The organism is Pseudomonas quercus, assembly GCF_012033695.1.
Lineage (GTDB): Bacteria > Pseudomonadota > Gammaproteobacteria > Pseudomonadales > Pseudomonadaceae > Aquipseudomonas > Aquipseudomonas quercus.
This window is the reverse complement of sequence record NZ_JAAVJI010000003.1, coordinates 227,018-283,503: the sequence shown is the minus strand read 5'-3', so window position 1 is coordinate 283,503 and position 56,486 is coordinate 227,018. Positions and strand designations below refer to the sequence as shown.

The following is a 56,486-nucleotide window of genomic DNA, read 5'->3' as shown; positions in this document are numbered from 1 at the left end:
AAAAATCGGGGCATGTAGCAAACTCCAAAGGCAATGCAGCAAGGTGTACGGGCTTCGACAACGGCTAATGCAGAAACATCACGTGCTTTACGGCCAAGGTTGCGACATTTTATTTATCGAACGCGATCACAAAAACGTGAGGAAAGGTTGCACTGCCCTTGGAGAAAAGGCAGCTGAGGTTGCACCGCGAATGGGCGAGGGTGTTACCTGGCGGTCTAAAACAGGGCACATTCAGAGCATTGCCTGGGTACTCTGGTAATGCTTTTGTGGTAACGCGACAATATGTCCTATGGCTAAATCGTTTTAGCTTCAAGCGCCAACCCCCGCTGGTCTGCGGGTTTGAACTATTTTGCATCAATTTGGCGCACTTCTTGCGTAAAAAAAATCCAACAGCGCGTTGCTTGTCCCACACAGCGGTAGGGCCCGGTGCACGCGTTGGACAAATCGCTTTCTCGGAAGGGTACACCTATGAGCAGTATTCAAAACGCCGGCGGGCTTGCCCAAGGCCTGAAACCTCGCCATGTGACCATGTTGTCCATCGCAGGTGTTATCGGGGCAGGCTTGTTCGTCGGTTCTGGCCATGCCATCGCTCAAGCGGGCCCCGCTGTGCTTCTGGCCTACGCTGCAGCCGGTACCTTAGTGGTGCTGGTGATGCGCATGTTGGGTGAAATGGCAGTGGCTTCGCCAGACACCGGTTCGTTTTCCACTTATGCCGACCGCGCCATCGGGCATTGGGCAGGCTTCACCATCGGCTGGCTGTACTGGTGGTTCTGGGTGCTGGTGATTCCGCTGGAAGCCAACGCTGCTGCGGGCATTCTCCACGCCTGGATTCCAGACGTTCAAATCTGGGTCTTCGCGCTGATCATTACTGCCGTGCTGACCGTGACCAACCTGTTCAGTGTGAAGAACTACGGTGAGTTCGAGTTCTGGTTCGCCCTGCTGAAAATCATTGCGATCATTGCCTTCATCGTATTGGGCCTGGGCGCAGCGTTCGGCTTTGTACCGGGTAGCCAGGTCAGCGGCGTTAGCCACCTTACCGATGTTCAAGGCTTCATGCCGAACGGCTTGGGCGCTGTAGTTGCCGCCATGCTGACCACCATGTTCTCGTTCATGGGCACGGAAATCGTGACCATCGCGGCCTCCGAATCTCGCGACCCGGGCCGTCAGATCTCCAAGGCCACCAACTCGGTGATCTGGCGTATCTGCCTGTTCTACCTGCTTTCGATCTTCTTGGTAGTCGGCCTGGTGCCGTGGAACGATCCTTCACTGCCGGCATTGGGTTCGTACCAGACTGTGCTGAACCTGATCGGTGTACCTAACGCGAAACTGATCGTAGACATCGTGGTGCTGGTGGCCGTGACCAGTTGCCTGAACTCGGCACTCTATACCTCGTCTCGCATGCTTTTCTCCCTGAGCAAACGTGGCGATGCGCCCAAGGTGGCACAGCGCACGTCCCGTGCTAGTACGCCTTACGCGGCCGTCATCTTGTCCACAGCGGCTGCATTCCTGGCCACCTTCGCCAACTATGTTGCGCCTGCCGCCGTGTTCGACTTCCTGTTGGCCAGCTCGGGCGCCATTGCGTTGCTGGTGTACCTGGTGATCGCGTTCTCTCAACTGCGCATGCGCCGCCAGGCCGAAGCCCGTGGAGAGAAGCTGGCCTTCAAGATGTGGCTGTTCCCTGGCCTGACCTACCTAGTGATTCTGTTCATCATTGGCGTGTTGGTAGAAATGTTCCGCCAGGAAGACCACCGCGTGGAAATCGTTGCCACCGGTTTGCTCACCATTGCTGTTGTGGCAGCAGGGTTGATTGTGGCCCGCCGTCGCAAGGCTGCTGCCCATGGCCGTGCCGTGCTGAGCCGCTGACCTTCGTTCGCTGCGGCAAGTAAAAGGCCGTTACCTGAAGAGGTAACGGCCTTTTTCGTATTACCGGTTTTCGTGTTACCAGCGTGGGCCTTCGTCGCGGTAGTGGCCCCAATGGCGAGGCGGCGGACCAGGCTGGTAATAGACAGGCTGCGGGGCACGGCGGTAGTACACCACCGGTGGAGGCGCAGGTACGTACATCACCTGCCGTGGGGGAGGCGGTGCGTAGTAACGCTCTTCGTAATACCGGCGTGCTTCGTGGCGATGGTGGTGGCCGCCATTATCCCAGCTGCTGGCAATCAGCGCGCCGACCGCAGCGCCTGCGATGGCTGGCACTATCAGGTTGCGCTCGTCTGCCGAGGCAGTGCCCACCACTCCAGCGCCCACCAGGCAAGTGGAGAGCAGTACGGCTTTGGTCAACTTCGCAAACATGGTGTCTCCTTCGGCGCCGGCTTGGGTAGCGCCATGGACGTATGAAACACCTTTGCTGTGTAAAGCGCGGTCTGGGGATGGTAAAGGTTGTGTAAGGGCTTGTGTTGAGTGCAGAGGGGATTTGCTTGTTCGCCCGCTGCACTAGCGTTTCGCAGGCTCCCACAAGCACTCTGCCGCGCGTTGCTAGGCTTATCAGGCCTCGGCAATAGCCGCGGCAGCCGCTACATAGGCTTCTGTGAACTCGGTGCTTTCGATCCGCGCCATGGCATCGTCCTCGCTCAAGCCATGGTGCTTCTCGTAGTAGGCAATCCACAGGGAAACGATCAGGTCCGAGACATCGTCTTCGGAATAGTTGTCGATCACCATGGGCAGAGGCGACTCGGTGAGGAAGGCAAAGGCCACCGCTTCCTGGCCCTCTTTCTCCACGGCCGCCATGGCCGCAAACAGGTCTTCGAAGGCGCCTGTCTCCAGCCCGCCTTCGAAGAACTCTTCCATGCTCACGAATTCAGGCGACAGGGCGTCCGGGTTTTTCTCCCTTGGCGCGTCCGGCTGGTTGTTACGCTGGATACGGTTCTGGCGAGCCTTGGACGACGCACGCTTATGTTTCTTCTGCTGCTTGCGATCGGAGGACATAAGGGCGGCTCCTGTGCCGGCGTGAAAAGGGGCGTGGTAAGCGTAGCCAAACCTGCTTGAAGCAAAAAACCCCTGAACCTTGCGATTCAGGGGTTTTGGTATTTGGTGCCCAGGGACGGAATCGAACCGCCGACACGGGGATTTTCAATCCCCTGCTCTACCAACTGAGCTACCTGGGCAACGGGGCGCATTAAACGGGTTTTTCAGGGTTGCGTCAAGCGTCGGTGCAAAAAAATTTTAATCTTTCCCGTCGCTTACGCGCCAACCCCCTTATTCAGCGGGTGGAACGTAGCCGTCGGCTTTGGCGTACTCCTCGCCAGACAGGTACTTCTCCATCTCGCCTTGAAGGAATTTGCGGTCCTCGGCGTTCATCATGTTCAGGCGGCGCTCGTTGATCAGCAGGGTTTGGTGCTTCTGCCAGTCGGCCCAGGCCTTCTGGGATACATGCTGGTAGATGTCTTCGCCCTTGGCGCCGGGGTAGGGTGGGCGCTCCAGGGCGGGCAGTTCTTCTTTGTACTTGCGGCACATCACGGTGCGGGTCATGGGGTTTCTCCTGCATGCAAGGCAACAGCCGCGCGCTCCAGCAGTGTTTTTACTGGGGCAGCCAGGCCTAGGCGCGGCGGGGTGGCGAGGTTATACCAAAGCCAGTCGGCCTCGGCCACGTGGGCGGCGCGGGCGTCTACCCGTACCAGCCAGGGCTCTATGCTCAACTGGAAGTGGCTGAAAGTATGCGTCAGGCCTTGCAAGGCCTGGGTGTCGAGCAGCGTGAGGTCGTGCTGAGCGACCAAGTGTTGAATATCGCTGAAACTGTCCAGCTCCGGCAGGCTCCACAGCCCGCCCCACAAGCCCGTAGATGGGCGACGGTACAGCAGAATGGCGCCCTGGCCGTTGCTGAGCAGCGGCATCAACGTTTGCCGCTGTGGCAGCGTTTTGCGTGGCTTGGGCGCCGGGTAGCGGGTTTCTTCGCCTAGCAAGTGGGCACGGCAGCCTTCACGCAGTGGGCACAGCAGGCAGGTGGGGCGCGTGCGGGTGCACAAGGTTGCGCCCAGGTCCATCATTGCCTGGGTGTAGTCGTTGACCCTCGCATGGGGGGTAAAGCGGTCGGCGGCCTCCCAGAGGGCTTTGGCGACCTTGGGTTCGCCGGGGTAGCCCGCCTGGGCGGTGTAGCGGGCCAGCACACGCTTCACATTGCCATCCAGAATGGGCGCTCGCAGCCCCATGCTGATACTGGCGATGGCGCCAGCCGTGGAGCGGCCGATGCCAGGCAAGGTTTCCAACAACGCCGGGTCACATGGAAACTCGCCGTTGTAGTCAGCCATTACAATGCGTGCCGCCTTTTGCAGGTTGCGAGCGCGGGTGTAATAGCCCAGCCCGGTCCACAGGTGCAGCACTTCGTCTTCAGGGGCCTCGGCCAGGTCCCGAACGGTGGGCAGGGCGGTCATGAAGCGGTCGAAGTAGTTGAGCACCGTGCTCACCTGGGTCTGCTGCAGCATGATCTCCGACACCCACACGCGGTACGGGTTGATCTGTTGCTGCCACGGCAGGTCGTGTCGGCCGTGTACATCGAACCACTTCAGCACGGCGCTGGAAAAGTGCTCAGGCCTCATCGTTTGAACAACCCTTTGAGGGCATCTTTCAGCTCGGAAGGCACCTTGTCGCCCAACTTGTCTTCTATCTTCTCCTGCACACGGTTACGTACCGCCTGGGTTGCCAGTTGCCCAAGGCCGTCGCGGTCCACACGGCAGGCGCGGGCGCCCAGCTCCAAGGGGCCACGGCAGCGGATTGGCAGTTCCAGGTTGGCAAAGCGGTCGTTCACTTCGCAGGCCGGGTCGGCCATGTTGCCGCTTTCGCCTTCCACCACTACGCCCACGCGGTAATCCAGGCCCAGCACGCGCAGGTCGATATCACCGTTGCCGCTGGCCCGCAGCCCAGGGATGCTGGCTTTGAAGTCTGGGTTGTTGGCCACGCCGTCTCGCACGGTGAGGCTGCCTTCCAGGCGCTGGAAGGGTGTGTCACGGCCACGCGGTTCGCTGGTAAGGGTTTTGCGGTTGAGCAAAGCGATACCCTGGCACAGCTGCTGCTCCAGGTTGGCATTCACTAGCACGCCATTGTCGACGGTAAAGCGGCCATTGCCATTAAGGGTGTCAACCAAGGCTTTCTGGCTATTGCCCGCGCCGGTAAAGGCAGCATCCAGCGTAAGCAGGCCGCGTACCGGTGGCGGGTTGGTATGGGTGGCAAGTACCACATCCACTGGCACCCTGTTTAGCTTGGTCTTCAGGCTGAGCGCAGGCACGTCGGGGCGCACGTCCAAGGTGCCGCTGGCATTGAAGTCACCTTGTGCGATCTGCCCGCTCAGCCCTTGCAGGTTAAGCAGGCCGCCGTGGCCTGTCGCAGTGAGATGGGCTTTGTCGATAGTCAGCTTTTGCAGCGTCAACTGGTTCAGGCTGAGTTCGGTTTGCAGGTCAATGGCCCGCAGGCGCTCAATGGGGAACAGCCGGTCATCGCTCCAGGCCTGGCGGCCAGGCGCATCGGGCAAGGGCGAATTGCCTCCGCTGGCCATCGCCGCAGCTTCACTGCCTTGCACTTCGGCCTGGCGTGCCGCTGCCGTGCCTTTGGCTTCTTCGCTTTGCGCCGGCAGGTAGCGGTCCAGGTTCAAGGTGTCGCCCTGCAACGTGATGCGTAGCGCCTGTGCAGCGATGTCATCCACTGCCACACGGCCCGTGAGGGTGCTGCCGTCCAGCTTGATGTTCAGGTCTTCCAGGGCCAGGGCGTTGGCGTTGCCCTTGAGGGTGCTCACCAGCTCCACCTGTGTCAGCGCGGTGGGGTCTGCTGTGGCAGGCGCCGCCTGGCCAATACCGTCCAGGAAGGCTCGTACATCCAGTTGCGCCACAGAGAGCGCGCCGCTGAGCTGTGGCGTGGTGTCCAGGTCGCGAACATGAAGCTCGCCCAAGGCACGCAACTGGTTGGCCGAGAGCTTGAGGTTGTTCCAGTCGGCAACATTTGCTGCCAAATCCGCCAGCAGCTGGCCTTGCGCCGCAAACGTGATGGTTTTGCCTTGCAGTGGGGCGCCGGACAGTTCGCCTCCCAGGCGCATGTCTTCGAACTGGTAACGCTGCACTGAAGGGTCGAAGCGCAGGGTGCCCTTGAGCTCGGTGCGGGCGCGCAACTCGGGCTGATTGGTGCCCAGGAAGGCGGTGAGGGTAACCGGAATGTCCGTCGCCGGCTGCACGGCCCCTGTGCTCAGCTGGATACTTTCGGCGGTAAAGCTGCGGCCGCTGTGTTCGTCCAGGTAGGCCACGCGGGCGTTATTCACAGTAAGGCTATCGATATCCAGCTTCAACGGGCGGCTGCGATCAGGGCTGCTGGGTGCCTCTGCAGGGCTGCTATCAGGCGCAGCAGGCGCGGCTTCGCTAGGCAGTGGCTTGCCGAAGTCTTCCCAGTTGCCATGGCCTTGGGCGTTGCGAACCAGGTTCAGGTCCAGGCCATCCACGCGTACATCGCTCATCTGCAACTCATGGCGCAGCAGCGGCAGCACCCGTACCGACAAGCCGAGCAACTGCAGGTTGGCAAAAGGCTGCTGTGGTTGGGCGAGGGTGGCCACGCTGGCGTCATGCAACTCCAGGCCAAGCCAGGGAAACAGGCTCCAGCCGATGTCGCCATTGAGGGTCAGCTCCACATGGGCCTTGTCGCGGGCCAGTTGGCGGATCTCGCTTTTATAGTCGTTGGGATCGAAAAAGTGGGTCAGGGCAAAGCCCAGAGCCACCACGATCAGCAACAGCCCGAGAATGACAAGCCCCAGGATTTTGCCGAACGCTTTCATGGGCGGGTCCTTGTAGTTCATAAGGTTGATTACCGCGAGTATAACGGTTTGCTACTGCGCCAAGCGTCTGACGTAGTGCCAGTGGGCATTTTGGTTATGAGCACGCCCCAAAGCGGTCAAAAACGCGATATCAGATTGCTTCCATCGCACTGAACAAATGTTTAATCTTCGCCGCGCGTAAGCTTTGTGCGTCAGTTTGTCGCGTTTTCGAGAGTGCTGCCGATAACACGATCAGTGCCGTGGGCATCAAGATCGGGGTAGCCCTCTGTGCAGCAGGCAAATGCCTGGTGCAACGGCCGCGAGCCAATCACAACTAGGGGTAGTACATGACTCAACACACACATGGGGCGGGCTCGGCTGACCAGCCGGGTTTCTTCGCCAAGGAACGTATCATTGCCAAGCCAGGGTTCAACCGCTGGCTGGTACCGCCGGCCGCCCTTGCCATTCACTTGTGCATCGGCATGGCTTACGGGTTTTCCGTTTTCTGGCTGCCGCTGTCCAAGGCCGTAGGTGTAAGCAAGGCCGTAGCCTGCCCGGCAGACATGGGCTTTATCAGTCAGGTGTTTGCGTCGGACTGCGACTGGCCCATTTCCATGCTGGGCTGGATCTACACCCTGTTCTTCATCTTCCTGGGCTGCTCGGCAGCCATCTGGGGTGGCTGGCTGGAACATGCCGGCCCGCGTAAGGCCGGTGTGGTATCGGCCCTGTGCTGGTGTGGCGGCCTGGTGCTGTCGGCCATCGGCGTGCATACCCATCAGATCTGGCTCATGTGGATCGGTTCGGGCGTGATCGGCGGTATCGGTCTGGGCCTGGGCTATATCTCGCCGGTCTCGACCCTGATCAAGTGGTTCCCGGATAAGCGCGGCATGGCCACCGGTATGGCGATCATGGGCTTTGGGGGTGGCGCCATGGTGGGCGCACCGCTGGCCACGGCCTTGATGTCTCACTTTGCGACGCCTACCGACGTGGGTGTATGGCAGAGCTTCCTGGTAATGGCCGCGATTTACTTCGTGTTCATGATTGGTGGTGCCTTGACCTACCGCGTACCTCCAACCGGCTGGAAGCCTGAAGGCTGGACCGCCGTGGCCAAGAAAGCCGGCAACACCATGATCACCGACCGCCATGTGCACGTAAGCGTGGCTTGGAAAACACCTCAGTTCGTACTGGTATGGCTGGTGCTGTGCCTGAACGTGTCGGCGGGTATCGGCATCCTGGGCATGGCCTCGCCGCTGCTGCAGGAAGTATTTGCCGGCAAGCTGATTGGCACCAATCAGACCTTCAGCGAGCTGTCACCTGCGCAGCTGGCGCAGATCGCTGCCATTGCTGCGGGCTTCACCGGCCTGCTCAGCCTGTTCAACATCGGTGGCCGCTTCTTCTGGGCCTCTTTCTCGGACTACATTGGCCGTAAGTACACCTACTTCGTGTTCTTTACCTTGGGCGTTGCGCTGTACGCATTGGTGCCAAACCTGGGCCACCTGGGCAACGTAGCGCTGTTCGTGGCCGCGTTCTGCATCATCCTGTCCATGTACGGCGGTGGTTTTGCAACCGTACCAGCCTACCTGGCAGACCTGTTCGGTACGCAAATGGTGGGCGCTATCCACGGCCGTTTGCTGACTGCCTGGGCTGCGGCGGGTGTGCTGGGCCCGGTGCTGGTGAACTACCTGCGTGAATACCAATTGAGCATTGGTGTTGAACGTGCTGCGGTGTATGACATCACGCTGTACATCCTGTCTGGCCTGCTGGTATTGGGCTTTATCTGCAATGCGCTGATTCGCCCGGTAGCGGACAAGTACTTCATGACGCCAGACGAACTGGCCCGTGAACGTGCCCTCAGCCACGACAAGACCGCCAACGGTTCCACCGTGCTGGAGTGGAGCGCTGCACCTGGCACACGCCCGCTGGTGATCGCCGCCTGGCTGGCCGTTGGCATTCCGTTGGCCTGGGGGATATTGATCACCATCCAGAAAACGGCTGTGCTGTTCTGATACGCCAGTTGTAACACCACAAACCCCGCCTGGCCGAACAGCCAAGCGGGGTTTTTCGTTTCTTCGTCGCGGTTCGCTTCATGCCATGCGCCGTATGCGCCTATACTGTGCCCCTTTTTCGCTGAATGATTGTTGCGGAGTTGGTGATGGCCGAACGTAAGGCGTTCGTCGAGCGCAATACCCTGGAAACCCAGATCAAAGCCTCGATCAACCTGGATGGCACTGGCAAGGCCCGGTTCGATATTGGGGTGCCTTTCCTTGAACACATGCTGGACCAGATCGCCCGCCACGGGCTGATCGACCTGGACATCGAGTGCAAGGGCGACCTGAACATCGACGACCACCATACCGTCGAGGACGTCGGCATTACCCTGGGCCAGGCCTTTGCCCGCGCCGTGGGTGATAAAAAGGGCATTCGCCGCTATGGCCATGCCTATGTGCCGCTGGACGAGGCCCTGTCGCGTGTAGTCATCGACTTCTCTGGCCGCCCCGGCCTGCAGATGCATGTGCCCTATACCCGTGCGGTGGTTGGCCGCTTCGATGTGGACCTGTTCCAGGAGTTCTTCCAAGGCTTTGTGAACCACGCCAATGTAACCCTGCACATCGACAACCTGCGTGGGCACAACACCCACCACCAGATCGAGACCGTGTTCAAGGCATTTGGCCGCGCGCTGCGCATGGCCGTGGAAGTGGACGAGCGTATGGGCGGCCAGATGCCGTCCACCAAAGGTGTGCTCTGATGCAGACAGTAGCCGTTATCGACTATGGCATGGGCAACCTGCACTCCGTAGCCAAGGCCCTGGAACACGTGGGCGCTGGCAAGGTGCTGGTCACCAGCGACGCTGCGGTGATTCGTGAAGCCGACCGCATCGTGTTCCCAGGGGTAGGCGCTATCCGCGATTGCATGGCCGAAATCCGTCGCCTGGGCTTCGATACCTTGGTGCAGGAAGTCAGCAAGGACCGCCCTTTCCTGGGCATCTGTGTGGGCATGCAGGCGCTCATGGAGCGCAGTGAAGAAAACGATGGCGTAGACTGCATCGGCATGTTCCCAGGCCAGGTACGGTTCTTTGGCAAGGATCTGCATGAAGGCACTGAGCACCTGAAGGTGCCGCACATGGGCTGGAACGAGATCGAGCTGCCGGTAGAACACCCTCTCTGGCATGGCATCCCGAATCAGGCGCGCTTCTACTTCGTACACAGTTACTACATCGAAGCGGGCAAGCCGTCACAGGTGGTTGGCCGCGGTCACTATGGCAAGGCCTTCGCTGCGGCGCTTGCCGAAGGCTCGCGCTTCGCCGTGCAGTTCCACCCCGAGAAAAGCCACACCCACGGCCTGCAGCTACTGCAGAATTTCGCCGCCTGGGATGGGCGCTGGTAAGAATTTTTATAGCCTGTAGGCGCAAGGCTTGCCTGCGCCTGTCCCGCCAGCGCACGCAAGCGTTGCGCCTACAGCTTGAAGCTGATCCCGAAGGAATCCCTGAAATGTTGATCATTCCCGCTATCGATCTTAAAGACGGTGCCTGTGTACGCCTGCGCCAGGGCCGTATGGACGATTCCACGGTGTTCTCCGATGACCCGGTCAGCATGGCTGCCAAGTGGGTGGACGGCGGTTGCCGCCGGCTGCACCTGGTGGACCTGAACGGCGCCTTCGAAGGCCAGCCGGTCAATGGCGAGGTCGTTACGGCCATTGCCAAGCGCTACCCGCACCTGCCTATCCAGATCGGTGGCGGTATCCGCTCCCTTGAAACCATTGAACACTACGTGAAGGCGGGTGTGAGCTACGTGATCATCGGCACCAAAGCGGTGAAGCAGCCCGAGTTCGTAGCCCAAGCGTGCAAAGCGTTCCCTGGCAAGGTGATCGTGGGCCTGGATGCAAAAGATGGTTTCGTGGCCACTGACGGTTGGGCCGAAGTGAGCACCGTGCAGGTGATCGACCTGGCCAAGCGCTTCGAAGCCGATGGTGTGTCGGCCATTGTGTACACCGACATTGCCAAGGACGGGATGATGCAAGGCTGCAACGTACCGTTCACGGCAGCACTGGCCGCCGCCACTCGTATTCCCGTAATCGCATCGGGCGGTATTCACAACCTGAGTGACATCAAGGCGCTGCTGGATGCCAAGGCGCCAGGTATCATCGGCGCCATCACCGGCCGTGCTATCTATGAAGGCACACTGGACGTGGCCGAAGCCCAGGCATTCTGCGACAACTACCAAGGCTAAGCCCTAGACACACTGTAGGCGCAACGCTTGCGTGCGCTTTCAGGCCCTGGCGCAGGCAAGCCTGGCGCCTACAGCCCCACACACAAGGAGGCCCCATGGCCTTGGCTAAACGCATCATCCCTTGCCTGGACGTGGACAACGGCCGGGTAGTGAAAGGGGTAAAGTTCGAGAACATCCGTGACGCTGGCGACCCTGTGGAAATCGCTCGCCGCTACGACGAGCAGGGTGCGGACGAGATCACCTTTCTGGACATTACCGCCAGCGTAGATGGCCGTGATACCACGCTGCACACGGTGGAGCGCATGGCCAGCCAGGTATTCATCCCGCTGACCGTAGGCGGTGGTGTACGCACCGTTCAGGACATCCGTAACCTGCTCAACGCGGGCGCAGACAAAGTGTCCATCAATACCGCAGCCGTGTTCACGCCTGAATTCGTAGGCGAAGCCGCCTCGCGCTTTGGCTCGCAATGCATTGTGGTCGCCATTGATGCCAAGAAAGTGTCCGGGCCGGGTGAAGTGCCGCGCTGGGAAATCTTCACCCATGGCGGGCGCAAGCCTACTGGGTTGGATGCGGTGGAGTGGGCGAAGAAAATGGAAGGGCTGGGCGCAGGTGAAATCCTGCTCACCAGCATGGACCAGGATGGCATGAAGAATGGCTTCGACCTGGGCGTAACCCGCGCTATCAGCGATGCATTGGGTATTCCGGTGATTGCCTCCGGTGGTGTGGGCAACCTTCAGCACCTAGCCGACGGGGTTATCGAGGGCCATGCCAGCGCTGTGCTAGCGGCCAGTATTTTCCACTTCGGGGAATACACCGTGCCCGAAGCCAAGGCGTTTATGGCGGCGCAGGGGATCATAGTGCGCTAGGCCCAGGCAATTCTGGCCCAGGCCTACCCGCGCCGGAGAACGCCTTTGATTATGTATTGATGGTGCTCCAGAACGAGTAGCCCATTAACACCCTGGCAGGCTTGGACTCTTGTCCGTCAGGGTCGACATTTTTTGCGCAATAAACTATGTCCTTACGGCCTGCGTACATCTGGATCTTGCCTTGAGCCTCAGGCCTATATCCTTTAGGGTCAGCACAATCCACTTTTAAGGCCTTGCCCTGTTTGGCGTGCAGTTGTCCTGAGCTCTTTACTTCCAAGTCATAATATCCTGCCCCTATTGGCTTAACAAAAATGGAAGGCTGCTCGGTTGGCCCTACCGGCAGGGACTCTACTGGCGTGATTAATGTGTTGTGCAGCTTGCCTGGGGTCAGAGTGGTGTTTGGCGATGATAATGGGATAGTGCAAAGAAAGTTGTCTTGTGTAGGGTCTTTCATCTCGATCAGTTTCTCTTGTTGATTGGTGCGTATGAGCAGATCGTAATTATCACTGTGCCTGCAGTCATTAGGATTGGTAACTACCTTGTTTAGTACGTATGGGTGGTCAGATACGATCTTCGCTTCGATAGAGCGACTTTGAAAAGGCTCTTTAGGTTTTCTGAAGGCAAGCTTCCCTGTCACCTCTACTTTGCTAGCCGGTAATAACATGCACTGCTCTTCAGAGGCGTTTGGACCAAGGCAGTTATTTAACTGGAAGGTAGGGACGCCAAGCCCGCCAAGTCCATCGATACGGCCTTGGCTACTTACTGCGATCACTTGCCCCGTGGTTCGATCGATGATTGGGCTGCCGGACGCACCTCCGATTATTTTCCGGCAGTCGTGGCTAATGACTTGGCCATGATAATGCCGAAGCGCGGTTTCTCTGCGTACACACGTGCTGAGTTGAAGGTCTTCGCTATGTGAGTTGCCCGGGTAGCCCGAGATGACGAGGTCATGACCAATAGGGGTCATATATTTCACGTCAGACGTCAGGATGAAGGGCGTCACGTTGTTAGCAACTAAATAAGAAGGGCTTTCCTTTAAATCTATAATGGCCAAATCACTATTGCGGTAATTGCCGTATTTGACTTGATCGGTCCTGGCTATAAATGGAGGCTTATCTTGAAAGGCGCCAAATTCTACAAGTGCATTGAGTTTTACGTTCTCAACGACTTCACCAGGTTTCAGGTCTACGCAATGGGCGTTTGTAATAATTTGGGCGGGTTTTTCAGCAGGGCCGTCTACCAAAAATGCCGTACAGCGATTATTCAGCCGACCTACCGCGTTATAGCGGCTGTTCTGGCTATCATGATTGTTCAAAGGTTCGGCCTGCGCTTCATAATTTCCGTAACCGCGCCCCCAATCTTTATTCCATTTGAATTGGTCTTGAGGAGGGTCGGGTGGCAAGTGCAAACGCACGGGAGGAGCACACTCAAGAGGAGGAACCAGGTTATCGGCAAGCCGCGTTCGTAAGGCGAGCGAATCACTGTCTGGTGCAAGGCCGAGCTGGGTAAGATGGGTATCGGACAATACCGACCGCAGTGCTGTGAAAAAACTGTCGGTTTTGGCGTCGGTCTTTACATACGGACGCTCTGAAGGTGATGCACTGTAACTTCCCTTGCGGTAGTCATAGAGCGTAACGGATGTTCCCAGCTTATCAGGTGCGGGTTGTTCACCTGGTTTGAGAATATGCAATGAAAGCCCAATGCCCTTAAGCGCCTGCGCGGCTGTGGCGCGTAGTCGAGCATCAGCTTGTGAATCATAGGTACGTGGATGGCGAATGTAGTCTTGGTCACGAGCGGTTTGGGCAATGTGTTCCAAGTCGGCGCTTACCTGCCGCAGCGCTGTATAGAGTGTGGCGGGGCAACTGCCACCTTCGTAGAGGTAATGGTTACGCTGCGCTTCAGAGAGGGCATGATTGGCGAGGATATGCTCTATAAGGCTTTCTGGGACCTTAGGAAACTCGGCCATTAGCTTGGCGTTCAAGCTGTTACTTCCTAGCTGCCCGGCATTGGGGGACCAGTGGGGGGAGTCAGCATGAGTGTTCCTCATTGCCTTATAAATGCCCACAGGAGATTTTTCAGCGGCGCCTTTCAATTTTTCACGAATGATCACTGCCTGGCCTTTGGTGGATTTTGCGCCTGAAAAATCCCGCCCTTTGCCTAGGTCTGAATAAGACGGTAGCCCAGGTACTATGTGTGCGAGTGGGTCCTTACAGGCCGCCTGGCCTGCAGAAGAAAACTTACCATCAGGGTGAAAGGTCAGGTTGATAAAATTAAGCTGCTCAGCGGCTGGGCTGGGTGTGTAATCCGAAAGGCGTTCGCCTTTGGGGTTAAATATACGGATAGCGAAATCTTTGGGGAACTCAGGCAAACCGGTCAACAGGTTGAAGGCTACAGGGTGTTCGGTTTGTTCTGGCCAGTAATCTTCCAGGCCAATATTAGCCATAAAATGCTCTGTTTTATTCTGCAAACTTTCGAATGATTGACTCAGCGCGTGAAGCTCTTCGAATATAGGGCAGTTACGCGGTGAAGGCGAAATTGATCGTTTGCCAGTGACGAGGCTTGCCTCCGCCCCTGGAATAGGTAATTTCAACCAATCATCTAATGGGATGGAGTCCAAATGCTGTCCCAAGTGTAATGCGTTGGGTAGTAGATGGCACAGTCCTGATTCAAGCCATGCCCTCATCGGACTATTTTGTTTATCTCTTTCCTGCTCCACCATCAGCCCGAAGCCAATTTCGAAATTTTCAAACCGTTCCAGGGTCTGTGCTGGGAATTGATCCGAAAACTTCCTGATTTGCTCAAGTTTCTGTTCGGCTGTCAGTAGGTTTACCTCTTTTACCGACACCCCCAAAACACGTGCTAATGAATTATCAAACTCATGACGCATGGCACCTATTTGAAAATTAGCTAGCTTTTCATCCTGTCCCTCTAATTGCTTGGTCAGTTCCACTTGTCGGTGGTGGAGTTGAGACATTTTTTCTGAGCCTCTTACCGCACCTAGCTGCCGCCACCAGGGTGTATTGGCTTTATGTTCTTCTTCGGCATGCTTGTATTGTTGATTTGTAGTTTGAAGCGCCTTGTGAGTAGCGCATCTAGCTTCTTTTAAGTTCTGAAGGGTGGAGTAAGTCGTATTGTCGATTTCACTCGTTAGGTGATTAGCAGGGGTAGCATGATATGAGGCTTGGTTTTGTATTGTGCTTGGCATTTTCGATTCTTAGGTAATCAGTATCCAAAACACCAAATTTATAGTGGAAAATTCAAAGCGTTAATTGGCAAATTGCTTAAAAAGCTCAGTGATAACGCCCATTCTTTCCATGCCCCCGCATCGCTTGGTTCCCTCGCTCGGCAATCATCTGCCTAATGCTGATCATCTGCACACCCCGAGCCTTGAGCCCGGGCAGGGCCTGCTCTAGCACGGTAAGGGTCTGGGGGTAGGGGTGCCCAATCACTACCGCTGAACCCTGCTTGTGGGCCAGCGCCACGGCCTTGTCCAACTGGTTGGCAATGGCCTGTGGGGTGCGTTCGTCATCCAGGAATATATCGCGCGACACACTGGCCAGGCCGATGGCTTGTGCCTGTGCCGCCGCTTGCGTAGCGGCGCTGGTGCGGCTGTCCACCAGGAACAGCTGGCGTTGCTGCAACTCGCCCGCCAGCAACGCCATGGCGCCGGGTTCGGCTGTCATGCGGCTGCCTTCATGGTTGTTAAGCCCGGCCGCATAGGGCACGGCCTTGAACGCTGCCGCCAGCCGCTCCCGCAGTTGCTCGTCACTCAAGCCAGGGGCCCACGCAAAAGGCCCGCCGGCGGGGTCCATGGGCATGTGCACGATCACGGTTCTGCCCGCTTTATGAGCGTCACGAGCGAAGTCGGCAGCATGAGGGGTGTCTGGCATCACCGCCAGGGTCACAGGGCCAGGCAGCGCCAAGGCGCGAGCATCGCGGGATGTGTTCTGCCCCAAGTCATCGATGATCAGGCTCAGGTACGCAGGTGGTCCATCGGCTTGGGCCTGCCCGCCCCATGACAGGGCGAGCAGGCCAGCCAGCAGCCAAGTGCGCATAGGCTCAGTTGCCGCGGGTGACCTTCAGGCCTTTGAGCAGGCTGAGGGCTTGGCTGAGCTGGAAGTCGTCGTCCTGTGGGCGTGCCTTCTTGTCAGCGGTTGCGCTGCCGGTTGGCCGGTCTGCACCACCATTACCATTGCCCAAGTGGCCCTGCAGGTCCGCTTCTTTGAAGGTCTCCTGGTCCTGCTCACGGGTAATTTTGGCGCGGCGCACTTCTACGTCCGGGACAATCCCTTGGGCCTGGATCGAACGGCCATTGGGTGTGAAATACAACGCCGTGGTGAGTTTGAGCGCGCGGTCGTTGTTCAGTGGAAGCACGGTTTGCACCGACCCTTTGCCGAAACTGTCTGTGCCCATCAGTACGCCACGTTTCTGGTCCTGCAACGCGCCCGCCACGATCTCCGACGCCGATGCGCTGCCGCCGTTTATCAGCACCACCAGTGGCACCCCTTCGCTGGCGTCTGCCGGGTCGGCATTGAAGCGCAATTCAGAGTTGGCGATGCGGCCTTTGGTGTACACGATCAGGCCATGGGTGAGGAAGTGGTCAGCGACTTCAACGGCAGCTTGCAGCACGCCACCTGGGTTATTGCGCAGGTCCAGCACCAGGCCGTTGAGCTTCTTGCCGTTATCCTTGCGCAGCTTGGCCAGCGCAGCGCCTACTTCTTCGCCGGTCTTGACCTGGAACTGGGTAATGCGGATATAGCCATAGCCGTCTTCAAGCAGCTGCGCTTTCACGCTTTTTACCTGAATGATGGCGCGGGCCAGGGTCACGTCGAAGGGCTGGCCGCCATCACGCACCAGGGTCAGCGTGATTTTTTCGCCTACCTTGCCGCGCATCTGGTCCACGGCTTCGGTCATGGTCTGGCCACGCGTAGGCTGGCCATTGATCTTCACGATCAGGTCACCGGCTTCGATCCCAGCTCGGGTCGCCGGCGTGTCATCGATGGGCGATACCACCTTGATGAAGTTGTCCTCAACACCCACTTCGATGCCCAGGCCGCCAAATTCGCCGCTGGTGCTTTCCTGCAATTCGGCAAAGTCTTCCGGGCCCAGGTAGGCCGAGTGAGGGTCCAGGTTGCTGAGCATGCCTTTGATGGCATTTTCCAGCAGCGTCTTGTCGTCCACTGGCTCCACGTAGGCTGCCTTAATGCGGTCCATCACTTCGGCAAAGGTACGCAACTCGTCCAAGGGCAGGGGTGGTTTGGCAGCCGGTGCGGTAGCCGGCACGGTAGCCGGCGCGGTAGCAGCGGGTGCGGCTGCAGGCGTGGGCGTAGCAGCGGGGCCGGCGGCATTCGCCAGCGGCACAGCTACCATCAAGGCAAGGGCCAGCTTGGAAAGGCGGGACGAATGCAGCATGTCGAACAACTCCTGATCCTGTGTGACCGGCACCGCTAACTGCGGCACCACTGAGCGGGGTCGGTTGCCCGGCCCTGCTGTCGAATGGCGAAATACAATGCTGGCGTGTCCTGCCCACCGCTGGTGCCGACCGTAGAGATCGCTTCACCAGCCTTGACTACATCTCCCGCACTCTTGAGTAGCGTCTGGTTATGGCCATACAGGCTGAGGTAGCCATTACCGTGGTCCAGAATGACCAGAAGGCCCGCCCCGCGCAACCAGTCTGCAAAGACCACGCGCCCCCCGTGTACGGCGCGAACCGAGGTGCCTGCCGCCGCACTGATCATTACCCCGTCCCAACGGGTACGTTCATCGCCGCGTGTGTCACCGAAGCGCGCCAATAGTCGACCATCAACCGGCCATGGAAGTTTTCCGCGGGCCGAAGCGAATGCGCCACCGAAGGTTTCGCCCGTGCTGACGCTTATACCCGGCGTTGGCTTGGGTTTGGATACTGGCGCAGGGTCATTCTTGGCGACGGCGGCTTCACGCTGCCGGCGTTCTTCTTCCTGCTGGGCCTGCTGCTGAGCCAGCAATGCCTTGCGCCGGGCTTCTTCGGCTTCACGGGCCTGCCGGGCAAGGGTTTCTTCAATGGTCGCCAGTACCTTTTGCAGGTCTGCCTGGTCCTGCTGGCGGCGTTGAAGCTTGTCGTCGCGGGCGCTGTAGTCGGCATTGAGCTTGGCCAGGGCGACCTGGCGTTGCTTGCGCACGTCATCAAGCTGCGCACGCTGCTCTTCAAGGGTGCCTTGTTGAACCAGCAACTGTGCCTGCTGCATTTGGATGTCCTTCTCTACCCCGGCCAGTTGATGCAAGGTGTCGTTGAAGGCCTTGAGCTGGTCCAGGCGCGCCTTGCTCAGGTAGTCGTAATAGGTGAGCGTGCGGGCGAACTGCTCAGGGTTTTGCTGGTTGAGCAGGAGTTTAAGGTATTCCTGCCGCCCACCCTGATAGGCGGCACGTGCCTGGATGCCGATCAGCTTTTGCTGTTCAGCGCGCGAACTCTGGAGTTTTTTTTTCTCGGTTTCGAGCCGCTGAAGCTCGCTTTCGGTTTTCTTCAGCTGTTCCTGAAGGGCATCTACCTGTTTTTGCAAGGTGCCCATCTGGGTTTCAGTACCGCGCAAGTCTTTTTGCACATCGGCCCGCTGCTCCTGAAGCTGGCCAAGTACCTTTTTCAGCTCATTGATGTCTTGCCGCGTGGCTTCGATCTGCTGCTGGGTCTGGGTACGGTCATCTGCCAAGGCAGGAAAGGTCAGGGCCGCAAGGGCAATAAAGGCAAGGGCGCGGAGCATTGGGCAGGTCGTTACCAAGTAGAAAGTCGGCCTAGTATGCCCGGCGGCATCGGCAATCAAAAGGGCGCGCCGTGCGCGCCCTGTTTCGCAACCTCTCAGGCATCGACCAGAATCGACGTGCCGGTCATCTCTGCGGGTTTTTCCAGGCCCAGCAGCTTGAGCATGGTAGGCGCTACGTCTGCCAGTACCCCACCTTCTCTTACCTTCAGGGGGCGCTTGCCCACGTAGATGAAAGGCACGGGTTCGGTGGTGTGTGCCGTGTGCGCCTGGCCGGTGGACTTGTCTTCCATCTGCTCGACGTTACCGTGGTCGGCCGTGATGAGGGCTTCGCCACCCACTTTTTCCAGTGCCGTGGCGATCCGGCCCACGCAGGTGTCCAGGCATTCCACTGCTTTGACGGCAGCATCGAAAATGCCGCTGTGGCCCACCATGTCTCCGTTGGCATAGTTGACTACGATCACGTCGTAACGCTGGTGTTCGATAGCGTCGACGATCTTGTCGGTTACTTCCGGTGCGCTCATCTCTGGCTGCAGGTCGTAGGTGGCGACCTTGGGCGACGGAATCAAGATGCGCTCTTCGCCTTCGAACGGTTCTTCACGCCCGCCCGAGAAGAAGAAGGTGACGTGTGCATACTTCTCCGTTTCGGCAATGCGCAGCTGGGTTTTGCCATTGTTGGCCAGGTATTCGCCCAGTACGTTCTTCAAGCTGCTGGCGCCGAACGCTGCAGGTGCCGGAATCTTGGCCGAATACTGGGTCAGGCCCACGTAGCCTGCCAGCTTGGGCTGGCGCTTGCGCTCGAAGTCAGCGAAGCCGTCTTCCACGAACACGCGGGAGAGTTCCCGGGCACGGTCGGCGCGGAAGTTCATGAACACCACGGCATCGCCGTCTTCCACTGTTACAGGCTGGCCCACGGTAGTGGCCTTGACGAATTCGTCGCTCTCACCCCGTGCATAGGCCGCTTCCAGGCCTTCGGAGGCATTGGCAGCATGGTAGTCGGCAGCAGCGTCCACAATCAGGTTGTAGGCGGCGCTCACACGGTCCCAGCGATTGTCGCGGTCCATGGCAAAGTAACGGCCGATCAGGCTGGCGAAGCGGCCCTTGCCCAGGCGCGCGAACGTATCTTCCAGCAGCGTGATGGAGCTTTCAGCGCTTTTTGGGGGTGTGTCTCGGCCATCCAGAAACGCATGCAGGTAGATGTGCTCGGCGCCGCGACGGGCTGCCAGCTCCACCATTGCCACAATGTGGTCTTGGTGGCTGTGTACACCGCCATCGGATAGCAGGCCCATGATGTGCACGGCCTTGCCTGCCCCGACCGCTTTGTCGACTGCACTGCAAATAGTAGGGTTTTCGAAGAACTCACCGTCACGAATGGCCTTGGTCACCCGAGTGAAGTCCTGGTACACCACACGGCCTGCGCCAAGGTTCATGTGGCCTACTTCAGAATTGCCCATCTGCCCGTCCGGCAGGCCCACGTCCATGCCCGAGCCTGAGATCAGGCCATTGGCATGGGTGTGCACCAGCCTGTCCAGGTTCGGCTTGCTGGCTGAATACACGGCGTTGTATTCGTGGCTGTCGCTGTGCCCAAAGCCGTCCAGGATAATCAGGACCAGAGGTTTTGGCGTGGCTGTCATGGATTCCACTCGCGGCTGTCGAAGGGTAGGGATAGGTATCTTAGGCCAATCAGGCACGCCATGAGTACCCAGGCGTGCTCTTGCAGACCCTGCAAGCGGGGTACGGTTCCATGAAACAGGCGCCGGGTGGGCTTTGGCCGGGCTGTGGCGCTGTGTATACTGGCCGCCATTTTTAATGCTCTGGAAGTTGTCGATGGTCGCTCACTTGCTGGAATTCGCTACCAATCACTACCTGCTTGTCGGTCTTTTCGTCATCCTGCTGGTGTTGCTACTTGTGCTCGAAAGCAGCCGTGGTGGCCGCAGCCTCAGCCCACGCGAGCTGACTGCATTGGTGAACGCTGACAAAGGCGTGGTGATCGACATCCGTGCCAAGAAGGATTTCGCCGCTGGCCATATCGTCGACGCGCTGAACATCCCTCAAGACAAGCTGGCCGCCCGCACGGCGGAACTGGACAAGCACAAGGGCAAAACCCTGATCATTGTCGACGCCATGGGCCAGCACGCCGGCACGGTCTGCCGGGACCTGCTCAAAAGCGGCCATACCGCTGCCAAGCTGTCTGGGGGGATCTCCAGCTGGCGCGCCGATAACCTGCCCCTGGTGAAGTGATATGCCTCAGATAGTCGTTTATTCCAGCGATTGGTGCCCGTATTGCAGCCGTGCCAAGGCACTGCTGGCCAAGAAGGGTGTTGCCTTCGAGGAAATCCGTGTGGATGGCCAGCCTCAGCTGCGTGCGGACATGGCCCGCAAGGCCGGGCGCACCTCTGTGCCTCAGATCTGGATCGGCGACCATCACGTTGGCGGCTGCGACGACCTGTATGCGTTGGAGCGGGCAGGCAAGCTGGACCCGCTGTTGCGCTGAACCCAACCCTACCTTACAAGAAGGACCTGTCATGACTGATCAAGCTACTAACAGCGCAGCTAACGAAGAGGCTGAAGGCCCTCAGTTCTCGCTGCAGCGTATTTATGTTCGCGACCTCTCCTTCGAGGCCCCGAAAAGCCCTGCGATCTTCCGCCAGCAGTGGGAACCAAGCGTTGCCCTGGACCTGAACACCCGCCAGAAGGCGTTGGACGGTGATTTCCACGAAGTGGTGCTGACCCTGTCGGTTACCGTGAAAAACGGTGAAGAAGTGGCCTTTATCGCTGAAGTTCAGCAGGCCGGTATCTTCATGATCAAGGGCCTGGACGCTAGCGCCATGAGCCACACCTTGGGTGCGTTCTGCCCTAACATCCTGTTCCCGTATGCCCGTGAAACCCTGGACAGCCTGGTTACCCGCGGTTCTTTCCCGGCGCTGATGCTGGCCCCGGTCAACTTCGACGCCCTCTACGCGCAGGAACTGCAGCGTATGCAGGAAGCCGGCGAAGCGCCTCAGGCCTAAGTGCAATGCGCTCTACCAAAACGCCCTTCGGGGCGTTTTTTTGTTCTCGGCAGAGGGCAATGCACTTGCTCGCGACTTACGACAGCGCAGGCCATTCGCCCCTTGGAGATGCAGGGCGTTGTGCGCTAGCGTCGGCAATTGGCCGTGCTCGCTGGCTTATCATGGCCCGCGACGGCGGGCGCTCATTAGGCCTGCAACCCACTGAACCCATGCTGCCGCCATGCCTCATACACCGCAATGGCTACGGTATTGGACAGGTTCAGGCTGCGGCTGTTGGGGCGCATGGGCAGGCGGAGCCGTTGGCCGCTTGGGAGGCTGTCGAGTACGTCCATGGGTAGCCCGCGGCTTTCAGGGCCGAACAGGAACGCATCGCCAGGCGCGAAGGCCACATCATGGAAAGGCTGAGAGCCTTTGGTGGTAAACGCAAACAGGCGTGGTTGGCCAAGGCTTTCCAGGCAAGTAGGGAGGTCCGGGTAGCGCTTGAGTGGCGCATACTCATGGTAGTCCAGGCCTGCACGGCGCAGGCGCTTGTCGTCCAGGTCGAAGCCCAGCGGCTCGATCAGGTGAAGGTGGCAGCCGCTGTTGGCGCAGAGCCTGATAACGTTGCCCGTATTGGGCGGTATTTCCGGTTGAAACAGGATGACGTGAAACATGCGCGGCTCCGATACAAACGACGGGCAGCATTCTAACGCTGAAGTGCTGCCGCCACGATCCTCCTATTGGCTACGTTTTCTTGGCTCACTGGCTATCTTCGGGATGCTGGTGGGGTTAATGGTGGGCAAGCTGATGGACCCTGGCCGTAGCGCGTTCGAGCGGGTAGAGCTGCTACCTGCGGGGGAAATGAACGTATGGTTCGACCACGCACCTCAGGTTCACGGGGAAATCGTAGACGGTGCGGTCGCCATTCTGTTCGATGCCTCCGGCCCACCCGTGCAAGGGCAGCTGGAGCTTGGCGGCCGGCAGGCGAAATGGACGCTGCGCCATACAGACAAAGGGCTGTTGCTGACGGTTATTGCTGCTCGGCCGTTACAGGCCAAATGGGAGGGGGAGGAGGCTTCTGACGGCTGGAGGCTGCATGTCAGCCTCCGCGACGAATAAAAGAGGGAAGCCCCGGCCTGCCTGTACCAAGGTCCCCAAAAAGGGGTGGGCGCTCGGCCCGGTGTAAAGAAGGGGACCCTGGCCTGCCTGTACCAGGGCCCCCGAAACTGGTCATGTAGAGGTAATTGCAGGGGGCGTGCCAAGTCTTGTGTAGGGTTTCCAATAAATAACTATCTCATTGTATTTCTTGGCTTTTTTGGTTCTTCGAGGCGGTTTGCAGAGATAAAGAGGCTGGAAACAGGCCACTAGCCCGATCCAGCTCATCGCCTTACCTCGGTGCAAAAGAGGCGGGCGTGCACAAAACAGAGGCTCGGCGCTTATAAAAAACCCCGCCAGGGCGGGGTTTAGGAGGGCAGCGTGGGTCAGGCGTCGTCGCCATCCTCTTCTTCGCCACCGTCTACTTTCATGCCCAGTTCCTTGATCTTGCGGGTAAGGGTGTTACGCCCCCAACCCAGCAATATGGCGGCGTCACGGCGTCGCCCCGCCGTATGCTTGAGCGCTGTCTCGATCATGATCCGCTCGAAGCTGGGTACGGCGCTGTCCAGCAGGCTGGACTGGCCCCGTGCCAAAGCTTGATCTGCCCATTGGCGTAGGGCCTGCTCCCAATTGGTGACCGGGGCGGCATCCTGGGGCAGGTTCAACAGTTCTGGCGGCAGGTCAGACACATGCACTTCACGGCCCGAGGCCATGACGGTAATCCAGCGGCATGTGTTCTCAAGCTGGCGCACGTTACCAGGCCATGGCAGGTTTTTGAGGTACTCCTCTGTCTCCGCCTTCAGCAGCTTGGGCTCAACGGCCAGTTCCTGGGCCGCCCGGTTGAGGAAGTGCCTGGCCAGCGCAGGAATATCTTCACGCCGGTCAGACATCCTCGGGATGTGAATGCGAATAACGTTCAGCCGGTGGAACAGGTCCTCCCGGAACTTGCCCGCCTGTACCAGGTTTTCCAGGTTCTGGTGGGTGGCAGCAATGATACGTACGTCCACCTTCACGGGTGTGTGGCCGCCTACCCGATAGAACTCGCCATCGGCCAATACCCTTAGCAGGCGGGTTTGGGTATCTGCCGGCATGTCGCCGATTTCGTCCAGGAACAGCGTGCCGCCATCGGCCTGCTCGAAACGTCCCCGGCGAAGGTTCGCAGCACCCGTGAACGCACCCTTCTCATGGCCGAACAGTTCGGACTCCATCAAGTCCTTGGGAATGGCCGCCATGTTCAGTGCAATGAACGGTGCGGCAGCACGAGGGCTATGGCGGTGTAGAGCGTGGGCGACCAACTCCTTGCCCGTGCCCGACTCACCGTTGATCAGCACCGTAATGTTGGAATGGCTTAGCCGGCCGATGGCGCGAAACACTTCCTGCATGGCTGGGGCTTCGCCAATGATCTCAGGTGTGCGCGTAAGTGCCGGTGGTGTGTCCAGGCCCTGCTGTTCCTGAGCGTGCTGGTTTGCACGCTTTACCAGCGATACGGCCTCGTCCACGTCGAAAGGCTTGGGCAGGTACTCGAAGGCGCCGCCCTGGTAGGACGCCACGGCGCTGTCCAGGTCAGAGTGGGCCGTCATGATGATGACCGGCAAGCGTGGGTGCTGCTCGCGAATGCGGGCAAGCAGGTCCAGGCCGCTGGCGCCAGGCATGCGGATGTCCGAGATGATCACATCCGGTTGTTGCCGGGCCAGGCGGCTCATTACCCCGTCGGCGCTATCGAAGCTTTGGGTTGTCATGCCTTCTTGCTGGAGTGCTTTTTCCAGCACCCAGCGGATGGAACGGTCGTCATCGACGATCCAGACTGTTTCACTACGGCTCATGACGAAGCTGCTCCTTGTTCCAGCGGCAGGAAGATCGAGAAGGTGGTATGGCCTGGGTGACTCTCACATTCGATCAGGCCCTGATGCTGGCTGATGATGTTCTGGGTAATGGCCAGGCCAAGGCCAGTGCCGTCCGGGCGGCCGCTGACCATGGGGTAGAAGATGGTTTCCTGAAGCTCGACGGGGATACCTGGGCCGTTGTCTATGATTTCCACCTTGGCGACTAGCCGGTGGCGGGTGTGGCCGATGGTGAACTGGCGCATGGTGCGTGTGCGCAGCGTGATACGGCCCAGGCGCAATTCGTTTTCACCGCTGATGGCTTGCATGGCGTTGCGCACAATGTTGAGTACGGCCTGTATCAGCTGTTCCCGGTCGATCAGTACGTCAGGAATGCTGGGGTCATAGTCGCGCAACAGGGAGATGCCGCCCTGGGTTTCAGCGTCCACCAGGCTGCACACCCGCTCCAGTACTTCATGAATATTGGTCATCGCCAACGAAGGCAGCTTGTTGGACCCTAGCATGCGGTCCACCAGGTTACGAAGCCGGTCGGCCTCTTCGATGATCACGTTGGTGTAATCGCGCAGGCCGTCCTCGGGTAGTTCCCGGGCCAGCAGTTGCGCCGCGCCACGGATGCCCCCCAACGGATTCTTGATCTCATGGGCGAGGCCACGTACCAGCATCTTGGTGGTTTCCTGTTTTGACAGCTGCGCTTCTTCCTTGGTGATACGCAGCAACCGATCCCGTGGGTGCACCTCCAGCAGAAGGAGCGTTTCCCCCCTGCTTAAAATAGGGGTCACGGCGTAGTCCACGGTCAGTGTCTGCCCAGTAAGGGCGGTGAGCATGGCTTCACGCTTGGTAAACGGGTGAGCTTGTTCCACGGCTTGGCGAAGGGAGTTGAGCGCCTCCGCCGACTCGGTGAACAGCTCGCTGATGAACTGCCCATGGTTACGCTGCCCACTGATAGCCAGCAACATTTCCGCCGCTGGGTTCATATATTCCAGGCGCAGTTCGGCGTTCAAGAGAATGGTGGCGGTGGTAAGGTTATCCAGCAACAGTCGGTGCAGCGCATCACTGATGGTCATGGGTGTCCTTGACCTCTATTGGCAAGTCGCGGCCCAACGGGCGCGGTCTCGGTGCAGGGGATCGAACCATCGCCGCGCCCCACTGATGCATGCAAACTGCAAAAACCAAACCAAGCGCTGAAAAGAAGCGTCTTCCCTTAACAAATTGGCGCTTGGGGGAAACGGTTACCTAGTAAAACGAGCGCCGTGCGCCACTTCGGTACACGGTTTGGGGATAGGTGCGCCTTGCGCACTATAAAGGTGCGAAGCCACGCTCGCAAAGTGCTAACCCTCTTCCTTCGGCTTGTCTGCCAGGGGGCATTCAGGCCGCTGGCCGTAATCTGCCTCTTTGCAAGGGTGGGTTCGCCGCTTCTGAGACAAAGACGTGCGCTTCATATGCACAGGCTGAGGCGGGGTACGCTCGATAACGTTACCTTGGGTGTCCAGGATTTCCCCAGCCAACTGGTGAGTGCCTCGGTCAACATTGTGCAATGCAATCACGGGGCTGGTACCAGGTTCGGCAGCAGGTTTACCGTCCAGAAGCACTCGGTAGAGGTTTCCCTCTTCCAGCGCAGGCTCACTGGTGAGGGTAACGATCATTTCCCCGCTGGCGTGGGTAACCGAAGCATCTGGCAGCGGCACCAGGATGCGAAACATCTCATAGTGGGCCACGCGCGTAACGGCCATTGGCTTGGGCTTTGCTGCCGTGGAGGCGCCAGGTGCAGCGGGCAGCTTGGTATTGGGCTGGTTCAGCCGGTTGCCTTGCGGCACCTGTACGGCGCTGGCGCCCTTGCGCGGCTGGTCAGTGTAGACCCGATTACCTTGTGCATCGATGTAGGTATACACCTGTGCCTGGCTCACGCTGGCCAGGCCTGCAAACGCAAGAAACAGCCATGCCTTCATGGCACGCTTACCCTCAACACTGAGATCGTGACCGGTGTACTGGCCTGGACCACGTTGGCCCCGGCCAGCACTTGGACCGCCAGGCGATGCTGGCCGCGGTCTACGTTCACCAATTGCAGGCGAGGCACATTGCTGGGGGTACCGTAGGCTACGTCATCCAGTACCAATTGCAGCAAGTGGCCCCCGGCAAGGCGAGGCTGGAGGTTGACCCCCACATCGAACGTACCGTTGTTGGCCCGAATGGCGCCGTCTCCTGGAATGCCTGTCAGCTCAAGCACGGTGTAGGCCGCAGTAGGCACAGGGGCCGGAGCTGTTTCGACCGGCACGGGAGCAGGTTTGGCCTTGGGCATTGGCACACTGTTGAGAGGGGGCAGCTCCATCTTCTGTGAGGCGCGCCCGGCGGGGGGCTGCTCTGAATAAACCGTATTGCCATTGGCATCGGTGGACTTGTAGATCTGGGCCTCAGCCTGAGTACAGAGAAGGCTGAGCAATAGCAAAAGGAGGCGGTGCATGAGGGCTACTCAAGTGGCATCAGCGGCCCGACCAGCATAGATCAGACCGCCCAGCCGTTCACAGGTTAATGCGGCCCCAAGCACAACTCGCCGGTGGCACGAACCAATGCAAGCTGGTGAAGCTCGTCACGATCGCCGTGGTTCACAGCCTCTGCTACCCATTGAGCGCAGGCAGCGCTCGCCCGATGAGGTGCGAAGGCGGCCAACTGGTCCAGCAACGTTTTCTGCAGGCCATCCAACTGTGGGCGAATCTGCCCTACCAGGTCGGGCCGTGGGCTGTCCGGCGCTTTGCCTGCCATGCGCCACTCGTTGAGGTGGCCGTACTGCACCAGTTTGTTGGCCTCTATCTGGGCCGCAAAGAACTGCTCCACGAAGGCAGGCTCAAGGCTGTAGTTCGGCGCCAGCACCACGGCCCCTGCGATCACCTCCCGCTCACGCGTGCGGTCCTCGATGGCCTTCTTGCTGTCCCATTTGCTCAAGGCAACCTGGTCGGCGATGTTCAGGCGCTGCTCGATGCTCGACAGCAAGGGGGAAAGTTCGGCCGGTGGCTTGGATATCCCGTCCGCCAAGGCTGCAGTGGCGGCAACCAGCGTGGCTGAAGCGACCAGGGTACGTACCAGGGTTAGCATGCGAACGGGGTCTCCAGGTAGGCGAGGCCATGGCCCAGCCTTTCTTGTCATTATGATCCAGGGATCATTGGGTCAGGTCCTGTGCGATCGGTAACCCAGGGGTGCCCGCGTAGAACACCACCAGCTCGGTCACGGTATCGACACTGCGGCCACGATGAACGATACCCTGCATCTCTGCAAGCGCCTCACCGGCATTGAAACGTCTCTTGATTTTACCGTCATGACTTTCCACTTCCAGCGTGCCAGCGATCACGTAACCGGCGGCGGGCATGGGGTGGGTATGCCATGGGAATTGTGCGCCAGGTTGGAGGGTAACCCGGCGTACGGTGAGCTGGGGGGCGCCGGTGGGGTAGCCCTTGAAAGCACTGCCGTCCCAGGAATGACCCGCTTGCAGCACGATGTTCGACGAAATGGAGGGTTGGGGTTCGGTCGCATAGGCCAGGGGGCTGGCGACCATAAAGGCCAGGGCTGCTCGCAGTATCATGGTGCACTCCTCAATAAAAAGAGGCGCTACTGTGTCGACCTTGCCGCGCGTGCATCAGATGGAAAGGATACAAATGAAAAAGGCCTCCCGGAGGAAGCCTTTCTCTAGTGCGGACGTGAAATCAGACGCTGTAGTACAGGTCGTATTCCAGTGGGTGCACGAAGGTACGTACCTTGATTTCTTCTTCAGCCTTCAGCTCGATGTAGGCATCGATGAAGTCGTCGGAGAACACGCCGCCCTTGGTCAGGAAGGCGCGGCCCTTGTCCAGCTCTTCCAAGGCTTCTTTAAGGCTGCCACAAACCTGCGGGATTTCCTTGGCCTCTTCAGGCGGCAGGTCATACAGGTTTTTGTCCGCAGCGTCGCCAGGGTGAATCTTGTTCTGAATGCCGTCCAGGCCAGCCATCAGCAGTGCAGCGAAGGCCAGGTACGGGTTGGCAGCTGGGTCCGGGAAGCGTGCTTCGATACGGCGGCCTTTAGGGCTGGACACGTAAGGAATACGGATGGACGCCGAACGGTTGCGAGCCGAGTAGGCCAGCATCACCGGGGCTTCGAAACCAGGCACCAGGCGCTTGTAGGAGTTGGTGGCCGGGTTGGTGAAGCCGTTGAGTGCCTTGCCGTGCTTGATGATGCCGCCGATGAAGTACAGGGCGGTTTCGGACAGGCCGGCATAGCCTTCGCCAGCGAAGGTGTTCTTGCCTTCTTTGGAGATGGACATGTGCACGTGCATGCCTGAACCGTTGTCACCGTACAGTGGCTTGGGCATGAAGGTGGCAGTGCGGCCGTAAGCGTCGGCTACGTTGTGCACGATGTACTTGAGGGTTTGAACTTCGTCGGCCTTCTTCACCAGGGTGTTGAATTTGACGCCGATTTCGTTCTGGCCGGCAGTCGCCACTTCGTGGTGATGCACTTCGACGGTCTGGCCCATTTCTTCCAGTGCGTTGCACATGGCCGTACGAATTTCGTGGTCGTGGTCGACCGGTGGCACTGGGAAGTAGCCGCCTTTCACGCCTGGGCGGTGGCCCTTGTTGCCGCCGTCAACGTCCTGGTCGGTCATCCAGGAGGCTTGTTCGGAGAAGATCTTGAACATGGAGCCGGAGATATCCGACTTGAACTTCACTTCATCGAAGATGAAGAATTCTGGCTCCGGGCCTACGAACACGGTATCGCCGATACCGGTGGACTTGAGGTATTCCTCGGCACGGTGCGCGATGGCGCGCGGGTCGCGGTCGTAGCCTTGCATGGTCGACGGCTCGATGATGTCGCAGACCAGAATCAGCGTAGGCTCTTCGGTGAAGGGGTCCAGCACGGCGGTTTCGTCGTCCGGCAGCAGGATCATGTCAGAGGCTTCGATGCCTTTCCAGCCAGCGATGGAGGAGCCATCGAACATCTTGCCGTGCTCGAAGAAATCATCGTCCAGGGCGTCACGGGCTGGCATGGTGACGTGCTGCTGCTTGCCTTTGGTATCAGTGAAGCGCAGATCAATCCACTTTACGTCATGATCTTTGATGAGTTGAACCGACTTCGACATGTTGTCCTCCGGGTGGATGGGGACGGACTATGCGCCCCTGGATTCAGTGCTGCCGCCGCATACTCGGCCATGGCAACCTGCCTCACAAGGGAGCAATTTGCATGCCAGTGCCCGGAGATGGGCAGCCGCTGAGAATTGGCCGGTTTCCAAGGGTTTGCGGCCAACACGCAAAAAAAGCGTGCACCTTTATAGGGCGTCGCCTCCGGCTAGGGGCCAAAACAGTGCCTTGAAGCGTTTTGAGAGATAGTTGGTCAAAGCTTGAACAATTTCCGCTATAATGCCGCCCCTTTTTTCAGCTGGGCATTGTGCGCGCTGTTCATGAAACTGATCGTTAAAGTTTTTCCCGAGATCACCATCAAAAGCCCGCCGGTGCGCAAGCGGTTCATCCGCCAGCTCGCCAAGAATATCCGTGCGGTCATGCGTGACCTGGACCCGGACATTTCAGTGGTCGGCGTGTGGGACAACCTCGAGGTACAAACGAAGCTCAGCGACGCCAAGGCCCTGAAAGAGCTGACCGAGCGCCTGTGCTGCACACCCGGTATCGCCCACTTTCTGCAGGTGGACGAATACCCGTTGGGCGACTTCGACGATATCGTGGCCAAGTGCAAAGCGCACTTTGGCGACAAGCTGGCTGGCAAGCGTTTTTCCGTTCGTTGCAAGCGCGGCGGGCGCCATGGGTTCAGCTCCATGGATGTGGATCGCTACGTGGGCAGCCAGTTGCGTCAGCAGTGCGGTGCGGCCGGAATCGACCTGAAAAACCCGGAAGTGGTCGTGCGAATGGAAATTCGCGACCAACGGTTGTTCGTGATCCATGACCAGCACAAAGGCTTGGGCGGCTACCCCTTGGGGGCACTGGAACAGACCTTGGTACTGATGTCCGGCGGTTTCGACTCCACTGTGGCGGCCTACCAGATGATGCGGCGTGGGCTGATGACCCATTTCTGCTTCTTTAACCTTGGCGGCCGTGCACATGAACTGGGCGTAATGGAAGTCGCTCATTACCTTTGGAAGAAGTACGGCAGCTCGCATCGTGTGTTGTTCATCAGCGTGCCGTTCGAAGAGGTGGTTGGCGAAATCCTTGCCAAGGTGGACGACAGCCAGATGGGCGTCATCCTCAAGCGCATGATGCTGCGCGCTGCCAGCCGTATGGCCGAGCGCCTTGAAATCGATGCACTGGTCACGGGTGAAGCGATCTCCCAGGTATCCAGCCAGACCCTGACCAACCTGGCCGTAATCGACGCCGCAACGCCTACGCTTGTGCTGCGCCCATTGCTTGCTTCGCACAAGCAGGACATCATTGACACCGCAACGGCTATCGGCACTGCCGACTTTGCCAAGCATATGCCCGAATATTGCGGCGTGATCTCCGTAAACCCGACTACCAGCGCCCGCGGCTACCGCATCGAACGCGAAGAAGAGCGTTTCGACATGGCCGTGCTGGAGGCTGCCCTGGCGCGGGCACGCCTGGTTTCCATCGACCATGTGATCGACGAGCTGGGCCAGGAAGTTGAAATCGAAGAAGTGGCCGAGGCCTTGGCCAGCCATGTTGTGCTGGACATTCGCCACCCCGACGCCCAGGAAGACGCCCCATTGCTTATCGATGGCGTCGACGTCCATGCGGTGCCGTTCTATGCCCTTAACAGCCGGTTCAAGGATCTCGATCCAGGCCGGCAATACCTGTTGTACTGCGACAAAGGTGTCATGAGCAGGCTGCATGCTCACCACCTGCTCAGCGAGGGGCACGCCAATGTGCGCGTTTATCGTCCGGCCTAGGAGGGGCCTTGGCGGCCGTGGTCGCCATCGCCCCCCTGACCAAGCGCGCTGATTGCGCCGATTGATCCGCCGTCGCCTTGAGCCGGCCCCACCGAATTCATCACCGAGACCTGTATTGTGAGAGACAACCTTCGCAACATCGCCATCATCGCCCACGTTGACCATGGTAAAACCACCCTGGTCGACAAGCTCCTGAAGCTGTCCGGCACCCTGGACCGCAAGGAGCTGAACGACGAGCGCGTGATGGACAGCAACGACCAGGAAAAAGAGCGCGGCATTACCATTCTGGCCAAGAACACGGCCATCAAATGGAACGGCCACGACATCAACATCGTGGATACCCCCGGCCACGCCGACTTCGGTGGTGAAGTAGAGCGCGTGATGTCCATGGTGGACTCCGTGCTGCTGCTGGTCGACGCCCAGGACGGCCCTATGCCGCAAACCCGCTTCGTGACCCAGAAGGCTTTCAAGGCCGGCCTGCGTCCGATCGTGGTCATCAACAAGGTGGACCGCCCAGGCGCAGACCCAGACAAAGTACTGGGCCTGGTATTCGACCTGTTCGACAACCTGGGTGCTACCGAAGAGCAACTGGACTTCCCTGTTATCTACGCCAGTGCCCTGAACGGTATTGCCGGTAACGACCCTTCGGAAATGGCCGAAAACATGGACCCGCTGTTCCAGGCCATTCTGGACCACGTGCCAGCACCCAAGGTCGACCTGGACGGCCCGTTCCAGATGCAGATCTCTGCACTGGACTACAACAGCTTCCTGGGCGTAATCGGCATCGGCCGTATTGCCCGCGGTCGCGTCAAGGCCAACAGCCCGGTTGTCGCCATCGACGCCCAAGGCAAAAAGCGCAACGGTCGCATCCTGAAGCTGATGGGCCACCATGGCCTGCAGCGCGTTGAAGTGGCTGACGCCGAAGCCGGCGACATCGTCTGCATCAGCGGTATGGACCAGCTGTTCATCTCCGACACCCTGTGCGACCCACAGAACGTTGAAGCCATGCCGCCGCTGAGCGTGGACGAACCTACTGTAAGCATGACCTTCCAGGTCAACGACTCGCCGTTCTGCGGCAAGGAAGGCAAGTTCGTCACCAGCCGCAACATCAAAGAGCGCCTGGAAAAGGAACTGCTGCACAACGTAGCCCTGCGTGTCGAAGAAACCGACAGCGCTGACAAGTTCAAGGTCTCCGGCCGTGGCGAGCTGCACCTGTCGGTACTGATCGAAACCATGCGCCGTGAAGGGTTCGAACTGGCCATCTCCCGCCCTGAAGTGGTTATCAAGGAAGTGGATGGCGAGAAGCAGGAACCCTACGAAGCGGTCACCATCGACATCGAAGAGCAGCACCAAGGTGCCGTGATGGAGCAGATGGGCCTGCGCAAGGGCGACCTGAGCAACATGGTGCCGGACGGCAAAGGCCGCATCCGCCTGGAATACACCATTCCGGCACGTGGCCTGATCGGCTTCCGTAACGCCTTCCTGACCATGACTTCGGGCAGCGGTATTCTGACCGGCACCTTCAGCCACTACGGCCCGATCAAGGCCGGTGAAGTAAGCCACCGCCAGAACGGCGTACTGGTCTCCATGGCAACGGGCAAGGCACTGACCTACTCGCTGGAAACCCTGCAGGACCGTGGCAAGCTGTTCCTTGAGCCTGGCCAGGAAATCTACGAAGGCCAGCTGGCTGGTATCAACAGCCGCGACAACGACCTGGTGATCAACCCCACCAAGGGCAAGAAGCTCGACAACATGCGTGCTTCGGGCAAGGACGAAACCATCGCGCTGGTACCGCCAATCAAGTTCACCCTTGAACAGGCACTGGAATTCATCGATGACGACGAGCTGGTAGAAGTTACGCCGAAGTCGATCCGCCTGCGCAAGAAAGTACTGAACGAGAACGAGCGTAAGCGCGCCTCCAAGTAAGTATGTGGTAACGAAGAAGCCCGGCGAATGCCGGGCTTTTTTATTGTGGGAGCTGGCGATAGCCTGCGAACAGGCTAGCCTACACCTTCATCGAACCTTCCCCCGCCCCATCAACCCGCCAATGGTGTCCTGGATATCAGCCGGCAGTACGATGGTCTTGGCGTTGTTGCTGGTGGCCAGTTTTTCCATGGCGCCAATGTACTTCTCCCCCAGCAGGTAGATCATCGGCCCAGTATCAGTGCCGATGGCTTCCTTCACCCGTTCGATGGCCTGGGCCGAGGCATTGGCCAAGGTCACTTGGGCATCCCCGTCACGCTTGGCCGATTCAAGCCGTGCCTCGGCTTCCAGGATGGCTGCAGTTTTCGCACCCTCGGCACGTGTAACGGTTGCCTTGCGCTCACGTTCGGCGGCTGCCTGCAGTTCCATGGCCCTCTGCATGGATTCCGAGGGTTTGATGTCCTGGATTTCCACCGAGCGAATGGTGATGCCCCAGTCGATGGTCTGCTCGGCCATGGCCTCGCGCAGCAAGGCTTTGATCTTGTCACGGGAGGAGAGGGCTTCATCCAGCTCCATGCCGCCGATGATGGAACGCAGGCTGGTCATGGTAAGGCTGCGCACGGCCTGGTCGTAGTCTTCGATGCCATACGCCGCCTTGGTAGGGTCTGTGATCTTGGCAAAGCACAGCGCATTGGCCAGGAGAACCGCGTTGTCCTTGGTGATTACCTCCTGCTGCTGAACATCCAGGATCAGGTCCTTGGTGCTCATCTTGTAGCCCACCGCATCCATGTAAGGGATGAGGAAGTTCAGGCCCGGCTTGAGTGTGACGCGGTAGCGCCCCAGGCGCTCTACGATCCACTCCTGGCCCTGGGGCACCAAGCGTACGCCCTTGGCAATGGTGACCACGATGAAGATAAAGAAAACGAGCGGAATGATAACGGCAGCGTTCATATGAATTCCTTATTCAAAAGAGAACGGTCAGGCCTCGCCTGCAGGGCCTACGCGAACGAGGTTGCCTTCCACGGCAAGCACGCGGACACGTTCGCCGGCGGGGATGTGGGTATTGGCCAGGCAAGGCCATTCTTCAGCGCCCATCAGAGGCTTTTGAAAGCGCACTTTGCCGCGTTGAAAGGCATTGACCTGCACGGTAAGCAGGCCGATTTCGCCCAAGGCATCGTCGGCGGACCACTGGGGGCCCCGCTGCAGGCCTGCGCGAAAGACCCTGAACCAGAGCAGTGTGAGGGCTACCGAAGCTATGCCCCAAGCAGCCAGTTGGGTGCCGATGCCTAGGGCGGGTATAAGCCATAGCAGCAGAGCGACCAACAAGGCGCCCAAGCCAAACCAGACGATAAAGAAAGATGTAAGCAGCAGCTCCAGCAGTATCAGCGTTACCCCGGCGACTGCCCAGTACCACCATTGGATGTCCATGGCGCCTCACCTCTAAACCTCGAAGGGCCATGGTGACGCCTGTGCGGCGCTTTAGAAAGGGCGGCAATGGTTTCTTGATATGTAGCGTTAAACGTTAGCGCGCCAGTGGCTTGGGCTTGTAGGCGCAGTAGCCAGGGCGTGGGCCAACCTTGGGGTGATTGCGGCAGGTATCGGGGCGTTTGTCGTAGATCGTGCACAAACGGCTTTTGCGGTCCAGGTACAGGCAGTCGTCGTTGCTCATGCGTGCCAACGTGAAAATGCCGCTCTTCTGGTTGAAGCGCTCGACAATACCTTCCTTCTGCAATCGTTTGGCGACGTTTTTCGGCGGTTCAGCCATTTCGAACTCGTCTACCACACCAATGCGGATCAGGTCCTTGATACGCACTTCAACAGGCAGTGTGCAGCAGGTCGACATGCAGCCACCGCACATGTGGCTGGCGTATTTCTGCCAGGTTTCAAGGCGGTCCAGCTCGGCGGCGGCAATCAGGGCGGGTTTCATGGTGGCAACGGATCTACAGGAACGGGCGCGCGATAATACCTGCCCTGCCAAAGGGTTCAATGGCCGTTCAGCCTTTTCTTGACGGACATTTCTCGAACGCGCCCTAGCACCCTGTGTCGAACGGTCTAGGCTCAACGCAGGAATGCAAAACCTTTTACGTATTGAGGGCTGCAAATGTCTCCAGAACCGCTTACCCGAAAAGTCAACGTCGATGTGGACGAATTTCGTACCGCTGTACTCGCCAAACTGACCTACGCGGTTGGCAAGGATCCAGAACATGCCTTCGATCATGACTGGTTCGAAGCCATTGCCTTGGCTGCCCGGGATCACATGGTCGACCATTGGATGGACCATACTCGGCAGATCTACCGCAGCCAGCAGAAGCGGGTCTATTACCTCTCGCTGGAGTTCCTGATCGGCCGCCTGCTGGTGGACAGCTTGAGCAACATGGGCATTCTGGATATCGCTCGTGAGGCGCTGGACGGCCTAGGCGTGGACCTGGACAAGATCCGCCTGCTGGAGCCAGACGCTGCCTTGGGCAACGGTGGCCTGGGCCGCTTGGCCGCCTGCTTCATGGAAAGCATGTCCACCCTGGGCGTGGCGGCCCATGGCTATGGCATTCGCTATGAACACGGGCTGTTCCGCCAAGCCATTATCGACGGCTGGCAGCAAGAGCAGACGGAGAACTGGCTGGACTTCGGCAACCCGTGGGAATTCGAGCGCCCCGAGGTGATTTACCCCATCAGTTTTGGCGGGCACGTGGAAGGCACCATGGACAGCGACGGTAACCTGCGGCAGGTGTGGCGGCCCGGCGAAACCGTGCGAGCGGTCGCCTACGACACACCGGTTGTAGGCTGGAAAGGGGCCAGTGTGAATACCCTGCGGCTGTGGCGTGCACGCGCCATGGAAGACCTGCACCTTGAACGTTTCAACGCCGGTGACCACCTGGGTGCTGTGGCCGACGTGGCACGTGCCGAAAGTATCTCGCGCGTGCTGTACCCAGCCGACAGCACCGAAGCGGGCCAGGAACTGCGCCTGCGGCAGGAATACTTCTTCGTTTCCGCTTCCTTGCAAGACCTGCTGCGCCGCCACCTCAATGTGTATGAAACCGTGAACTCGCTGGGTGAGCATGCAGCCATCCAGATGAACGACACACACCCTTCGATTGCTGTGGCCGAACTGATGCGCCTGCTGGTGGATATCCATCAGCTGAGCTGGGACGAAGCCTGGAAAGTGACGGTGGAAACCCTGTCCTATACCAACCACACCCTGCTGCCTGAAGCACTGGAAACCTGGCCGGTGGGGCTAATGGAGCGCATGCTGCCGCGCCACATGCAGATCATTTACCTGATCAATGCCCAGCACATCGATGGCCTGCGCGAGAAAGGTACTCACGATATAGACCTGCTGCGCACTGTGTCACTGATCGAGGAAGATCATGGCCGCCGTGTACGCATGGGGAACCTGGCGTTCCTGGGGTCCCATAGCATCAACGGCGTATCAGCGCTTCATACCGACCTGATGCGTAGCACCGTGTTCTCGGACCTCAACAGGCTGTACCCGGAGCGCATCAACAACAAAACCAACGGTATTACCTTCCGCCGCTGGCTATACCAGGCCAACCCCAAGCTGACCGCCATGCTGGTGGACAAGCTTGGGAATGCCGTTCTGGATGACCCTGAAAACAACCTCAAGCGCCTGGAAGCTTTCGCTGATGATGCGGCCTACCAGCGACGGTTTGCTGACCAGCGCTTGCATAGCAAAGAGGCACTGGCGCGCATTATCCAAGAGCGTATAGGTGTCACGGTCGACCCTAAAGCGCTGTTTGACGTTCAGGTAAAGCGGATTCACGAGTACAAACGCCAGTTGCTGAACCTGTTGCACACCGTTGCGCTGTACCAGGCCATCCGTGCTACGCCCGAGAAGCCTTGGGTGCCACGCGTGAAAATCTTCGCTGGCAAGGCTGCAGCGAGTTACCACCAAGCCAAGCTGATCATCAAGCTGTCCAACGACATTGCCCGCACCATCAACAACGACCCTACTGTCCGTGGCCTGCTGAAAGTAGCCTTCTTGCCTAACTACAACGTGAGCCTGGCCGAAAGCATCATTCCAGCGGCGGACCTGTCCGAGCAGATCTCCACGGCCGGCTACGAAGCGTCTGGTACCAGCAACATGAAGTTTGGCCTCAATGGCGCGCTTACCATCGGCACCATGGACGGCGCCAACGTGGAGATGTGTGAGTACCTGGGCCGGGAAAACATGTTCATCTTTGGCCTCAGTGCTGATGAAGTCGAAGCCCGCAAGCACGGTGGGGACTACAGTGCGCACCAGGAGGCAGCGAGCTCCCATCGCCTTAACGATGTGCTGCAAGCCATTCGTGGCGGCGTATTCTCCCCGGATGATCCGTCTCGGTACGCAGGGCTGGTTGATGGCCTGTTGAGCTATGACCGCTTCCTGGTGTGTGCAGATTTCGAGTCTTACTGGAGCGCGCAGATGAAGGTGGAAGAGCTGTGGCGCCATCCGAAGCAGTGGTGGCGCTCGGCGATTCTCAACACGGCCCGTATGGGATGGTTCTCCTCGGACCGTACCATCCGTGAGTACGCTACGGAGATCTGGAAGGCGTTGTAACAGCACATCGGTTTCCAAAGGCACCCCCATGACGCCAAGCCTTGTACAAGGCTTGGTGTCAACACTAAAGGCCTGCTGAACTCGGCTGCCTTGCGAGGGTCCGATAGCAGTCGCGCCCATGGCGCATGCACTAGGGACGGTATGTAGTTATATTCCGTACATAGCCCTGGTTCATGTTCGCCCTGTAGACTGCGCGGGTTTTATCCCCCTCCCTGGAACCGGAGCTTGTCCATGTCGCCCGTTACCCTGAGTCGCTACCTGATCGAGCAGACGCGCAGCAACAATACCCCTGCCGACCTGCGCTTCCTTATCGAGGTCGTTGCTCGTGCGTGCAAGGCCATCGCCCATCAGGTACAGAAAGGCGCCTTAGGTGGCGTGTTGGGCAGCATGGGGACCGAAAACGTGCAGGGCGAAGTCCAGAAGAAGCTGGATGTGCTCTCCAACGAAATTCTGCTAGAAGCCAACGAATGGGGCGGCCACCTGGCTGGCATGGCGTCGGAAGAAATGGACAACGCCTACCAGATCCCGGGCAAGTACCCCAAGGGCGCCTACCTGCTGGTTTTCGACCCACTGGACGGTTCCTCGAACATTGACGTGAACGTATCGGTTGGCACCATCTTCTCGGTATTGCGGTGCCCGGATCAGTACCTGAGCCAGAACGATGCCCTCAGCGAGCAGGCCTTCCTGCAGCCTGGTACCAAGCAGGTCGCCGCTGGCTATGCCATCTACGGCCCGCAAACCATGCTGGTGCTGACGCTGGGCAATGGCGTGATCGGCTTTACCCTGGACCGTGAACTGGGCAGCTTCGTGCTCACCCATGAGAACATTCAGGTGCCGGAAACCACCGCCGAGTTCGCCATCAACATGTCCAACCAGCGCCACTGGGAAGCCCCAGTCAAACGCTATGTGGACGAGTTGCTGGCAGGCAAGGACGGCGCGCTGGGCAAGGATTACAACATGCGTTGGGTCGCCGCCATGGTGGCTGACGTGCACCGTATTCTTACCCGCGGCGGCATCTTCATGTACCCCCGCGATTCCCGCGAGCCTTCCAAGCCAGGCAAGTTGCGGCTGATGTACGAGGCCAACCCGATGTCGTTCCTGATCGAGCAGGCTGGGGGCGCTTCAACGGACGGGCACCAGCGCATTCTCGACATCCAGCCCGATGGCCTGCACCAGCGTGTCGCAGTGTTCCTGGGGTCCAAGGAAGAAGTGAAGCGCGTGACTGGCTACCACCAGTAAGCGCACGGCGTACGGTACAGGGTTGCCCAAGAGGCTAATACCGTTTACCTAAGCCTTTGTGCCGAAGCTTGGTTTTCTGGAAAATCCGATATCAGCCTGCTGGTATCGGATTTTTTATGCCCGCAGCCTTCCAGGCATCGCTAAGCAATTGAGTGCAACCACGGGGGCATGGTGGTTCACACGGTCACAAGCGAAACCTCACATGGATGGTGCTGGTGGGGGCGCTGCGGTCCACGGTAATGGCTTCGCTGCCAAAGCCTGAATAGCTTTTCACCAGGCGCATGCCCAGGCCTGTACCGCTAGGTTTGGGGTATGAGTCCGGGAAGCCGTCGCCTTGGTCGACCACCGTGACCACCGCATGGCCATCCTGCCTTGCCAGTGTGATGGTGACTTTGCCCTTGCCATATTTGAGCGCGTTTATAACCAGCTCGGAGGTCACGAAGCCCAAAGGGGCTAAGCGCTCGGCGGCCACGGCCAACGGTTCGGCCTGCAGGGCAATTTCCCGGTCACCAAAGGCTTCGCCGAGATCCTGCAACAGCAATTGCAGGAATTCCCTAGGGTCGGAAATCTTGGTATCGAGGGAGCGGTACAAGCGCTCGTGTACCGATGCCACCGTGAGCACCCGGTTGGCGGCCGTCTGCAACTGGACCTTCACCACTTCTTCGGTCGCGATGTTGGCCTGCAACATCAGCATGGCGTTGACCAGGTGCAGGCTGTTTTTCACGCGATGATGGATTTCTTCGATCATCAGCTGGTTTTGATCGATCTGCACGCTTTGCGCATCAATGAGCGCCTTGAGCTTTACTTCCTGATGGTACCGCTCGCTGATGTCACGTGAGACGACGATCAGTTTTTCAACCTGCTGCTCACTGTTCTTGATAGGCGCTACCGTGACATCCCACCAGCGCGGCTCCCCAGCAGCCGTGGGGCAGAAGGACTCAAAGCGGTAAGCGTGGCCTTGAGCGGCATCGCGAATGGCCTGTTCAACCTGTGCCTTGGACTGCTCAGGCCACAACGTTTCCCACCGGTTACCTTTCACAGCATCCAGGCTAGGCAGGCCCATCTGGCACAAGCCGGTTTCGTTGAAAAATTCGATGCGCCCGTCTGTTGAGATGATCTTCACACAGTCCGGGCTGGCATTAAGCACGCTCTCGGAGTAGGGCGCTGGGTCCTGCTGTTCTACCTGGAAGGCCAGGCGCTCAGCAGTCATGGCAATGATATTGGCAATGCCTTGCATGAATACCAGGTCGGTTTCAATGAAGTCGTCGCCATCCGGGCTATCGGCTTCCAGCACGCCCATAGGTGAGCCAGTACCACGAATCGGCACGTTAATGGCCCGCTCGATGCCATATCTTTTCAGAAGCTCGGGTGTACGGAATCGCAGCTCCTGGCCCAGGTGGTTGGAAATCACCGGCCGGTCCATCATGTGGGCATAGCCAGCCGGGCTGCTATCGTCCGCGCCCAGGGTAGCGGTGCCAATGTCTGTGGGGGCCCAGCCAACGCCGCTTTCAAGCACAAGGCGGCCTTCGGCCTTCTGGTACTTCAACACCTTCGCGTATGCCGTGCCCATGCCTTTGGCGACGACTGCGCAGGCCTGGGTTTGCAGATGCAGCAGGTTCGTCGCCTGCAGCGAGTTCACGCCGAACTGCACGCACAGCTCATGCTGCCTGCGTAAACGGGTATGCGACGCCTGGAGGGCACTGCGGATGATTTCGTCGCTAGAACGGTCTTGCATAGAGGGCCAGGGCGAGTGCGGGAGAGGATTGGACAGCCAGAAGGCGTTATGTTCCAGCAGGATATCACCTGAACCTCTTTTCGAACCTACCGTCCAACGCCGACCTCCTTAACCACTGCAGGGCAGGCAATGACTGAACAGGACCTTCCTGAAAAAATCGGGCGCGCCATCGACCGGCGCATGGCTGCTATCAGCCACGCTGACAAAGGCCCTGAAACGGTATTGATGACGGGCATGGCGCTGGGCTACATCGCGGCACTCTATGATGCCGGTGTGATAGATCCGCCGTTGCGCCTGGCGCTGGAGCACCGCGTGCAAGCACTTGAACCTTCTGCGTCAGATGACTGAACACGCTTGAACACAGGAGTACGTGAACATGGCAAATAACGGGAAATCCCGCTTCTGGTCCCCGGGCAAGGTGCTGTTGGCCCTTGCGGTATGTGCAGGTGTGTTAGCGGCGTGCAGTACCTCAGGTACCCGCGAAGTCGCGCCCAAGACGGCTGGCAAGGTGGACCTCAAGCGTTACCAAGGCACTTGGTATGAGCTGGCGCGCCTGCCGATGTTCTTCCAGCGCAACTGCGTACAGTCTGAAGCGCACTACGGGGTCAAGCCCGACGGCACGGTCGACGTGCTCAACCGCTGCAAGACCGCCGACGGTACCTGGGAGGAGGCCCATGGCACGGCGACCCAGCAAGTGGCCGGAGAAACAGACAAGCTATGGGTTGTGTTCGATAACTGGTTTTCGAAAATCGCCCCTGGCCTGACCAAAGGGGATTACTGGATCATCGACCTGGACAGCGGCTATAACCAAGTCATCGTCGGCACCCCGGATCGCAAGTTCCTGTGGCTGATGTCGCGCACGCCTGATGTCAGCGAAAGTGTGAAGGAGCAGATGGTGTCCCGAGCCCAGCAACAGGGGTTCGATACCTCGCGCCTTATCTGGCGTTCTGCAGACTAAGGCAGGGGCAGGCTACCTCAGCAAGCTACGCAGCACTTGGGTAAAGGCGAGGCGGCTTTCAGCCTCGCTGGCGTGGTGGCCATCGCGTACCACCCAATGCCCACGCACCATCACGTCCTTTACCTGACGGTCATTGCCTGCAAACAGCCACCGGCTGAGCAGGGCACTGTTGTCGATAATTGCCAGGTAGGGGTCCGCCCCATCCAGTACCAGCCAATCGGCTCGCCTACCGGCCTCCAGGCGCCCGACCGGCTGCCCTAGCGCCTGAGCCCCGCCCGCCAATGCGCCCTGGTACAGGGTTTGCCCCACCTGCGGCGTTTGGGCGGTATGCAACCGGTTACGGCGCTGGTCGCGCAACCGCTGGCCATATTCGAGCCAGCGAAGTTCTTCCACCACACTCAACGACACGTGGCTGTCCGAACCAATGCCCCAACGCCCTCCGGCTGCCAGGTAATCCACCGCAGGAAACAGGCCATCGCCCAGGTTGGCCTCGGTTGTCAGGCACAGTCCAGCCACAGCACCGCTGGCGGCCATGCGTTGAACCTCATCGGCGTTGGCATGGGTGGCATGCACCAGGCACCAGCGCTCATCCACCGCTACATGGTTGAACAGCCATTGCAGAGGGCGCTGTGCGCTCCAGGCTAGGCAGTCGTTTACTTCTTTCTGCTGCTCGGCGATGTGGATATGGATCGGCCCAGCCCCAGCGCTGGCCGCCAGTACGTCGCTGATCTGCTCAGGCGTGACTGCGCGCAACGAGTGGAAGCATACGCCGAGCTGCTGTGCAGGTTGGGTGGCCAGGTGTGTAGACAGCTGTTGATGCAGCGACAGGTAGGCCTCGGTGCCATGGATAAACCGACGCTGGCCTTCCATAGGCGCCTGGGCGCCGAACCCGCTATGGCTGTAGAGCACAGGTAGCAGCGTAAGGCCGATACCGGCACTGGCAGCGGCGTGGCTGATGCGCAGGGCCATTTCCGCCGGGTTGCCATAGGCCATGCCATCGGTAGCGTGGTGAAGGTAGTGAAACTCCGCCACAGACGTATAGCCGGCCTTGAGCATTTCGATATACAGCTGGCGTGCAATCACCTCAAGGTCATCCGGGGTTACCCGTGCCACCAGCCGGTACATCAGGTCACGCCAGGTCCAGAAGCTGTCATTGGGGTTGCCGGTCACTTCGGCCAAGCCTGCCATTACCCGTTGGAAGGCATGGGAATGCAGGTTAGGCATGCCAGGCAGCAGTGGCCCGTTCAAGGGTTCAGCACCTTCTGGCGACGCATTGGCCTGCACGTGAGTGATTACGCCCTGAACATCCACACTTACACGCACGTGTGAGGCCCAGCCATCGGGTAACAGCGCACGATCAGCAAAGTAAGCGGGCATACAGAAGCCTCTGAAAACATGGTTGTATATACATATACAGCTGTTTGCGGGCCGGGTAAACTGCGGCAAGCTATAGTCCGTTCACTACCCACAGGGGCCTTTTGTGCCAATGCCGCCCGTTGTTTCCTCTCTAGCTGACCAGTTGGGCGAGAGCCCGGCGCCGCTGTATGCGCGGGTCAAGCAGATGATTGCCCAACAGATCCAGGCTGGCAGCTGGCCCCCCCATTTTCGAGTGCCTTCGGAAAGCGAGCTGGTGAGCCAATTGGGGTTCAGCCGCATGACCATCAACCGTGCATTGCGCGAGCTGACGGCCGAAGGCCTGTTGGTGCGCATGCAAGGGGTCGGAACATTTGTGGCCGAGCCCAAGACGCAGTCGGCGCTGTTTGAGGTCAATAACATCGCTGATGAGGTCGCGGCGCGGGGCCATCGGCACCATTGCCAGGTGATTCGGCTGGTCGAGGAAGTGGCGGGCGCCATGCGTGCGGCTGCCCTGGACGTGCGCGAAGGCCAGCGCATCTTTCATTCGATCATCGTGCATTACGAGAACGATATCCCCGTGCAGATCGAAGACCGTTACGTGAATGCGCAGGTAGCGCCCGACTACCTTCAGCAGGATTTCACCCTCGAAACCCCTTATGCCTACCTGAGCCGTGTGGCGCCCCTCACTGAGGGCGAGCATGTGGTAGAGGCCATTCTCGCGGACGAACAGGCCTGCCTGTGGCTGCAGATCGAGCCTAGCGAACCGTGCCTGCTGATTCGGCGGCGTACCTGGTCGGGCCGCGAGGCCGTCACTGCGGCGCGGCTGATCCACCCAGGCTCCCGCCACCGCTTGGAAGGGCGCTTCAGCAAGTGAAGGTAGTGCGTGCGTGCGACCACAAACGTACGCCCTGGAAAAACGGCGGCGGCAGCACGGTAGAACTTTGCCGGGACGAAGGTGATGGCCCGGATGGGTTTGGCTGGCGCCTGTCCATTGCAGACATTGCCGAGCCTGGGCCCTTTTCAGCCTTCGCAGGCTATGAACGGGTGATCACCGTGCTAGAGGGCCAAGGCATGGTGCTGACGGTCGATGGCCTGGATACCGCGCCGCTGCAGGCGTTTCAGCCCTTTGCCTTTTCCGGCGCCAGCCATGTGAGCTGCACCTTGGTTGATGGCCCCATCAGGGACTTCAACCTGATCTACTCGCCTGCCCGTTATCAGGCCGTACTGAAGTGGATAAGCGCTACTCACCTGGTCGATGCCACCCCGGCCACTCAGGTTGTCTTCGCCGCACAAGACAGCGTTCAAGTGGTGGTAGCAGGCAGCACTTGGCAGCTGGAGCGCTACGACGCCTTGGTATTGCCACCCCACACCTGCGCCCAGGTCACAGGCCACGCTTGCCATATCACCCTTATGCCTCGGTGAAGGGCGTACCGGGCAGGTGCGTTGGCCCTCCCATTTGCGCTGTTTCAGTGCGTATCAGCCGTCAGGTTTTCTCGGGCTCCTTGTAAAAACAGTAGCCCATGAAGCTGGCCTCTGGATTGCATATGCTTGTACATACAAGTAAATATGTGTGCGGACGAAACACCCGCTCAGCTCAGAGGATTACCCATGACCACCTTCCGTGACGTAAATGTCCGTGCCCCTCGTGGTACTCAGCTCACTGCCAAAAGCTGGCTGACTGAAGCTCCGCTGCGCATGCTGATGAACAACCTTGACCCTGAAGTGGCCGAGAACCCTAAGGAGTTGGTGGTTTACGGTGGCATTGGCCGAGCGGCGCGGAACTGGGAGTGCTATGACCGCATCGTGGAGAGTTTGAAAAACCTTGAAGCCGATGAAACCCTGCTGGTGCAGTCAGGCAAGCCTGTGGGCGTGTTCAAAACCCACGCCAATGCCCCACGTGTGCTGATTGCCAACTCCAACCTGGTGCCTCACTGGGCCAATTGGGAGCATTTCAACGAACTGGATGCCAAAGGCCTGGCCATGTATGGCCAGATGACCGCCGGCAGCTGGATCTACATTGGCAGCCAAGGCATCGTACAGGGCACCTACGAAACGTTCGTGGAAGCGGGCCGCCAGCACTATAACGGCAAGCTGGCAGGCCGTTGGGTGCTCACGGCCGGGTTAGGTGGCATGGGCGGGGCGCAGCCATTGGCCGCTACCCTGGCAGGTGCCTGTTCATTGAACATCGAGTGCCAGCAGAGCCGTATCGATTTCCGCCTTAAAACCCGTTACGTCGATGAGCAGGCACACGACCTGGTCGACGCCCTGGCCCGCATCAAGCGTTACACCGGCGAAGGCCGAGCGGTATCCATTGCCCTGTGCGGCAACGCCGCTGAGGTGCTGCCGGAGCTGGTTCGCCGCGGCGTACGGCCAGACATGGTCACCGACCAGACCAGCGCCCACGACCCACTCAACGGTTACCTGCCCAAGGGCTGGACCTGGGAGGAATACCGCACGCGTGCCCAGCAAGAGCCTGCGGTGGTGGTAAAGGCTGCGCGCCAGTCCATGGCTGAACACGTGCAGGCCATGCTGGCTTTCCAGCAGATGGGCGTGCCTACGTTCGACTACGGCAACAATATTCGGCAAATGGCCAAGGAGGAGGGCGTTCACAATGCGTTCGACTTCCCAGGCTTTGTGCCTGCCTACATTCGCCCCCTGTTCTGCCGGGGCGTAGGGCCTTTCCGCTGGGCAGCGCTTTCAGGGGATGCCGAGGACATCTACAAGACCGACGCCAAGGTAAAAGAGCTGATTCCGGACGATGCCCATTTGCACAACTGGCTGACCATGGCACGCGAGCGCATTGCCTTCCAGGGGCTTCCAGCGCGTATCTGCTGGGTAGGCCTGGGGCAGCGTGCCAAGCTGGGGCTGGCATTCAACGAAATGGTGCGCAGTGGCGAACTGTCCGCCCCCGTTGTGATTGGCCGCGATCATTTGGACTCCGGCTCCGTGGCCAGCCCCAACCGTGAAACCGAAGCCATGCGCGACGGCTCCGACGCCGTGTCGGACTGGCCGCTGCTCAACGCCTTGCTTAACACCGCCAGCGGCGCAACCTGGGTATCCCTGCACCATGGTGGTGGCGTGGGCATGGGCTTTTCCCAGCACTCCGGCATGGTAGTGGTGTGCGATGGGACCGACGAAGCGGCCGAGCGTATTGCCCGGGTACTGCACAACGACCCGGCCACAGGCGTGATGCGCCATGCCGACGCGGGCTACCCGATTGCCATCGAATGTGCCCGCGAACAAGGCCTGAACCTGCCCATGCTGGACCGCTGACGCTTTCCCTTCCTCCCGCGCTTTGGAGACATGGTATGCCCGTAGATACGCGTGAACCTGTAAACCAGCCGTTGATCGAGCAGCGCTCCATCGACTACATCCCGGAGGTCGAGCGCCATGGCCGGTTAGGTAGCCAGTTCAGCCTGTGGCTGAGCGCGAACCTGCAGATCACCGCCATCGTAACGGGCGCGCTGGCCGTGGTACTGGGAGGTGATGTGTTCTGGTCGCTGGTGGGCTTGCTGATCGGGCAACTGCTGGGCGGGGCCGTCATGGCCCTGCATGCTGCCCAAGGCCCGCGCCTGGGGTTGCCGCAGATGATCTCCAGCCGGGTGCAGTTCGGTGTCTACGGCGCGGTGATTCCCTTAGTGCTGGTGTGCCTGATGTACATAGGCTTTTCGGCCAGCGGCTCGGTACTGGCCGGGCAGGCCATTGCGCAATTGACCGGTTTGGCGGACTGGCAGGGCATCGGCCTGTTCGCCGCCATCATCGTGCTGTTCACCGTATTCGGCTATCGGGTCATTCATCTGGTAGGCCGCATAGCCAGCGTGTTGGGCGTGCTGGCGTTCGCCTACCTGTTCTATGCCTTACTGGCTGGCAATGACATGTCGGCACTGCTGGCCAACAGGCATTTCTCCCTGAGCAGCTTCCTGCTGGCCGTATCCCTGTCGGCCTCTTGGCAGATCGCCTTCGGCCCCTATGTAGCGGACTACTCCCGTTACCTGCCGCGCAATACGTCGGCGGCGGGCACCTTCTGGGCAGTCGGCCTGGGTTCAGTGATCGGCGCGCAGGCCGCCATGGTGTTCGGGGTCTTTGCCGCAGCGTTGGCGGGTAAAGGCTTCGCGCACCACGAAGTAGCGTTCATTGTCGGGCTGGGCGGCACAGGGGTGGTCGCCGCCCTGCTGTACTTCAGCATCGCCTTTGGGAAGCTCACCATCACCATTCTCAACGCCTACGGCAGCTTTATGTCGGTGGCGACTATTGTTACGGGGTTGTCCGGCCAACGCCGGATCAGCCCCACCGTGCGAACGCTGTGCATCCTGTGCATGGTGCTGGTATCGACCAGCCTGGCCTTGCTGGGCAAGGATTCGTTTCTCAAGGACTTCTCGGCCTTTATCCTGTTTCTGCTAGCGTTCTTTACACCCTGGAGCGCCATTAACCTAGTGGACTATTACGCCATCAGCCAGGAGCGCTATGACCTGCCGGCGCTCAACGACCCTCAAGGCCGCTATGGCGCCTGGAATGTGCTAGGGATCACCGTGTATGTGCTGGGTGTGCTCATTCAGATGCCGTTCATTGCCACGCATTTCTACACCGGGCCTCTGGTAGCGCACCTGGGCGACACGGACATCTCATGGATCATCGGCCTGGTGGTGCCGGCCGTGGTGTACTACTGGGCTGCGCGCCGCTGGCCCCGGCCAGTGCCTGCTCAACTGATCCTGCCGGCGGATGCCAGAGATGAGACAGATCAACAGTTGGGCGGGGTGGGTGTGGTATGAGCCGCTGCGCTGTCGTTGCTGTCCTAGGATGGTGATATAGCCATGACGAGCGCAGCCCATGTTTCCAGACAGCTTTACGTTTTCCATTGCCGATTGGGTCAATACCTGGGTCGACCTGTTGGTGGGTCGTTACGGAGACAACCTGCGGCAGGTGTCCGATGCTCTACTCGGTGTGCTGGTGGGGCTGGAGAGCCTGTTGCGGGCAACGCCCTGGTGGCTGCTGTTGCTCGTTGTGGCAGGGCTGGCCTGGCATGCCAGCCGGCGTTGGTACATGGGGGCACTGATGGCGGGCTTGCTGTTTATGGTGGGCGCCGTCGGCTTATGGGACAAACTGCTGCAAACCCTGGCACTGGTTCTGGTGGCCACTACCTTGGCTGTTGTTATCGGCGTGCCCTTGGGCGTGCTTGCCGCCCGTTTTGCGCGGGTGCGCGCAGTGTTGCTGCCTTTGTTGGACGTGATGCAGACATTACCCAGCTTCGTCTACCTGATTCCCGTGTTGATGCTGTTCGGGTTGGGCAAGGTGCCCGCCATCTTCGCCACCGTGGTCTATGCCATTGCCCCGGTCATTCGCCTGACCGAACTGGGTATTCGCCAGGTAGACCGGGAGGTAATGGAAGCCGTCAACGCCTTCGGCGCCAGCCCTTGGCAGCAACTGACCGGCGTGCAGCTACCCTTGGCGCTGCCCAGCATCATGGCCGGTATCAACCAGACCACCATGCTGGCGCTGTCCATGGTGGTGATCGCGTCCATGATCGGCGCACGTGGGCTGGGGGAGGACGTGCTCGCCGGTATCCAGACGCTCAATGTAGGCAAAGGCCTGGAAGCCGGGCTGGCGATCGTGGCCTTGGCAATCGTGATCGACCGTATTACCCAGGCCTATGGTCAGCCTCGCCGGAGGGTGCGCTGATGAGCCTTATCGAACTGCGCCACGTGACCAAGGTATTCGGCCCTCGCCCTGAACAGGCGCTCAAGCTGCTGGATGCAGGCGCCGACAAGGCCCGCATCCTGGCCGATACCGGTTGTGTGGTGGGGGTGACAGACGTGTCCTTGAACATTGAAGCTGGAGAAGTGTTCGTGATCATGGGCTTGTCCGGCTCGGGCAAGTCCACGCTGGTGCGGCACTTGAACCGGCTGATCGAGCCTTCACGGGGCGAGGTGCTTGTGCAAGGGGAGAATGTGCTGAGCTATGGTGCGCCCCGCTTGCGCGAATTCCGCCGGCGCGACGTCAGCATGGTGTTCCAGGGGTTTGGCTTGCTGCCCCATAAAAATGTCGTGGATAACGTGGCCTATGGGCTCAGGCTACGCGGTGACTCCGCCGCTACTTGCCGGGAGCGGGCGCATCACTGGATCAGCCAGGTGGGCCTTGAAGGCTATGCACAGCACTGGCCAGAGCAGCTGTCTGGCGGCATGCGACAGCGGGTGGGCCTGGCCCGCGCCTTGGCCACCGACACCCCCATCCTGTTGCTGGACGAGGCTTTCAGCGCGCTTGACCCGCTGATTCGCGCAGACTTGCAGGCACAGTTGCGCGAGCTGCAAGGCCGCCTGCACAAGACCATCGTATTCATTACCCACGACCTTGACGAAGCGCTGCGCCTTGGCGACCGCATTGCCATCTTGCGGGATGGCCGCCTGGTTCAGGTGGGCACCCCCAATCACATACTTCAGCACCCAGCGGATGACTACGTAGCCCGGTTCGTGCAGGGGGCTAACGGTAGGCTTTGAGCGGCAAACTTCAAGCTTCAAGCCATAAGCCATAAGCCATGAGCCACTTGCAGCTTGCAGCTTGGGGCTCACAACTAAACAAACCAGCGCCAACCTGGTTGGCCTGACGACGGAGGTTCAGATGCCAACGCTATGGCACAACTGCCATGCAGCGACCCTTGCCGAAGGGCGCTATTCGATCATTGAAAACGCGGGGATCGTAACCGAGGCTGGGGTTATTCAGTGGATAGGCCCCTTGGCCCAGGCGCCGGTTTCAGACGAGCAGGTGGACCTGCAAGGGCATTGGGTAACACCTGGCCTGATCGACTGCCACACACACCTGGTGTACGGCGGCAACCGTAGTGGCGAGTTCGAGCAACGCCTGCAAGGCGTGAGCTATGCCGATATCGCTGCCAGTGGCGGAGGTATTGCCAATACCGTGCGGGCCACGCGCGCCGCCACTGAAGAAGAGCTGTTTAACAGTGCCCGCCGCCGTCTTGCGTGCCTTCAGCGCGAGGGCGTCACCACGGTGGAAATCAAGTCCGGCTATGGCCTGGACTTGGCCAGCGAGCGCAAGATGCTGCGGGTGATTCGCCGGTTGGGTGCCGAACTGCCGGTTACCGTCAAGGCAACTTGCCTGGCCGCTCATGCCATTCCGGCCGAGTACAAGGACAACGCGGCAGGGTACATCGGCTATGTCTGCAACGAATTGCTGCCTGCGCTGGCCAGCGAAGGCCTGGTCGATGCCGTAGACGCGTTTTGCGAGTACCTGGCGTTTTCTCCTGCTCAGGTGGAGCAAGTGTTCCAGACGGCCGCGCGCCTTGGCCTGCCTGTAAAACTGCACGCCGAGCAGTTGTCCTCCCTGGGTGGGGCTAGCCTGGCCGCACGCTACCAGGCACTGTCGGCAGACCACCTGGAGTTCATGACCAGCGCTGATGCAGCCGCCATGGGCGCCGCAGGCACGGTAGCGGTATTGCTGCCGGGTGCCTTTTATTTCCTCCGTGAAACCCGCTTGCCGCCTATGCAGGCGCTTCATGACCACAACGTGGCCATAGCTCTTTCAACAGACAGCAACCCCGGCACCTCGCCAACCTTGTCACTGCGCCTGATGATGAACATGGCGTGCACGCTGTTCCGCCTCACGCCCGAGCAGGCACTGGCCGGTGTGACATTGCATGCTGCGCGGGCACTTGGGTTGGGCAGCAGCCACGGTTCGCTGGAGGAGGGCAAGGTAGCAGACTTCGTAGCCTGGGATATCGAGCAGCCCGCAGACCTGGCCTACTGGTTAGGCGGAGATTTGGACAAACGCATCATCCGCCATGGGGCGGAACTCAACTTCACGCAGGCACGCCAATGAACGATACCTTTACTTTCAGCGCTGGCAGCTCACCGCTGCTGATCAGCGTGCCCCATGCGGGGCTGCGCCTTACCCCTGTCGTTGAGGAAGGGCTGGTGGAGGCCGCCCGAACGCTGCCGGATACGGACTGGCACATTCCGCGGCTCTACGACTTTGCCAGCGGGCTAGGCGCCAGCCTGTTGGTTGGCCAGTACTCACGGTTCGTTATCGACCTGAACCGCCCTGATGACGACCAGCCGCTCTATGCCGGTGCCACCACGGGCTTGTATCCCGACACGCTGTTTGACGGCACGCCACTGTTCAAACCGGGCCAGGCGCCCTCCAGCCAGGAGCGTGCCCGCTACCTTGAAGGCATATGGCGCCCCTACCATCAGAAAATCGCCGATGAGCTGGCGCGCCTGCGGAGCATTCATGGGTACGCACTGCTATGGGATGCGCACTCTATCTGTTCCCGCGTTCCCCGGTTGTTCGAGGGCAAGCTGCCGGATTTCAACCTCGGTACGTTCAACAACGCCAGTTGCGCTCCGGCACTGGCTGCTCAGCTGGAGCAGGTATGCGCTCAGGCCCAGGGCTATACCCATGTGCTCAACGGCCGATTCAAAGGCGGCCACATCACTCGCCACTACGGCGCACCGGCGAACCGTGTCCATGCCGTACAGCTGGAATTGGGGCAGGCCACCTATATGAGTGAGCAAGCGCCATTCGAGTATTTGCCCGACGTTGCCGAGCCTACTCGGCAGGTATTGCGCCAATTGCTGGAAACGATGCTGGCGTGGGGCACGGCAAATCACCGAAGCGTTTAGGCAAGCATATTCAGCCGATTCAGGTTTATGATGGCCTACGGCTGACCAACCCCTTTCGGAGCGCCCGATGCTGACCCTGTATCCGCAGATCAAACCCTATGCACGGCATGATCTTGCCGTGGATGAGCCCCATGTACTGTATGTTGACGAAAGTGGTTCCCCGGAGGGTTTGCCGGTACTGTTTCTGCACGGGGGGCCGGGCACCGGTTGCGATGCGGCCAGCCGCTGCTACTTCGACCCCAACCTGTACCGCATCGTCACGTTCGACCAGCGAGGCTGTGGCCGCTCCACACCTCACGCCAGCCTGGAAAACAACACGACCTGGGATCTGGTGCGTGACATCGAGCGCATACGTGAACATCTAGGGATCGAAAAGTGGGTCCTGTTTGGCGGTTCCTGGGGCTCGACCCTGGCGCTGGCCTACGCGCAGGCCCATCCAGAGCGCGTTCACGGCCTTATCCTGCGGGGCGTGTTCCTGTGCCGCCCGCAAGAGTTTCAGTGGTTCTACCAAAGCGGTGCCAACCGGCTGTTCCCTGACTACTGGCAGGATTACCTGGCGCCGATTCCGCCAGACGAGCGCGGGGACCTGCTCAAGGCCTTCCACAAGCGCCTGACCGGCAGCGACCAGATCGCACAGATGCATGCCGCCAAGGCCTGGTCTACCTGGGAAGGCCGTACCGCCACCTTGCGCCCTAACCCACTGGTAGTAGACCGTTTCTCTGAGCCGCAACGGGCGTTGTCCATTGCCCGTATCGAAACCCACTACTTCATCAACAACGCGTTCCTTGAGCCCGATCAGTTGATCCGTGACGTGCCCAAGATCGCTCACCTGCCAGCGGTCATCATCCACGGCCGGTATGATGTGATCTGCCCGCTGGATAATGCCTGGGAACTGCACCATGCCTGGCCGAACAGCGAGCTGCAGGTGATTCGAGATGCCGGCCATGCGAGTTCCGAGCCGGGCATCATCGATGCACTGGTCCGTGCTGCTGACCAAATGGCCCGGCGCCTGCTGGACCTGCCGCTCGAAGAAGCATGAAGGGCCTGCTGCAACGCGTGGCCAATGCGCGAGTAGATGTTGCAGGTGAAACCGTGGGGGCCATAGGGCAAGGGTTGCTGGTGCTGGTGGCCGTGGAACCGCACGACACACCGGCACAGGCTGACAAGCTCTTGCACAAGCTGCTCAACTATCGCGTATTCAGCGACCCTGAGGGCCGCATGAACCGTTCGCTGAGCGATGTGGCCGGGGGGCTGTTGTTGGTGTCGCAGTTCACCTTGGCTGCCGACACACGCAGCGGCCTGCGCCCTGGTTTTTCGACGGCAGCTCCACCCCCACTGGCACGCGAGCTGTTCGACTACTTGCTCGGGCAAGCCCAGCAACAGCACCCAGGCACAGCCAGCGGCCGTTTCGGCGCAGATATGCAGGTTCATCTGGTCAATGACGGCCCTGTGACGTTCATGCTTGAGGTCTAAGCAGCCCTGCCGATGAAATAGTGCCTTCTGGGCTAAGATCTGCCGTTTTGCAGCAAAAATTCTTCCTATGCCCTGATGCGTTGTTTCGCAGGGTGCTAGATAATCGCGCGCCGGGGGGGCTCCACAGGCTTGATCCCCCGGTTGTGTTCTAACGTGAGTGCTGGGCCGTGGCCGCTAGGGAATCATTAGCCCCTTTCGGAGTCGGAACAATGCTCGCCAACCCGGCAACCGCAGCTGGTCGTTGGTTCAATATCAGTTTTTCGGCGAGGGTAGCTCGTGATTGTCAGTCCATGTAACACACCAGGAACAACCAGCAAACGCTTGCGCAAGGCCCTGATGGCGGGCTCTGCACTGTTCTGCCTGTTTGGCGCTGGGCAACTGTGGGCCTTTAGCCTGGACGATGTTGCAGCAAGGGCAAAGGACCTTGCCGGGCAGAAATTCGAAGCGCCCAAAAGCAACCTCCCGCCTCAATTCCGTGACATGAAGTTTGCGGATTACCAGAAAATCCAGTTCCGCACCGACAAGGCCCAATGGGCCGACGACAAAACGCCCTTCAAGCTGTCGTTCTACCACCAGGGCATGCACTTCGATACACCCGTAAAAGTCAACGAAGTGACCGCCAACTCGGTCGAGGAAATCAAATACGACCCTGCACGTTTCGACTTCGGTGATGTGCAATTCGACCCCAAGTCTACTGAGAACCTGGGTTGGGCCGGCTTCCGTGTACTGTACCCGCTGAACAAGTCGGACAAGCAGGACGAAGTGATGACCCTGCTCGGTGCCAGCTACTTCCGTGTAGTAGGCAAGGGCCAGACCTATGGCCTCTCCGCACGCGGCCTGGCAATCGACACCGCTTTGCCTTCTGGCGAGGAATTCCCGCGCTTCACCGAATTCTGGGTAGAGAAGCCCAATCCTGAAGACAAGCAGCTGATCATCTATGCGCTGCTCGATTCCCCCCGTTCCACTGGTGCGTACCGCATGGTGCTGCGCCCAGGTACGGACAGCGTGGTAGACGTACAATCGCGCGTCTACCTGCGTGATCACGTTAGCCGCCTTGGCGTAGCGCCGCTCACCAGCATGTTCCTGTTCGGCTCCAACCAGCCGTCTCGTGTGCTCAACTACCGCCATGAGCTCCATGATTCCACCGGCCTTTCCATTCATGCCGGTAGTGGCGAATGGATCTGGCGCCCGCTGAACAATCCCAAGCACCTGTCGGTCAGCAACTTTACTGTTGAGAACCCGAAGGGCTTCGGTCTGCTACAGCGTGGCCGCGAGTTCGGCCGCTATGAAGACCTGGACGACCGTTACGACCGCCGCCCCAGTGCCTGGATCGAACCTCGCGGTGACTGGGGCAAGGGCACTGTAGACCTGGTTGAGATTCCGACTGCCGATGAAACCAACGACAACATCGTTGCGTTCTGGAGCCCGGAAAAAATGCCTGAGGCCGGTGAGCCACTGGAACACAACTATCGCATTCACTGGACAGCCGACGAGGCCGAACTGCACTCGCCTGATATCGCCTGGGTTAAACAGACCCTTCGCTCCACCGGCGACGTGAAACAGTCCAACCTGGTTCGCCAGCCTGACGGCAGCGTGGCCTTCCTGGTCGATTTCGAAGGGCCGAAGCTCAAGTCTCTGCTGGACGACGCTAGCGTGCGTAGCCAAGTCAGTGTTGGCGACAACGCTGAGCTGGTAGAAAACAACGTTCGCTACAATCCGGAAACACAGGGCTGGCGCCTGACGTTGCGGGTCAAGGTCAAGGACGGCAGCAAGCCGGTTGAAATGCGCGCCGCCCTGGTACAGGACGTGGTTCCGGTGGACCCGCCCAAGCCTGTGGCTGAAACCAAGGCCGAAGAGCCTGCCCATGGCCACAAGAAAGGTGGCAAGCATGACAAGGCCGCTGAAAAAGCCGCAGCCCCTGTAGAAGCACAAGCCGCGCCACAGCCGGCTGAACCGGTCAAGACTGAAGAAGCGCTGACCGAAACCTGGAGCTACCAGTTGCCTGCCGATGAGTAACTCAATGGAACGCCCCGAAACGCTCTCCGAGTATCTGGCGCATTTGCCGCTGAGCCCGGAGCAGCGCAATGAACTGGCGCAGAGTGGCTCGTTTGCAGACCTGCATCAGCGCCTTTCACAGCCTTCTGCGGCTGGGGAAGGGGCGCAGGCCTCCGTTGCCAGTCGCCTTGCCATCGACTCGGCTGCCGAACTCCAAGACCACGAAATGCTTGCGGTGGATGCCGCTGGCCGGGTACGCCTGAAGGCTACTCCGCCCATTCGCCGTACCAAAATGGTCCCGGAGCCGTGGAAAACCAACATCGTGGCACGTGGCTGGCGTCGCTTGCTGGGCAAAGGCATACCGCCACAGCCCACCAGTGACAAGCGAGACCTGCCTAAGGCACGGTGGCGTACAGTCGGCTCTATCCGTCGCTATATCCTGCTGGTGCTCATGTTGGGGCAAACCCTCGTCGCGGGTTACTACATGAAGGGCATCATGCCCTACCAAGGCTGGGCCATGGTGGACCTGAACGAGGTCATCCACCAACCCCTCCTTCAAACGGCTCAGCAAGTGCTGCCCTATGTGCTGCAAACCAGCATCCTGATCCTGTTCGGCATCCTGTTCTGCTGGGTGTCGGCGGGGTTCTGGACCGCTCTCATGGGCTTTCTGGAGCTGCTGACCGGCCGCGACAAGTACCGTATCTCTGGGGCAAGTGCTGGCAACGAGCCCATAGAGCCCGGCGCACGTACAGCGCTGGTGATGCCTATCTGTAACGAGGATGTGCCTCGTGTGTTCGCAGGCCTGCGTGCGACTTTCGAGTCCGTTGCGGCGACGCGCGACCTGGACCGTTTCGACTTCTTCATCCTCAGCGATAGCTACGACGGCGACATTGCCGTAGCCGAGCAGCAGGCCTGGATGGATGTCTGTCGCGAAACGAAGGGCTTTGGCAGGATCTTCTATCGCCGCCGTCGCCGCCGCGTGAAGCGCAAGAGCGGTAACCTGGATGACTTCTGCCGCCGCTGGGGTTCGGACTACCGCTACATGGTGGTGCTGGATGCCGACAGCGTGATGAGCGGTGAATGCCTTACCTCGCTGGTACGGCTGATGGAGGCCACGCCAGACGCAGGCATTATCCAGACCGCGCCCAAGGCCTCTGGCATGGATACCCTGTACGCTCGCCTGCAGCAATTCGCCACGCGGGTATACGGCCCTCTCTTCACTGCCGGCCTCCACTTCTGGCAGTTGGGTGAGTCCCACTACTGGGGGCACAACGCGA

General features: G+C 59.6%; 52 protein-coding genes and 1 tRNA gene (2 of these 53 running past the window's edge). 28 read left to right on the top strand and 25 right to left on the bottom strand.

Annotated elements, in window-relative coordinates; all coding sequences use genetic code 11:
* On the bottom strand, positions 1-14 hold the 5' portion of the coding sequence (locus HBH25_RS07690) for a transporter substrate-binding domain-containing protein (RefSeq protein WP_168083149.1). The gene continues 739 nt to the left of window position 1, outside the view; only the first 14 of its 753 coding nucleotides appear in the window; it begins with the start codon at positions 12-14; its stop codon lies off the left edge, out of view.
* A 454-nt stretch (positions 15-468) separates the two neighbouring features.
* On the opposite strand from HBH25_RS07690, the gene gabP reads away from it, so the two are divergent.
* Positions 469-1,863 (top strand): GABA permease, encoded by a 1,395-nt coding sequence (gene gabP / locus HBH25_RS07685; RefSeq protein WP_168083147.1) that lies wholly within the window; start codon positions 469-471, stop codon positions 1,861-1,863.
* A gap of 75 nt (positions 1,864-1,938) precedes the next feature.
* Here gabP and HBH25_RS07680 read toward each other — a convergent pair whose 3' ends face one another.
* The 6 genes from HBH25_RS07680 to HBH25_RS07655 all read right to left on the bottom strand — a co-directional run bounded on the left by HBH25_RS07680 (position 1,939) and on the right by HBH25_RS07655 (position 6,745).
* Entirely contained in the window at positions 1,939-2,292 is a 354-nt protein-coding gene (locus HBH25_RS07680; protein WP_168083145.1) for a hypothetical protein, read from the bottom strand.
* A 192-nt stretch (positions 2,293-2,484) separates the two neighbouring features.
* Complete coding sequence (locus HBH25_RS07675) at positions 2,485-2,925, bottom strand: hypothetical protein (RefSeq protein ID WP_168083143.1); 441 nt, start codon at positions 2,923-2,925, stop codon at positions 2,485-2,487.
* Between the two features lie 103 nt (positions 2,926-3,028).
* A tRNA-Phe gene (locus HBH25_RS07670) sits at positions 3,029-3,104 on the bottom strand.
* 91 nt (positions 3,105-3,195) lie between these two features.
* Entirely contained in the window at positions 3,196-3,468 is a 273-nt protein-coding gene (locus HBH25_RS07665; RefSeq protein ID WP_168083141.1) for an oxidative damage protection protein, read from the bottom strand.
* Positions 3,465-4,532 carry an A/G-specific adenine glycosylase gene (mutY, locus tag HBH25_RS07660; protein WP_168083139.1) on the bottom strand — a complete coding sequence of 356 codons (1,068 nt, stop codon included), beginning with the start codon at positions 4,530-4,532 and terminating at the stop codon, positions 3,465-3,467. The genes HBH25_RS07665 and mutY overlap by 4 nt, the downstream gene beginning before the upstream one ends.
* Complete coding sequence (locus HBH25_RS07655) at positions 4,529-6,745, bottom strand: AsmA family protein (RefSeq protein ID WP_168083137.1); 2,217 nt, start codon at positions 6,743-6,745, stop codon at positions 4,529-4,531. Before HBH25_RS07655 ends, mutY begins: the two co-directional genes overlap by 4 nt.
* 326 nt (positions 6,746-7,071) lie before the next feature.
* On the opposite strand from HBH25_RS07655, the gene HBH25_RS07650 reads away from it, so the two are divergent.
* The 5 genes from HBH25_RS07650 (at position 7,072) to hisF (ending at position 11,816) form a co-directional block, all read left to right on the top strand.
* Positions 7,072-8,730, top strand: a complete 1,659-nt coding sequence (locus HBH25_RS07650) for an OFA family MFS transporter (RefSeq protein ID WP_168083135.1) — start codon at positions 7,072-7,074, stop codon at positions 8,728-8,730.
* Between the two features lie 146 nt (positions 8,731-8,876).
* Complete coding sequence (gene hisB / locus HBH25_RS07645) at positions 8,877-9,470, top strand: imidazoleglycerol-phosphate dehydratase HisB (RefSeq protein ID WP_168083133.1); 594 nt, start codon at positions 8,877-8,879, stop codon at positions 9,468-9,470.
* Positions 9,470-10,108, top strand: coding sequence for an imidazole glycerol phosphate synthase subunit HisH (hisH, locus tag HBH25_RS07640; RefSeq protein ID WP_168083131.1), 639 nt, complete (start codon positions 9,470-9,472; stop codon positions 10,106-10,108). The genes hisB and hisH overlap by 1 nt, the downstream gene beginning before the upstream one ends.
* Positions 10,109-10,212: 104 nt before the next feature.
* Positions 10,213-10,950: a 1-(5-phosphoribosyl)-5-[(5-phosphoribosylamino)methylideneamino]imidazole-4-carboxamide isomerase gene (gene hisA / locus HBH25_RS07635; protein ID WP_168083129.1), complete on the top strand. Its 738-nt coding sequence runs from the start codon at positions 10,213-10,215 to the stop codon at positions 10,948-10,950.
* Positions 10,951-11,045: 95 nt separating this feature from the next.
* Positions 11,046-11,816 carry an imidazole glycerol phosphate synthase subunit HisF gene (gene hisF, locus HBH25_RS07630; RefSeq protein ID WP_168083127.1) on the top strand — a complete coding sequence of 257 codons (771 nt, stop codon included), beginning with the start codon at positions 11,046-11,048 and terminating at the stop codon, positions 11,814-11,816.
* Between the two features lie 49 nt (positions 11,817-11,865).
* On the opposite strand, the gene HBH25_RS07625 is transcribed toward hisF, so the two are convergent.
* From HBH25_RS07625 to gpmI, 5 genes are all read right to left on the bottom strand, one after another.
* Entirely contained in the window at positions 11,866-15,021 is a 3,156-nt protein-coding gene (locus tag HBH25_RS07625) for a trypsin-like serine peptidase (protein WP_168083125.1), read from the bottom strand.
* An 85-nt stretch (positions 15,022-15,106) separates the two neighbouring features.
* Positions 15,107-15,871 carry a divergent polysaccharide deacetylase family protein gene (locus HBH25_RS07620; protein WP_168083123.1) on the bottom strand — a complete coding sequence of 255 codons (765 nt, stop codon included), beginning with the start codon at positions 15,869-15,871 and terminating at the stop codon, positions 15,107-15,109.
* Between the two features lie 4 nt (positions 15,872-15,875).
* Positions 15,876-17,228, bottom strand: coding sequence for a S41 family peptidase (locus HBH25_RS07615; RefSeq protein ID WP_168083121.1), 1,353 nt, complete (start codon positions 17,226-17,228; stop codon positions 15,876-15,878).
* Between the two features lie 35 nt (positions 17,229-17,263).
* On the bottom strand, positions 17,264-18,550 hold the full coding sequence (locus tag HBH25_RS07610; protein WP_168083119.1) for a murein hydrolase activator EnvC family protein: 1,287 nt from the start codon (positions 18,548-18,550) through the stop codon (positions 17,264-17,266).
* A gap of 95 nt (positions 18,551-18,645) precedes the next feature.
* Complete coding sequence (gene gpmI / locus HBH25_RS07605) at positions 18,646-20,181, bottom strand: 2,3-bisphosphoglycerate-independent phosphoglycerate mutase (protein ID WP_168083117.1); 1,536 nt, start codon at positions 20,179-20,181, stop codon at positions 18,646-18,648.
* Positions 20,182-20,374: 193 nt separating this feature from the next.
* Here gpmI and HBH25_RS07600 point away from each other — a divergent pair, with 193 nt between their 5' ends.
* Genes HBH25_RS07600 through secB form a run of 3 tightly spaced genes read left to right on the top strand, consistent with a single transcriptional unit; the run spans position 20,375 to position 21,558 of the window.
* A complete protein-coding gene (locus HBH25_RS07600; protein ID WP_168083115.1) occupies positions 20,375-20,788 on the top strand; it encodes a rhodanese-like domain-containing protein in 414 nt (137 codons plus the stop codon).
* 1 nt (position 20,789) lies between these two features.
* Positions 20,790-21,041, top strand: a complete 252-nt coding sequence (gene grxC, locus HBH25_RS07595) for a glutaredoxin 3 (protein ID WP_168083113.1) — start codon at positions 20,790-20,792, stop codon at positions 21,039-21,041.
* 31 nt (positions 21,042-21,072) lie between these two features.
* Positions 21,073-21,558 (top strand): protein-export chaperone SecB, encoded by a 486-nt coding sequence (secB, locus tag HBH25_RS07590; RefSeq protein WP_168083111.1) that lies wholly within the window; start codon positions 21,073-21,075, stop codon positions 21,556-21,558.
* 185 nt (positions 21,559-21,743) lie between these two features.
* Here secB and HBH25_RS07585 read toward each other — a convergent pair whose 3' ends face one another.
* On the bottom strand, positions 21,744-22,211 hold the full coding sequence (locus HBH25_RS07585) for a tRNA (cytidine(34)-2'-O)-methyltransferase (protein ID WP_168083109.1): 468 nt from the start codon (positions 22,209-22,211) through the stop codon (positions 21,744-21,746).
* On the opposite strand from HBH25_RS07585, the gene HBH25_RS07580 reads away from it, so the two are divergent.
* Positions 22,210-22,656 carry a hypothetical protein gene (locus tag HBH25_RS07580; RefSeq protein ID WP_168083107.1) on the top strand — a complete coding sequence of 149 codons (447 nt, stop codon included), beginning with the start codon at positions 22,210-22,212 and terminating at the stop codon, positions 22,654-22,656. The two genes, HBH25_RS07585 and HBH25_RS07580, sit on opposite strands and share 2 nt — an antisense overlap.
* Positions 22,657-23,018: 362 nt before the next feature.
* On the opposite strand, the gene ntrC is transcribed toward HBH25_RS07580, so the two are convergent.
* From ntrC to glnA, 7 genes are all read right to left on the bottom strand, one after another.
* Complete coding sequence (ntrC, locus tag HBH25_RS07575) at positions 23,019-24,455, bottom strand: nitrogen regulation protein NR(I) (RefSeq protein ID WP_168083105.1); 1,437 nt, start codon at positions 24,453-24,455, stop codon at positions 23,019-23,021.
* Positions 24,452-25,537, bottom strand: a complete 1,086-nt coding sequence (glnL, locus tag HBH25_RS07570) for a nitrogen regulation protein NR(II) (RefSeq protein WP_168083103.1) — start codon at positions 25,535-25,537, stop codon at positions 24,452-24,454. Before glnL ends, ntrC begins: the two co-directional genes overlap by 4 nt.
* 264 nt (positions 25,538-25,801) lie before the next feature.
* Positions 25,802-26,419 carry a DUF4124 domain-containing protein gene (locus HBH25_RS07565; RefSeq protein ID WP_168083101.1) on the bottom strand — a complete coding sequence of 206 codons (618 nt, stop codon included), beginning with the start codon at positions 26,417-26,419 and terminating at the stop codon, positions 25,802-25,804.
* Positions 26,416-26,931, bottom strand: coding sequence for a DUF4124 domain-containing protein (locus HBH25_RS07560; RefSeq protein ID WP_168083099.1), 516 nt, complete (start codon positions 26,929-26,931; stop codon positions 26,416-26,418). The genes HBH25_RS07565 and HBH25_RS07560 overlap by 4 nt, the downstream gene beginning before the upstream one ends.
* A 65-nt stretch (positions 26,932-26,996) precedes the next feature.
* Positions 26,997-27,560, bottom strand: a complete 564-nt coding sequence (locus HBH25_RS07555) for a chorismate mutase (protein ID WP_168083097.1) — start codon at positions 27,558-27,560, stop codon at positions 26,997-26,999.
* 64 nt (positions 27,561-27,624) lie between these two features.
* Positions 27,625-28,044 (bottom strand): cupin domain-containing protein, encoded by a 420-nt coding sequence (locus HBH25_RS07550; RefSeq protein ID WP_168083095.1) that lies wholly within the window; start codon positions 28,042-28,044, stop codon positions 27,625-27,627.
* A 121-nt stretch (positions 28,045-28,165) separates the two neighbouring features.
* Positions 28,166-29,572 (bottom strand): glutamate--ammonia ligase, encoded by a 1,407-nt coding sequence (gene glnA, locus HBH25_RS07545; protein WP_168083093.1) that lies wholly within the window; start codon positions 29,570-29,572, stop codon positions 28,166-28,168.
* A 318-nt stretch (positions 29,573-29,890) separates the two neighbouring features.
* Here glnA and thiI point away from each other — a divergent pair, with 318 nt between their 5' ends.
* The gene (thiI, locus tag HBH25_RS07540) at positions 29,891-31,345 is read left to right on the top strand and encodes a tRNA uracil 4-sulfurtransferase ThiI (protein WP_168083091.1); all 1,455 of its coding nucleotides are present in this window, start codon (positions 29,891-29,893) and stop codon (positions 31,343-31,345) included.
* Between the two features lie 117 nt (positions 31,346-31,462).
* The gene (typA, locus tag HBH25_RS07535; RefSeq protein ID WP_168083089.1) at positions 31,463-33,271 is read left to right on the top strand and encodes a translational GTPase TypA; all 1,809 of its coding nucleotides are present in this window, start codon (positions 31,463-31,465) and stop codon (positions 33,269-33,271) included.
* A gap of 87 nt (positions 33,272-33,358) precedes the next feature.
* Here the strand turns inward: typA and HBH25_RS07530 are convergent, their stop codons facing one another.
* The 3 genes from HBH25_RS07530 to HBH25_RS07520 form a co-directional block, all read right to left on the bottom strand.
* Positions 33,359-34,219, bottom strand: coding sequence for an SPFH domain-containing protein (locus tag HBH25_RS07530; RefSeq protein ID WP_168083087.1), 861 nt, complete (start codon positions 34,217-34,219; stop codon positions 33,359-33,361).
* Between the two features lie 27 nt (positions 34,220-34,246).
* Positions 34,247-34,696, bottom strand: coding sequence for an NfeD family protein (locus HBH25_RS07525; protein WP_168083085.1), 450 nt, complete (start codon positions 34,694-34,696; stop codon positions 34,247-34,249).
* Between the two features lie 94 nt (positions 34,697-34,790).
* Positions 34,791-35,195 carry a YkgJ family cysteine cluster protein gene (locus HBH25_RS07520; protein WP_168083083.1) on the bottom strand — a complete coding sequence of 135 codons (405 nt, stop codon included), beginning with the start codon at positions 35,193-35,195 and terminating at the stop codon, positions 34,791-34,793.
* Between the two features lie 174 nt (positions 35,196-35,369).
* On the opposite strand from HBH25_RS07520, the gene HBH25_RS07515 reads away from it, so the two are divergent.
* Entirely contained in the window at positions 35,370-37,823 is a 2,454-nt protein-coding gene (locus HBH25_RS07515; protein WP_168083081.1) for a glycogen/starch/alpha-glucan phosphorylase, read from the top strand.
* Positions 37,824-38,054: 231 nt separating this feature from the next.
* A complete protein-coding gene (locus HBH25_RS07510) occupies positions 38,055-39,062 on the top strand; it encodes a class 1 fructose-bisphosphatase (protein WP_168083079.1) in 1,008 nt (335 codons plus the stop codon).
* A gap of 184 nt (positions 39,063-39,246) precedes the next feature.
* On the opposite strand, the gene HBH25_RS07505 is transcribed toward HBH25_RS07510, so the two are convergent.
* Positions 39,247-40,797 (bottom strand): sensor histidine kinase, encoded by a 1,551-nt coding sequence (locus tag HBH25_RS07505; protein WP_168083077.1) that lies wholly within the window; start codon positions 40,795-40,797, stop codon positions 39,247-39,249.
* Between the two features lie 129 nt (positions 40,798-40,926).
* On the opposite strand from HBH25_RS07505, the gene HBH25_RS07500 reads away from it, so the two are divergent.
* On the top strand, positions 40,927-41,145 hold the full coding sequence (locus tag HBH25_RS07500) for a hypothetical protein (RefSeq protein ID WP_168083075.1): 219 nt from the start codon (positions 40,927-40,929) through the stop codon (positions 41,143-41,145).
* A gap of 28 nt (positions 41,146-41,173) precedes the next feature.
* The gene (locus HBH25_RS07495; RefSeq protein WP_168083073.1) at positions 41,174-41,755 is read left to right on the top strand and encodes a lipocalin family protein; all 582 of its coding nucleotides are present in this window, start codon (positions 41,174-41,176) and stop codon (positions 41,753-41,755) included.
* Between the two features lie 12 nt (positions 41,756-41,767).
* Here HBH25_RS07495 and HBH25_RS07490 read toward each other — a convergent pair whose 3' ends face one another.
* A complete protein-coding gene (locus tag HBH25_RS07490) occupies positions 41,768-43,132 on the bottom strand; it encodes a formimidoylglutamate deiminase (protein WP_168083071.1) in 1,365 nt (454 codons plus the stop codon).
* 109 nt (positions 43,133-43,241) lie between these two features.
* Here HBH25_RS07490 and hutC point away from each other — a divergent pair, with 109 nt between their 5' ends.
* From hutC to mdoH, 12 genes are all read left to right on the top strand, one after another.
* Positions 43,242-43,985: a histidine utilization transcriptional repressor HutC gene (gene hutC / locus HBH25_RS07485; protein WP_168083069.1), complete on the top strand. Its 744-nt coding sequence runs from the start codon at positions 43,242-43,244 to the stop codon at positions 43,983-43,985.
* On the top strand, positions 43,982-44,533 hold the full coding sequence (locus HBH25_RS07480; protein WP_324616867.1) for a HutD/Ves family protein: 552 nt from the start codon (positions 43,982-43,984) through the stop codon (positions 44,531-44,533). The genes hutC and HBH25_RS07480 overlap by 4 nt, the downstream gene beginning before the upstream one ends.
* 186 nt (positions 44,534-44,719) lie before the next feature.
* Positions 44,720-46,384 carry a urocanate hydratase gene (gene hutU / locus HBH25_RS07475; RefSeq protein ID WP_168083067.1) on the top strand — a complete coding sequence of 555 codons (1,665 nt, stop codon included), beginning with the start codon at positions 44,720-44,722 and terminating at the stop codon, positions 46,382-46,384.
* A gap of 35 nt (positions 46,385-46,419) precedes the next feature.
* On the top strand, positions 46,420-47,880 hold the full coding sequence (locus HBH25_RS07470; RefSeq protein WP_168083065.1) for a purine-cytosine permease family protein: 1,461 nt from the start codon (positions 46,420-46,422) through the stop codon (positions 47,878-47,880).
* A gap of 58 nt (positions 47,881-47,938) precedes the next feature.
* Positions 47,939-48,787, top strand: a complete 849-nt coding sequence (locus HBH25_RS07465) for an ABC transporter permease (RefSeq protein WP_168083063.1) — start codon at positions 47,939-47,941, stop codon at positions 48,785-48,787.
* Positions 48,787-49,602, top strand: a complete 816-nt coding sequence (locus HBH25_RS07460; protein WP_168083061.1) for a quaternary amine ABC transporter ATP-binding protein — start codon at positions 48,787-48,789, stop codon at positions 49,600-49,602. Before HBH25_RS07465 ends, HBH25_RS07460 begins: the two co-directional genes overlap by 1 nt.
* 121 nt (positions 49,603-49,723) lie before the next feature.
* A complete protein-coding gene (gene hutI, locus HBH25_RS07455; RefSeq protein WP_168083059.1) occupies positions 49,724-50,938 on the top strand; it encodes an imidazolonepropionase in 1,215 nt (404 codons plus the stop codon).
* Positions 50,935-51,741: an N-formylglutamate deformylase gene (gene hutG / locus HBH25_RS07450; protein ID WP_168083057.1), complete on the top strand. Its 807-nt coding sequence runs from the start codon at positions 50,935-50,937 to the stop codon at positions 51,739-51,741. The genes hutI and hutG overlap by 4 nt, the downstream gene beginning before the upstream one ends.
* Before the next feature lie 67 nt (positions 51,742-51,808).
* Complete coding sequence (gene pip, locus HBH25_RS07445; protein WP_168083055.1) at positions 51,809-52,780, top strand: prolyl aminopeptidase; 972 nt, start codon at positions 51,809-51,811, stop codon at positions 52,778-52,780.
* Positions 52,777-53,214 carry a D-aminoacyl-tRNA deacylase gene (dtd, locus tag HBH25_RS07440; protein ID WP_168083053.1) on the top strand — a complete coding sequence of 146 codons (438 nt, stop codon included), beginning with the start codon at positions 52,777-52,779 and terminating at the stop codon, positions 53,212-53,214. The genes pip and dtd overlap by 4 nt, the downstream gene beginning before the upstream one ends.
* Before the next feature lie 276 nt (positions 53,215-53,490).
* A complete protein-coding gene (locus tag HBH25_RS07435; RefSeq protein ID WP_324616866.1) occupies positions 53,491-55,230 on the top strand; it encodes a glucan biosynthesis protein G in 1,740 nt (579 codons plus the stop codon).
* Positions 55,223-56,486, top strand: the 5' end (the start) of a protein-coding gene (gene mdoH / locus HBH25_RS07430) for a glucans biosynthesis glucosyltransferase MdoH (RefSeq protein ID WP_168083051.1). It continues 1,304 nt past the right edge of the window; only the first 1,264 of its 2,568 coding nucleotides appear in the window; its start codon is at positions 55,223-55,225; the stop codon falls past the right edge of the window. The genes HBH25_RS07435 and mdoH overlap by 8 nt, the downstream gene beginning before the upstream one ends.

What these genes read in the sequence shown, in the direction of transcription:
- gabP (WP_168083147.1), top strand. Translation starts at nt 469, where the DNA reads ATGAGCAGTATTCAAAACGCCGGCGGGCTTGCCCAAGGCCTGAAACCT.
- HBH25_RS07680 (WP_168083145.1), bottom strand. Translation starts at nt 2,292, where the DNA reads ATGTTTGCGAAGTTGACCAAAGCCGTACTGCTCTCCACTTGCCTGGTG.
- HBH25_RS07675 (WP_168083143.1), bottom strand. Translation starts at nt 2,925, where the DNA reads ATGTCCTCCGATCGCAAGCAGCAGAAGAAACATAAGCGTGCGTCGTCC.
- HBH25_RS07665 (WP_168083141.1), bottom strand. Translation starts at nt 3,468, where the DNA reads ATGACCCGCACCGTGATGTGCCGCAAGTACAAAGAAGAACTGCCCGCC.
- mutY (WP_168083139.1), bottom strand. Translation starts at nt 4,532, where the DNA reads ATGAGGCCTGAGCACTTTTCCAGCGCCGTGCTGAAGTGGTTCGATGTA.
- HBH25_RS07655 (WP_168083137.1), bottom strand. Translation starts at nt 6,745, where the DNA reads ATGAAAGCGTTCGGCAAAATCCTGGGGCTTGTCATTCTCGGGCTGTTG.
- HBH25_RS07650 (WP_168083135.1), top strand. Translation starts at nt 7,072, where the DNA reads ATGACTCAACACACACATGGGGCGGGCTCGGCTGACCAGCCGGGTTTC.
- hisB (WP_168083133.1), top strand. Translation starts at nt 8,877, where the DNA reads ATGGCCGAACGTAAGGCGTTCGTCGAGCGCAATACCCTGGAAACCCAG.
- hisH (WP_168083131.1), top strand. Translation starts at nt 9,470, where the DNA reads ATGCAGACAGTAGCCGTTATCGACTATGGCATGGGCAACCTGCACTCC.
- hisA (WP_168083129.1), top strand. Translation starts at nt 10,213, where the DNA reads ATGTTGATCATTCCCGCTATCGATCTTAAAGACGGTGCCTGTGTACGC.
- hisF (WP_168083127.1), top strand. Translation starts at nt 11,046, where the DNA reads ATGGCCTTGGCTAAACGCATCATCCCTTGCCTGGACGTGGACAACGGC.
- HBH25_RS07625 (WP_168083125.1), bottom strand. Translation starts at nt 15,021, where the DNA reads ATGCCAAGCACAATACAAAACCAAGCCTCATATCATGCTACCCCTGCT.
- HBH25_RS07620 (WP_168083123.1), bottom strand. Translation starts at nt 15,871, where the DNA reads ATGCGCACTTGGCTGCTGGCTGGCCTGCTCGCCCTGTCATGGGGCGGG.
- HBH25_RS07615 (WP_168083121.1), bottom strand. Translation starts at nt 17,228, where the DNA reads ATGCTGCATTCGTCCCGCCTTTCCAAGCTGGCCCTTGCCTTGATGGTA.
- HBH25_RS07610 (WP_168083119.1), bottom strand. Translation starts at nt 18,550, where the DNA reads ATGCTCCGCGCCCTTGCCTTTATTGCCCTTGCGGCCCTGACCTTTCCT.
- gpmI (WP_168083117.1), bottom strand. Translation starts at nt 20,181, where the DNA reads ATGACAGCCACGCCAAAACCTCTGGTCCTGATTATCCTGGACGGCTTT.
- HBH25_RS07600 (WP_168083115.1), top strand. Translation starts at nt 20,375, where the DNA reads ATGGTCGCTCACTTGCTGGAATTCGCTACCAATCACTACCTGCTTGTC.
- grxC (WP_168083113.1), top strand. Translation starts at nt 20,790, where the DNA reads ATGCCTCAGATAGTCGTTTATTCCAGCGATTGGTGCCCGTATTGCAGC.
- secB (WP_168083111.1), top strand. Translation starts at nt 21,073, where the DNA reads ATGACTGATCAAGCTACTAACAGCGCAGCTAACGAAGAGGCTGAAGGC.
- HBH25_RS07580 (WP_168083107.1), top strand. Translation starts at nt 22,210, where the DNA reads ATGCGCGGCTCCGATACAAACGACGGGCAGCATTCTAACGCTGAAGTG.
- HBH25_RS07585 (WP_168083109.1), bottom strand. Translation starts at nt 22,211, where the DNA reads ATGTTTCACGTCATCCTGTTTCAACCGGAAATACCGCCCAATACGGGC.
- ntrC (WP_168083105.1), bottom strand. Translation starts at nt 24,455, where the DNA reads ATGAGCCGTAGTGAAACAGTCTGGATCGTCGATGACGACCGTTCCATC.
- glnL (WP_168083103.1), bottom strand. Translation starts at nt 25,537, where the DNA reads ATGACCATCAGTGATGCGCTGCACCGACTGTTGCTGGATAACCTTACC.
- HBH25_RS07565 (WP_168083101.1), bottom strand. Translation starts at nt 26,419, where the DNA reads ATGAAGGCATGGCTGTTTCTTGCGTTTGCAGGCCTGGCCAGCGTGAGC.
- HBH25_RS07560 (WP_168083099.1), bottom strand. Translation starts at nt 26,931, where the DNA reads ATGCACCGCCTCCTTTTGCTATTGCTCAGCCTTCTCTGTACTCAGGCT.
- HBH25_RS07555 (WP_168083097.1), bottom strand. Translation starts at nt 27,560, where the DNA reads ATGCTAACCCTGGTACGTACCCTGGTCGCTTCAGCCACGCTGGTTGCC.
- HBH25_RS07550 (WP_168083095.1), bottom strand. Translation starts at nt 28,044, where the DNA reads ATGATACTGCGAGCAGCCCTGGCCTTTATGGTCGCCAGCCCCCTGGCC.
- glnA (WP_168083093.1), bottom strand. Translation starts at nt 29,572, where the DNA reads ATGTCGAAGTCGGTTCAACTCATCAAAGATCATGACGTAAAGTGGATT.
- thiI (WP_168083091.1), top strand. Translation starts at nt 29,891, where the DNA reads ATGAAACTGATCGTTAAAGTTTTTCCCGAGATCACCATCAAAAGCCCG.
- HBH25_RS07530 (WP_168083087.1), bottom strand. Translation starts at nt 34,219, where the DNA reads ATGAACGCTGCCGTTATCATTCCGCTCGTTTTCTTTATCTTCATCGTG.
- HBH25_RS07525 (WP_168083085.1), bottom strand. Translation starts at nt 34,696, where the DNA reads ATGGACATCCAATGGTGGTACTGGGCAGTCGCCGGGGTAACGCTGATA.
- HBH25_RS07520 (WP_168083083.1), bottom strand. Translation starts at nt 35,195, where the DNA reads ATGAAACCCGCCCTGATTGCCGCCGCCGAGCTGGACCGCCTTGAAACC.
- HBH25_RS07515 (WP_168083081.1), top strand. Translation starts at nt 35,370, where the DNA reads ATGTCTCCAGAACCGCTTACCCGAAAAGTCAACGTCGATGTGGACGAA.
- HBH25_RS07510 (WP_168083079.1), top strand. Translation starts at nt 38,055, where the DNA reads ATGTCGCCCGTTACCCTGAGTCGCTACCTGATCGAGCAGACGCGCAGC.
- HBH25_RS07505 (WP_168083077.1), bottom strand. Translation starts at nt 40,797, where the DNA reads ATGCAAGACCGTTCTAGCGACGAAATCATCCGCAGTGCCCTCCAGGCG.
- HBH25_RS07500 (WP_168083075.1), top strand. Translation starts at nt 40,927, where the DNA reads ATGACTGAACAGGACCTTCCTGAAAAAATCGGGCGCGCCATCGACCGG.
- HBH25_RS07495 (WP_168083073.1), top strand. Translation starts at nt 41,174, where the DNA reads ATGGCAAATAACGGGAAATCCCGCTTCTGGTCCCCGGGCAAGGTGCTG.
- HBH25_RS07490 (WP_168083071.1), bottom strand. Translation starts at nt 43,132, where the DNA reads ATGCCCGCTTACTTTGCTGATCGTGCGCTGTTACCCGATGGCTGGGCC.
- hutC (WP_168083069.1), top strand. Translation starts at nt 43,242, where the DNA reads ATGCCGCCCGTTGTTTCCTCTCTAGCTGACCAGTTGGGCGAGAGCCCG.
- hutU (WP_168083067.1), top strand. Translation starts at nt 44,720, where the DNA reads ATGACCACCTTCCGTGACGTAAATGTCCGTGCCCCTCGTGGTACTCAG.
- HBH25_RS07470 (WP_168083065.1), top strand. Translation starts at nt 46,420, where the DNA reads ATGCCCGTAGATACGCGTGAACCTGTAAACCAGCCGTTGATCGAGCAG.
- HBH25_RS07465 (WP_168083063.1), top strand. Translation starts at nt 47,939, where the DNA reads ATGTTTCCAGACAGCTTTACGTTTTCCATTGCCGATTGGGTCAATACC.
- HBH25_RS07460 (WP_168083061.1), top strand. Translation starts at nt 48,787, where the DNA reads ATGAGCCTTATCGAACTGCGCCACGTGACCAAGGTATTCGGCCCTCGC.
- hutI (WP_168083059.1), top strand. Translation starts at nt 49,724, where the DNA reads ATGCCAACGCTATGGCACAACTGCCATGCAGCGACCCTTGCCGAAGGG.
- hutG (WP_168083057.1), top strand. Translation starts at nt 50,935, where the DNA reads ATGAACGATACCTTTACTTTCAGCGCTGGCAGCTCACCGCTGCTGATC.
- pip (WP_168083055.1), top strand. Translation starts at nt 51,809, where the DNA reads ATGCTGACCCTGTATCCGCAGATCAAACCCTATGCACGGCATGATCTT.
- dtd (WP_168083053.1), top strand. Translation starts at nt 52,777, where the DNA reads ATGAAGGGCCTGCTGCAACGCGTGGCCAATGCGCGAGTAGATGTTGCA.